Below are 44,054 nucleotides of genomic sequence, written 5' to 3'. Positions count from 1 at the left end.
AAAGTGTATCCACATAATGTTGACTTGAACCGAACGAACTGGGAAACCTCCACTTTTTTACAGTCCGCGAGGCAGATCCACTATATTCAGTGTTTGATATTACGGGCTTTCGAAATTTAGGATAAATACTCATTGTTATTGCCAATAATTAAGGCATTCTCGATGCTTCCCAATACATCCAATTGTTTGATCTTGGAAGCGACATTTCGCTGATTGTAAAGTTCGACCGAATAATCGACTTCATCAACGCTGTTGCGATAGGTAACCGCTTTCATTATGTCCGAATCGCTGGCGACAATTTTGGAAACATTGATTAGCTGTTCGAAATAGTTGTCGATGAGAAGAATGTTCGCCTTTACAATTTTCAGAATGTAATCATAGCTCTGTTTTTGATAATTGGAAATATTGTATTTCAAAATCAAACTGCCAAAAAGGACAATAAGGAGAATAAAAATAGCCGAAAAGCTGATGATCATTTGCTTGCGCAATGATATCTTCAACGCTGTTTCCCCCTCTTTCCGTACCTAATGTTCTTGCAACTTGTACGAAATTCTTAAGACTAGTAACCATGTTAGCATATTTTAATGCGGCATATATATTTTATTTTTCGCTTAGGCGCCTTTTCAGGATATATGACATTAGATGGCATCTTTCTAGTTATATGATAGATAGAGATCGAAACGAAAGGAGATCTTGAGATGAAACCGTTGAATGGAAAAGTGGCTTTGGTTGCAGGCGCAACGCGAGGAGCCGGACGCGGGATTGCGATCGAACTGGGGGCGGCGGGAGCGACCGTTTATGTGACGGGACGTACGACAACGGGGCAAGCTTCCGAATACAACCGGCCGGAAACGATTGAAGAAACAGCAGAGCTGGTGAACCAAGCCGGCGGCCGGGGCATTGCGGTCCAAGTCGATCATTTGGACCCTGCGCAGGTGCAGGCGTTAATCGATCGTATTGATTCGGAGCAGGGACGTCTGGACATTCTTGTGAATGATATATGGGGAGGGGAATATTTGACGCAATGGAATACCCCCGTTTGGGAGCACTCCCTGGAGAGAGGATTTCGCATGCTGCGGCTTGCGATAGACACCCATCTCATTACAAGCCATTACGCGCTTCCTTTATTCATCCGGAACGAAGGCGGGCTGGTCGTCGAAATGACGGACGGTACGGCGGAATATAACGACTCGAACTACCGGTTATCCATGTTCTACGATCTGGCTAAATCATCTGCCATTCGGATGGCGAAATCGCTGGCTCATGAGTTGCTTCCGTATCGCTGTACCGCCGTGGCATTGACCCCGGGCTGGATGCGCTCCGAGATTATGCTGGAGCACTTTGGCGTCACCGAAGCCAATTGGCGCGACGCCATTGCCAAGGAACCCCATTTTGCGATTTCGGAAACGACGCGTTATGTGGGACGCGCCGTGGCGTCTCTGGCGGCAGACCCTCATGTTGCGCGGTGGAACGGCCAGTCGCTGTCTAGCGGAGGGCTTGCCAATGTATACGGCTTTGACGATCTGGACGGCTCCCGTCCGGATTGTTGGAGGTATCTCGTCGAAGTGCAAGATGCCGGCAAGCCGGCAGACGTTACCGGATACCGTTAACGCTGGGGGCGATGGGCGGCAGTTATGGGGCTCCGGTATTTCCCCATCGAAACAGGAAATGAGGGATGGAATCGCCGGTCGAGCAAACATCGAACAGACGCGTCGGAAAGCGAAAAAGGGCCTCATCCGCCGGAATTTTCCGGCATATTGATTGATGCAAGCGCCAATTTCCATAGTACCGCAGCGGCTGACGACCCGTCGGGCCGTCGGGCGGGCTAACGAAACGCATACACGCTAATAGCCTGTAAATGACTCTTGTCGCTGGCGTAACGAAACTGGAACACGCTAATGAGGGGAAATCGGAGGTAAAACGGCCGATTTCCAATGAATAGCGATACGTACTTTCGTTAGGATGGGAAGGTTCTCATTTTGAGCCCAATAAGGATTACCAGTTTCGCTAGCTCCTAAGCAAGAGCGCCGACGCGCGAATCGCCTTCGAAATGTAGGGAGGCACCTCTTTTTATGCGCAATCGTGCAATGACCGTACGGTCGGCGATGGGCGGTGTAGGGTTATCGCTCGGATTGCTGATAAGCGGGCTGTTGGCAATAAGCCAGTTTCGGTAATGGTGGCGAATTTTGAAATTGACTCCTATTGCAGATTTCTCAATGAAAGGTCCCTCATTGCCTGCCACGCAGGATCATGCGAAAAACCCTTGCAGTATAGACCGCAAGGGTTCATTCGCATTTTACTAACTAATTTGTCAATCCCAAGGCGCGCAACGTTCTCATCACGGTAACAGCTGCTTGAGCTTTCGTAATATTCGACAGGGGATCGAGCTTCGTGTCGGAAACGCCGAGTACGATTTGCTGCTCAACCATCAATGCCAGCGAAGCTGCAGCATAAGAAGAGATTGCCGACCGATCCTCAAAACGATCCAGCACTGCCGGATTGGCATCATTGGCTTTGCCCGCATAACTCATCGCATTCGCCAGCATGACCGCCATTTCTTGCCGCGTTACCAATCCGTTCGGATCGAACGTAGTTTCGGTTCTTCCCTTGATCAATCCGATCTTCTTCGCGGCCTCAATATCCCTCGCATACTCGGATTGAGCGTCTACATCCGTAAACGTCGAATCTGTCTCATCAAGGATAATGCCCAGCGCTCTCACGATCATGGAAGCGACTTCGGCGCGCGTACTGCTGCGTTTAACCCCGAATTCGCTCGCGCTGTCTCCGGACACGATCAACTTCGCCACAGCGCCCTCGACATCCTTGCGCGCCCATTCCATCGTGACGTCTTGGAAGTTGAAGCCGGATTCGGCAATAATATAAATACCGTTGCCCTTATGCTTCAAGTCGACCGGTACCGTGCCGTCCGAATTTTTGCCGAATAGAGTAGGCACGGAACGGAAATCGTTCATACCCGGAAGATAGATCGCTCCGGTCGTCCGGTTTCTGTTCAAACCTTTCGCATTCATTGTGAAGACACGGCTCAAATCGTATTTTCCAAAATTGCTTATTTCCGTCGTTGTCTGGTCCGGATGCAATTGCTCGATCTTGAATTCGAGCGGCGGCACGAGCAGCTTTAATCCTTTCTTTTTCGCCAGTTCGTAGATGAGATCGATGATGCTTTGACGTGGGGAACCGATCGTAATTTTAATATCCGTCGAACGTGGAATCGCATGAACCGGAATCGTATACTCCACGCCGTTCGCGATAACGGTCAAGGCCGCTTGTTCGCCTTTTTCCGCGATGGCTGCAAGAATCTCCTTCGTTACGATGACTTCCACTTGGCCGGCTTCATCGCTTACGACCACTCGGAACGTCGTCGCCTTCGATCCGTCAATCGTCTTCAACGCCGCTTCCGTCGGCAAAGTGACGATCAATTTGTCGCCGTCTTTCGTGATTTTCGTTTCTAATTGATCTTTTGCCGGATCGGCCGGTGACGGTTCCTTTGCAGGCGGCGTTGTTGTCGATCCTCCCGACGACCATCCTCCCGACGATCCTCCTCCGGATGACGGCGGCGATATTGTCGCGGTTTTCACCTCATTGCTGGCAAGAGAAACTCGCCGAATATCGTCTCCATCCCGATCGACGGCCAACACATAAATGTTGTAGTTCGTACTCGGCGCAAGAGAACTTATCGTGTATTCCGTTCCGTTCGTTGTACCTGCCAATTGTTTATTCACGTATACTTCATAACCGGTAGCTCCTTCCGACGCGTTCCATTTCAGTTGAATGGAATTGGCGTTTCTGGAGGCTGCCGAAACTTGTTGCGGAGCGGCTAATGCCTCTGCATTCACCTTGCCGTCAATCGGCAAATCGCGAACCAATCGCGTAGACAGCGTTTTATTGCGGTCGCCGCTGCTATCCCAGCTCATCACTCCGGCAATATCCAGCGACTTCACAAGAGAGGCGGCATAGGTCATGGACGATTTGTCGTTATAGGTAATGAAGATTTTCTTCTCGTCGTTGTAGAGATAAGCTACCTTAGCCGCTTCGTTCCAGTAGCGAACGTAACCTTCCTTACCCAAATAATTTTCCTCTAAATCCGTATAATCAAAAATAGCGGCTTCCCACGAACCGAACGAAGCAGGGTTTTCACATGTCTGATATTGTCCGTCCGCCGGGCAACCTTCCCATCCTTTTCCATAGTATGGAACGCCCAGCACCAATTTATGTTTAGGCACGCCTCCGTTCAAGTGGCCTAACGCTCCGCCTTGCACATTCGTTCTCGGCGCTGTGTCCAAAGGATGATTTTTGTCATAGTATAACGGCGCATTATGATGGGCGAGCTTCTCCCAGCTTCCGCTGTAATCGTACGTCATAATGTTGATAAAATCCAAGTATTTCACGGAGTTCGCCAAATCGGCGTTGACGACGAAATTATCGCCCTGTCCCGATGCGATTGTCTGAAGATAATACTTGCCGTCCTCCGAACCGGCCGCATCAAGAGCTTCGCGGACGGCTTGCGCCATAAGCGTAAAGTTTTCTTTATCAGCCGGGCTTCGAGAGTTGTCGTCTTCCCCGCCTTCAACCGGATACTCCCAGTCGATATCGACGCCGTCAAAGCCGTACTCGCGCAAAAATTTGACCACAGAGTTGGCGAACGTTCGGCGGGTAATTTCGGTCGCAGCCATGTTCGAGAAGTGGTTGGACCAAGACCAGCCGCCAACGGAGATCATGAGCTTTAAGTGAGGATTCCGGTCTTTAATCTCCGCAAAGGCTCTGAAATTATCGAAATCCACCTCCGGATCGCCAATAATCATTTCCCCGTTATGGACATAATCTTTTTGCAAAGGAATATCTTCGTTCTGACAAGCCCGAGGGGTGGAACCGACTTTTTTCCAACATAGATCGGAAAAAGCGTAATTGATATGGGTGATTTGGGATATGTCGAGATCCGAAGGCTTGAAATTTCGTTGGTCCGGATTTGCCGCCCAAGACATATAATACGTAACAATATTATAATTGCTGCCCGGAACAACCTTCACTTCCTCGCTTGCTTCCGATTCCCAAAGGCTATTCTTAGCGACTACCTTATAGGAATAGGATTGACCTTCGGTAAGTCCGGTTGCCAAATATCGATTAGACTCGCTGTTATCTACAAGTGCGTTGCCCTGATAAATATCATAGCTCGTGGCTCCAGGCACTGGGGCCCAGCCGAATGTTGCCGCCGATCTCGTTGCCGTTACAACCTGCAAATCCTGCGGCGCTTCCAGTTTGCCCCAAGTAATTGTTACCTCATTACTCTTGGCAGAAGTTAAAGCATCTCCGTCGCCTTCCTTTTGAGCTCCGACTTCAAAGGTATAGGATTTTCCTATTTCAAGTCCGCCGACAGGAGCGTAAGTAACCGAGGTAGTTGAATTCCCCAATATATGGTCGGTCCGATCACCATTTACATAGAAATCGTAACCCGTCGCCCCCGGGCTTGCTCCCCAATCCAATATAACCGAGTCATGCGTTACATCATTCACTTTCAAATAGCTTGGCGGCTGTAACGGCGGTTCCTCGTATTCGGTTGTATCTTCCAATGTCCTGAATGTTACTACGTTGCTTTTGTATTCATGCTTGACTTTATCCCATTCCCAAACAATATAAATGCTATATTCTGTTTCCGGCGTTAAACTTAAAGTTCGGGTTTTGAAATTTCCCCATGTAATCCAGGCGCCTGTAACAGCATTATAAATTTGAATATCATGATAATCTTCAAGAAAGTCCCATTCAAGGGTTGCGGAATTATGCGTGATATCCACTACCCTTAAATTTTTCGGTGCTTCTTTAGGCGGAGGATCCGGATCACCGGGTTTAGCCTCAGCGGTAGTGGCCTCTATCGTTTTACTCTGCTCTCCATTAGCTCCGGCGACTACATAAAAACTATACGTGGTATTTGGATCTAAACTTTTTATTTCTATCGAATTTGTTCCAGTCCAACCTGCATAGTTGCCGTCTCCATAATAGACATTGTAATCATCATTATTCCCAACCGGATCCCAGGTTAACGTGATGGAAGTGCTTGTTACCGCACTGACTTGAAGGTTTTGTGGAGCCGGCAATATTTCGTCTGCAGCGGCGTCATCCATCTTTGGATCCTGGCCTTCGCTTTCAGCTTCGTTAACGGGAGTATTGGGCTCTTGCGCTGTGTCGGGAACGGAGCTTTCCACGGACAGGTCGGGACTGACCGTCTCCTCCGCGTATAATGCAGGGGCGGCCAATAAAGTGCCAAATGCTAAAACAAAACTTAGAAACATGACCGACATTCTTTTAAACAATTTCCTTCGAATTAATGAACGCACCTTTGTCACCTCTTTTAATCTAATTTTCGAACGCTGATGCTTCTCGACACGAAAGATTCTTGATTGCCTCATATGTAAGGCTTTGAGGTTAAGGTAAAACAAGGATGTAAACGATTACTAAATTGTGCAGACGACAACTTGGCGATTCAAAATGATGTCGTTCCTTTCGCTTTCTGCCCCCCATACCCCCTCTATACATTGAATTAAAAAGAAATGTAGCTATATTCATCATGAAATAAAGAGGCCCCGATGGGAAGGGAGACATTTCCACAATGATGGGATAAAATCTAATAATTGGTTGATTTTACTCAAGATTCATCCTGGATATAGCGGCAACCGGGAGCACTGGGGAAGGAGCAGGATTTATACGGAGAATCGTAGAATTCAACTACGTTTACATCATAATTCAGGAGGAAATGGCATGGAAACTTTACAATTTCAAGTCGAGATTGCATCCAGTAAGGAACTCGCGTGGCTGGCATGGACGCAAACGGAACGAATCGTGCAATGGTTCGCACCCGGCGCACAGATCGAGGCCCGCGTCGGCGGTTCTTTCGAGCTGTATTTTGACCCCGCAAACCGGGACCAAATGAGTACCAAAGGATGCAAAATAACGCTGCTTGAACCGATGGATCGTCTTGGCTTTACATGGAAAGGGCCGGACGATTTGGCCCAGATCATGAACGAAGAGGAGTCGCTGACTACCGTTCTTGTCACTTTCGCGGAAAATAACGGATTCACCAAAGTCGTTGTCGAGCATGCGGGATGGGGGGAAGGCGGCGAATGGGAGAAAGCGATCGCTTGGCATCGCATGGCATGGAATCAAGTATTGGGAAGTTTGAAGTCTGCGCTAGAATCCGGCACGGAGGAGTTATGCTGCGCTCCTAACAAGTGACCTCGTTCCCGTCGATAATAAGATAGACGCTTCACGCCATAGCGCGATTCAAGAGGCGATACATTGATAAAGGCGGGAGATTATTGAAAAAATTGATTTGCTCACTATTCATGACCGCATTGCTTCTCGGTTCGACCGTTGGCGTTGCAAACGCCGAATCCCGAGGAAGCGATCGTACGTTCACCGACGTATCAGGACATTGGGCCGAAGCTCAAATCGATAAGGCAATCGCCTCCGGTTTCGTGACCGGTTATTCGGACGGTACGTTCAAGCCCGACGCCCCCGTTACCGGCGAACAATTTATCGCGATGATGGTACGCGCACTCCAATTGCCGGTCGACCCGCAGAAGGAGGGGGAATCTTGGTTCGCGCCCGTCCTGGCCGCAGCCGTTAAACACCGGCTTTATGACAATGATTTTCACAAAGGATGGTCCGAACCGCTTACCCGCGCCGAAATGGCTGTAACGTTGGAGAGAGCTACCCGCCAACAAAGCTACGATCATGATATCGCCAAGAAGAAGGTCGGTATTGAACCGTTGAAACAATCGTATAAGGAATATGATGACGATTACGCCTTTCTGGCCTCTTTGGAGGATTTTGATGTCCGAATCGATGATTTCAACCGTCCGGAACAGCTTATTGCAGACTTGCGGGAATGGTATCGCGGGAAACAGCATGATTTCGAATTGGAAAATGAATCGGAAGGCAGAACCTATTGCAGTCCGGAAGCCGAGGAATGGTATATCAAAGAATACGACTGCCTGAATCGGAGCGAAAAATCGATGTATCAACCATATAAACGGTTTAGCGATTTTGCCGCCCGAATTGCCGCACAGCCCAATCATGTAAGAGCTCAATTGGATCGGCTATATTCCGATATGGAACCGAAGCAAATGCTGTTCGAAGCGGTGAGGCGCGGACTGATGACCGGGACGGGCCCGGGACAACTATCCGCCGATTCGACGACGACCCGCGCTCAAGCGGTTGCCGTGATCGAACGCGTGCTGGATTACAATGCCGGCAAAGATTTGCCCGTTGACCGGTATGCGCTCGCAGCGGCGGAAATCGCATGGCATCGCACGAATCTATTTACGACCGCTGCCGATATTTTCAATCGCCCTGAGAATAACGCGAACACAGGGATGAACTCTTGGACATTGGATAAATTGATGCTCGAAACGCCGGACGGTCATTATCAAGCTCAAGTAGATCGGTTGATCGTCGTCGATATGGCCGATCCGAAGGATCCGAATCGCAAATATTTGCCGCCACTTCAAAACCTGCATTGGACATACCGGCTCAAAAAATCGGATTTGGAATATGAGACCATCTCGAACAATATCGACGCCGTTAGCGACAACTATATCATCCTGCTGCAATCGAGCGACCTGAAAAACACGAAGCCCGATAAATACCGTTGGGGAATCTCGTTGAATATATCAGGATTCGCCTCGATGAGGGAGTGGATCCGGGAAACGGACGGCAACACTTACATAGAAACCGATTTTACGAAACGATTAGACAGGGTGGACAGCCCTCAACTTCTCCATTACAAGGGGAGCAATACAGGGAAGCGGCTTGACGCCTTCATTATTCCAAAAAAAGATTTTGCCGTAAGAGATCAATCGGTACATCTATCTGTTTCCGTCATTTTGCCCGCCGGGTCGGGCGATCGCGTCACCAGCAGCAATATCGTCGCTTCAACGATCATCCAATAACCGAATATTCTTCAACTCGCAACGTATGGCGACCGAATTCACGGCCGCCTTTTTCATACCCGGTTCGACGGACGGCAAATCTAGCTTTTTCGGCATGAAGAATTGTCTTTGAACAACTGGCCCGCCTTGTCCTCATTGCTTTACGACGGATGGGTGCTGCGCTTTGCGGACGGTTATACGAAACGCGCCAATTCGATCAGTCCGCTATATCGCTCGACCCTGGATTTGCATCGTAAAATCGAAGAATGCGAACAACTCTATTCGAGTCAACATTTGTGCCCCACATATAAAATGACACCTTTTATCCAGCCCGATAATTTGGACCGGAGTTTAGAGGAGAAGGGCTATGCATGCATCGATATGACCAGCGTTCAGACATTAACGTTAACTAACCTAAAGAAACCTGATCCGCATTCCATCACCATTGAGGAGAATGTTACCGTTCGGTGGGTGGAACAGTTTGGCAGAGCCAATCATGTCGAACATAAAAACAAAGAGATCATGCGGCGAATGTTATCCAACATTAGAACGAAAAAAGGATTTATCACGCTCTATGATCAAGAACAACCAGTCGCGTTCGGCCTTGGCGTGATTGAAAGAGAGCATATCGGATTATACGATATCGTTACGGATGCCGCTTATCGGAATCAAGGGTTCGGCGAGCAAGTGATCTTGCATTTGTTGCAATGGGGAAAAGAAAACGGGGCGAAGCACAGTTATTTAGCGGTTGTCGCGAATAACGCCCCAGCGCTAAGGTTGTATTCCAAAGTCGGATACTCCGAAATATATAAGTATTGGTATCGGGTAAAAGAATAGGGCCATGCCTTATTGAAATTGATTATGCCCATATTCGCTCTATGGTTGGAGCGGCATCGTCGGCGAAGGAAAGGCGGTACACATCGGGATTGGACATGGCTTCCCACTCTTCGAACCCAATCCGGTTGTCGAAATGCTTGAGAAGAAGCGAGATCAGGTTGCCATGCGAAACGATGACAGCGTTGTTGCATCCGCGTTGCAACACTTCCGCTACGACGCTCACGGCGCGACTTATCGCCGAGTTGCCCGATTCTCCGCCCTCATAGCACAGTTCCAAATCATCGTATGTCCTGCGGAGCATATCGCGCCATTCGGGATGGTCGTTCCCCGATAAGACTCTCTCAACCAATCTCTCGTCCATTACAATGTCTATGCCGAGTTGATCGGCTAACGGCGCAATTGTGCGATATGCCCTTTCATAAGGACTGGATACGATGTAATCGATACGATGGATTGCGAGAAATTCGGCAAGACGATTCGCTTGCTCAATTCCGGTCTCCGTTAACGGCGCTTCAGGAGCTTGCCCCTCGGCCTTGGCATGGCGAACGACATAGATATTTTTCATGGGTGGTTCTACCTCCTCACCAATAGCTGCAATCTTATTGCGCTACAAATTTTTCTTGGAATAAATTCGAACGGATACTCGCATCGATATTCCTCCAATGACTAGGCCGAGGACAATAAGGAACAAATCTTGAACGAACGGCGTAAAAGGAAGCGAGAATCGAAATCCCGTTCCTTCATGCTGCAGCACCTTCATCACGGCAGGCAGTACGAACGGCATGAGAAAGATGAGAAAAAAGAAAATATATTTTAATTTCTCGTAATCGAAACGGTATTGAACCGGGATCAGAACCCCGAAAATAACGGCATTTATGAAAAACGCCCAACCGAAGGCGGACAGGTCAAGCAGATCGATGCCGAGCGGAGGGATCAAAGCCGTAAGGGTGTAAAGGACATAGCATCCGGTAAAAACGGTCAAGACAAATAAATATTTGGCCCTTACAATATATTTTCTCGTGTAAGGAGTTGCGCATAGGAGCGCCGAGCCTCTATATTTATATTCCATCATTAAAACGGTACTGAACAGCAAATATACAATGTAGAGCGTGCTAAGGAAAAAAGGCAGAAATCCGCCGGCAATAAAGTCGATTCTCGAATGAAGAAAGAGCGGCAAAACGACGGCGGCAATCAGCATGACGATCCAATATTTTTTGGTCAGCAGAAAATCCTTTTTGACAAGATGAAATAGCATCGGCTTTACCTCCTAATATAGCCTAACATCACATCTTCGATAGTCGGCCTTTCGATAAGCGCATTCTTCATGTGCTGACGGACGGCCGCTTTATCATTCGTTAACCCGGAAAAACCGTACCCGGTTTCATTCAACGTTACGAACAATCCTCTCGTACGTTCGTTCAATTCCTTCGTATCCCCTTTCACATAGCCATGCATGTCTAACAGGGCATCTTTTTCTTCGCTGAATACGATTTGGCCGCGATCGATTAGAATGATTCCGTCGGCCACCTTGTCCAAGTCGGAAGTGATGTGGGAGGATAGAAACACGCTTTTCCCGTCTTCATTGACATACTCAAGCAAAATATCCATTAACTCCAATCTGACTTGAGGATCCAAACCGCTTGTCGGCTCGTCCATAATCAACAAATCCGCATGATGGGACATGGCCAAAGCAATCGCATACTTCATGCGCATCCCTTTGGATAGCGTGCCTATTGGTTGGCTTAACGGCAGCCCGAAACGTTCGATATGGCGGCGAAAGACGGCGTCATCCCAGTCGGAATAGGCCGGCGCGATCACGCTCTTCATTTCCAGCAAAGTCAGCTCGTCGTAAAAATACCCTTCGTCAAGCACAATGCCGATACGGTTTTTGAATTCCCGTTCATTGCTGAGAATATCCTTCCCGCGAAATGCAATGTCCCCCGCATCCTTCGCGATGAGCCCTAGAATCAGTTTGATTGTTGTCGTTTTTCCTGCCCCGTTGACGCCGATAAAACCTGTAATGCAGCCTTCGGTTAAGAAAAAGCTAACATCCTGCAATCTGAAAGAGCCCAGGCTTTTGCTTAATCCTTTGACCTCTAAAATCGGTTTCACTCCTCCTCATCCTCCTCAAACAATAAATCCATCATGGCGTACAACTCGCTTTTGCTAATGCCTAGCGAACGGGCGGTTTTCCAGGCTTCGACAAGTTTCTCTTCGACCATACGCCGTTTGGACTCCAGCAGCAGTTCGAAATTCCCCTGGGCTACGAAAGATCCTTTGCCCGCTTTGGTTGTAATAAACCCTTCCGCTTCCAACTCGTCATATACCCTTCGGGTTGTAAGCACGCTCACTTTCAGATCGTTTGCCAGCGCGCGTATGGAAGGAAGCATTTCACCTTCTTGTAATTCGCCATGGATAATCGCATCTTTGATTTGATCTTTGATTTGCTGATATAACGGCGGATCGGACACATTGGAAATAATGATTTTCATGTAACCTCCGTGGATCGACAACTGTGTATCAATTACATACACAGTATAAACATCAATAACAATTATGTCAATGCGAGAAAGCCCTATTGGAAGGATTTCTCTGATGCCAGGAGAATTAATAGAAAACGATCGAGAGTTCCGATTCGAATTCACTTCATTCCTGAGGAGATGGCGATGGATATACGACAAATTCACCGGATCAGGCAAGCATTCCCTTGCTTCGGCGACGTTGCTTCGGATGGATGGAAGGCTGCGGAGATTATCGCGGTCACGCCCGAGACGCCTCACACGATTCGCGAAGGCCATCGGCTGCGGCATGCTATGTTTATCCTTAACGGCTCGATCCGCATCTACAAGATCAGCCCGGAAGGCAGAGAAATTACGCTATACCGCGTCGGAAGCAGCGAATGCTGCGTGCTGATGATGGCCAGCATTCTGGGCGAAACCGAATACGAAGCGTCGGCTGCCGTTGAAACCGACACCGAGGTGCTGCTCGTTCCGGCAACGGACTTCCGGAACTGGATGGACGCTTATCTGCCGGTACGCCAATTTATTTACAAGCAATTCGTAGCGCGTATGACGAATGTAACGCTGCTGCTTGAAAAGATTGCGTTCCAGTCCATCCCCTGCCGGCTTGCGGAATATTTGCTTACCGAAGCGGCGCGGCGCGAATCCGACTCGCTGCGCATGACGCATGAGCAATTGGCTGTCGAACTGGGAACGGCAAGGGAGGTTGTTTCCCGCACGTTGAAAGATTTTGCGGTCAAAGGGGCTCTCGCCGCGAAAAGGGGGCGAATCGACCTGTTGGACAAAACGTTATTGCGAGGCTTTACAGGGAAGGAACGATGATCCCGCTGACTTCTTCGGTGACTAGCGTTGCATCGAATGTTATCGTGTTTCAAGCCAATGGCAGCAAAGGGACGATAGGTTAACGGATTATGAAGGCCTTACTTTTCCCCAAAACGCTGTTTTGGCAGAGTTAACGGATTTTGAGGGCCCTATTTCGTCGCAACTTCACAAAACAAACTATTTCCGGGCTGACCGCGGCATGTTAACGGTTCGAAAATCCGCTAATTCCGAAAAATCGACTAAAATTTGAAAAATAAGACCTCCGAAATCCGTTATATTTATCGACACCATCCCAGCTAGCAAAATTCAAAGCAACGCTAATGGTTCTTCGGTGACTTTGTCACGGAATTTCCCGCTCGCTTCCCTTACAATGCAGATATCTTAAACGATATGGGAGGGAATCAAGCATGTCTATCAACCGTTCTTATTACCATCCGTCAGATCTAAAGCGAATTCCGGATTTGATCAAGCTTGCGCCGCAAACGGCCGCTTCTTACTTCGCCTTCGTTTCAATCCACGCATCGCGAGGGATGCGACTTCAAGATAAAATCCTGGAGGTCATTTTAACGGAATTTCAATCCACGCATCCGTAAGGGATGCGACTCATCTTCTTGCGAGTCGTTTTATGCCGCTCATATTTCAATCCACGCATCCCCAAGGGATGCGACGAACATGATCGCGAACTCCGCAAACGCGAACTTATTTCAATCCACGTATCCGCGAGGGATGCGACGTCGATGATAAGCAGATATCCCGGATTGCAGTTATTTCAATCCACGCATCCGCGAGGGATGCGACAGGATACGTAATCATCCGCGTAACCGCACCGGAAATTTCAATCCACGCATCCGTGAGGGATGCGACTCAGTGCTATGGGGCAAATGCAGGAAATGCTCGGAATTTCAATCCACGCATCCGTGAGGGATGCGACTAAGAGGACAAGCCCACCCTTTAAACCAGAAAGATTTCAATCCACGCATCCGTGAGGGATGCGACCATATTCTCCATTTTTCAATACTTCATCTAATATAATTTCAATCCACGCATCCGCGAGGGATGCGACATAGAAAGGATGCTGTCTAATGAACCGCGATCAAATTTCAATCCACGCATCCGCGAGGGATGCGACCTATATGACGACATCATGACGAATACGGTGACGTTAATTTCAATCCACGCATCCGCGAGGGATGCGACCGTACTCGGGGCGTTAAAAACAAAAACGATCAATAGCATTTCAATCCACGCATCCGCGAGGGATGCGACTCGAGGAGGTACAGAAAGCATACCTGCAAGCCATTATTTCAATCCACGCATCCGCGAGGGATGCGACGCAAAATACACGTATTTGAAAAATTCGTTGAAATAATTTCAATCCACGCATCCGCGAGGGATGCGACGCATATGTGCGCACAGGAGGGCAACGGATGATTGATTTCAATCCACGCATCCGCGAGGGATGCGACTTTAACCAAATTAAATGGAGGTGCATGGAAAGGTATTTCAATCCACGCATCCGCGAGGGATGCGACCAAATCCGTGACCAATAAACTGCGGATTATTCGCATTTCAATCCACGCATCCGCGAGGGATGCGACATCCGAGCACGGAGCGCTTAAAATCCTTACGCTGATTTCAATCCACGCATCCGCGAGGGATGCGACTGCTTTCTGACTTGGAGGACGACGACTACACCGTCATTTCAATCCACGCATCCGCGAGGGATGCGACGTAGATGGCGGTCGCTTACGCCCGGCAGGGATCATCATTTCAATCCACGCATCCGCGAGGGATGCGACAGTTTTAATGGTTGCATCCCTGTTACTGACGGTTGATTTCAATCCACGCATCCGCGAGGGATGCGACGACACGCTTGGGGTACACGAACCAGTACGTACGAATTTCAATCCACGCATCCGCGAGGGATGCGACCTGATGCGGATGATAGTGATTGGAATGATCTTGTAATTTCAATCCACGCATCCGCGAGGGATGCGACAATGCGGTCTCGTAAGTTGTAAACGTATCTTTCGATTTCAATCCACGCATCCGCGAGGGATGCGACTATATGTTCAATATTTTACCATTGAGATGACAGATTTCAATCCACGCATCCGCGAGGGATGCGACCTGACGTATTACAAGTTAGTCCAAAAAAATTAGCAAAAATTTCAATCCACGCATCCGCGAGGGATGCGACTTGAACCAATTAAGATGTGGAGTCCATGCTGGCACGATGATTTCAATCCACGCATCCGCGAGGGATGCGACGCATACGCAATACCAAAAGGCATTGTGATTGTAATTTCAATCCACGCATCCGCGAGGGATGCGACCTCAAAACTGCCCGACGTGGGATGATTGTTAAGATTTCAATCCACGCATCCGCGAGGGATGCGACGGCAAAGGGATGCTTGATCGAGCCGGACGAAGTATTTCAATCCACGCATCCGCGAGGGATGCGACGCAAAAACTACTTGACAGCATGCTGGAAAGTTTAATTTCAATCCACGCATCCGCGAGGGATGCGACTTCGCAGATAACAACGGCATAATCGATATGGCCATTTCAATCCACGCATCCGCGAGGGATGCGACGGAAGACGCCGCGTTTTTTGATTGCGGCAATAAAAATTTCAATCCACGCATCCGCGAGGGATGCGACTCTTACCACTAATCACTTGCGAGATTAAAGATTCAATTTCAATCCACGCATCCGCGAGGGATGCGACCATAGGACAAGCAACATTTTTGGCAGTAGAATTATTTCAATCCACGCATCCGCGAGGGATGCGACGTTAGATTATGTTTGCAATGTCATAGGCAACATACACATTTCAATCCACGCATCCGCGAGGGATGCGACTCTTTCTACTATCAAATATCAATTTAATTTTTTCATTTCAATCCACGCATCCGCGAGGGATGCGACTTAAAGTACGGTTTTATGATAAGCTTAATGAGAATTTCAATCCACGCATCCGCGAGGGATGCGACCGCTCCGGCGTCCGCGGGCTGAACAGTTAAAAAAAATTTCAATCCACGCATCCGCGAGGGATGCGACGGGAATTGATTTAATCACAGGTATAGCCCCTTCAGATTTCAATCCACGCATCCGCGAGGGATGCGACATCGTTCCTTCTATTTCATCTTTTAGTGTTTCTATTTCAATCCACGCATCCGCGAGGGATGCGACAAGGCGATGATGGGCCAAATTGATGCACTTTCGCGATTTCAATCCACGCATCCGCGAGGGATGCGACCGGACGAGACACTCGTTGCGCAACATCCGTGGGTACATTTCAATCCACGCATCCGCGAGGGATGCGACGTGAACATTGGCGGTGTAGTTGGTTCGTTAGTTATTTCAATCCACGCATCCGCGAGGGATGCGACCGTCTCCATAAGGCTGGCATCTAAATCAAGATCTATTTCAATCCACGCATCCGCGAGGGATGCGACCTTTTTCCGACAACGAGAGATTATCGTCCATAGTATTTCAATCCACGCATCCGCGAGGGATGCGACGCCTTTTTGTTTACTTTTAACTACAATATGTTTATATTTCAATCCACGCATCCGCGAGGGATGCGACGAGACTGTGATTGTAAAAATTCAACAAGATGGAAAAATTTCAATCCACGCATCCGCGAGGGATGCGACAAAACATAGAATTCAACCTTTTGCCCTTGTTCTATTTCAATCCACGCATCCGCGAGGGATGCGACGAAACGAAAATTTGAGAATCCATATTTACCATTTAATATTTCAATCCACGCATCCGCGAGGGATGCGACAAGGTGAAAAGGTGCAAGTCCCTGTACGGCTCAAGGATTTCAATCCACGCATCCGCGAGGGATGCGACAACCACTATACCACGCTTCTGCGCGTCCAAATAGACATTTCAATCCACGCATCCGCGAGGGATGCGACTAATATCCGGGCGCTATACATCGAGCATAACGAATTTCAATCCACGCATCCGCGAGGGATGCGACGTAATAACTATAGATTGAGTATGATTGATAGGAATATTTCAATCCACGCATCCGCGAGGGATGCGACCAAGCGCTGTTAAATCGGCGCGCACATCACCCCTATTTCAATCCACGCATCCGCGAGGGATGCGACTGTTAAGCACATGTTGCTGCGAATAGTATCCTTATTTCAATCCACGCATCCGCGAGGGATGCGACTGGTCAACGACAACCTCAAGCGGACTTACCTTTATTTCAATCCACGCATCCGCGAGGGATGCGACGGCACGGCCGCAAACGTCGAATTAGGCCCGGAGGATTTCAATCCACGCATCCGCGAGGGATGCGACAGTTAACGTTGTAGTAAATAGTGGAGACAATGAATTTCAATCCACGCATCCGCGAGGGATGCGACGCACAGTAACTATGTATGTGACTCGTGCCGCATGATTTCAATCCACGCATCCGCGAGGGATGCGACAACGCCGCGGGCTCGTTGGTGGAAGCGCCTTGGGTATTTCAATCCACGCATCCGCGAGGGATGCGACTCCGATTTTCAATCAAAACAACTTGAAAAATCGTTGTTACTCATCAAAAAACACACTCTAATTCACAAATCATCCATTTAATTACAGGTTATTTTTGGATATTACAATAATATAAGTAAAAATTCTGGTGCGAATCTCCCTAGTAATTCATGTTCGCTTCACATTCGCACTACAAGATTAAGGGGCCTTCGATATCGATCGATTCTTTGATACCAATATGTTCGACCTTGTTCTTATAGTTGTTCCCGAGTTGGTAGAACCGCAAACTATCCCGATCCACATCGATAACATCCATCAGTTTCATCTTTAGAACAGCGAATTGGGTTGCATCTACAACGCATTCAAATACCGAATTTTGGACGCGCTGGCCGTAATCTTGGCATATTTTCGATACTTTGCGCAACCTCCTCTGACCTTCGCTATTCATCGTGCTTACATCATAGGTAATTAATATGAGCACAGATTACACCTACTTCCACAGAAATGGAGGGTACTCGTCAAGGTCATTGCGCAAATGACGGGCCAATAATAGAGCTTGTACATGCGGCACCAAACCCCACGGGATTTTTTCTCCCAAATATGGATGTGTGATCTTCTCTTGTTTTTTGTTCTGCCATGCCGTGAGAAACTTTTTTCTAGCCTCATCCGTCATGATCACTGCGCCGTTCTCCTTTTGAATAAAATCCTCCGCGTTGACCACTTTTTTATTAATTAACGACAAGACAAACCGATCTGCAAAAACGCCGCGTAATTCCTCCATCACATCTAAGGCTAAGGAGGCACGCCCGGGGCGGTCTCGATGCATAAATCCAATATACGCATCGAGTCCAACCCCTTCCAAGGCAGACGTCATATCATTGGCAAGCAGCGTATAGGCTAAAGACAACATGGCGTTAACATTATCCTGTGGAGGCCTTCGTGAACGAGTCAGAAAATAGAAGTCCTCTTTTTGCTGCAATATCATTTGATCAAATAGTTTGTTATAGGCTAAAGCAGCCTGGCCTTCTAATCCCCTGATCCGCTCCAAATCTTTACATTCCCGAACCGCTTCCATAATAGATGTTAAATGTTGGGATGCCTCCTTAAATCGGGTGACATCTATACGTAAAGGATAATCTCGGGTCATTCTTTCCAGCATCCACTTTTGATTATATATTTTACCTATAATAAAATTTCGGGCAATTCTCGCCGCTAGGACTTCATCTTCGGAGATAAGGCATTGCTTTTTTCTTAAAATAACATTCCCCTTGCTGGCTCCTATAACCCTTGCGAGGTATCGTCCGTTCATCGTTAAAAAGACGATGGAGATGTTCCTCTCCGCGCAATATCCCATGAATGCCGGACTGGCTCCCGTATAACCGAAAGCCACTACCGATTCCAAATTGTGGAGCGGGAGTCTCCCCAGCTTCTCTTGGTCCTTAAGAAGAACAATATTATCCCCGTCTAAAGATAAGTATACATCCGGTTGTGTAATAAACAGCGTATTCAAAAGTTTCTTCATTCTTTCATTTTCCCTTCGATATAACTGCGTACACTTCGTTTATTCAGCACTTCCGGCAGACAGATCGATTGAAGAGAGCAACTCCGGCAAAAGGGGCCTGTCTTCACTTTAGGCGTATATCTGCGTTTAAAGTAATCATGCATCTCGGCGACAAGCAACTTCACCTTATTTTTCAAATCCGTTGTCATTGGTACTTCGATCCTATGTCTAATCTCATGATAAAACATATAGCCAACGTGAATATCACATAGCAGCATTTCTTCAAGACACATCGCTTGCGCGGTTAGTTGTAATAGGTCCGCATCATCCATCTTCGGTTTTCCTCGTTTATATTCCACCGGATAGGCGATATATTTCCCATCGGCCCCATGGATTTCAACACCGCGATCATCCCTGATGAACTCAACCACATCGCAAACGCCGGTAATTTTAAGATTGTCGGATTTCACTGGCATCGCCCGAACGGTGAGTTTATTACCGCGTTTTTCTTTCACAAACGGTTGATCCGCCTTACGGTGAAGATACTGTCCCTCCACAGTTTTAACGTTTTCTTCCCATTGCTGTTCGATATGAATCAACGCCCACTGCCGCTTGCAAAATTGAAAATGTTGAATCCCGGACAACATCAGGTAGTCGTCGTCTTCATTAAAGGCCATTTACGATCTCAACTTTCAATCCGTCCAATTCGTTTAATTCAATAGAATAATCATCGAATGATTTCGGCTCTTCAGCCTTCGGTTTTATCGTCAATGATCGATGCACCTTTGCGGAAGAATATTGCCCCAGCTTGGAGGAATGCTCCCACCAATACACTTGATGGACTTCCATACTTCCGTCCGGTCTGGCGGAAGAGGCGTCGTTTTCAAACAATGTGACAAGCGCTTGCTTGATTTTATCGGCATCTTCGTTTGTAAACCCGGTTTTCTCGGCCAATTGAGTATTAATGCTGCCATAAAAAACATATAGCCCGTAATCTACCCGATGCTTCATGCCCATCGTATCCGATCCTCTGTCTTTCCCCGGTTCGGAATTGACGCTCTTCGTAATCTGCATGCTGGTAATGTCAATCGGAACCACGCTGGTTGCCGTATGGATCGACACAGGGCCCCTTATCCCTACTGAGACGCCTCCGCCTTTGGCACCGGAACCTTTGAACGCGAATACTTGGCCGAAACTGCGAACATCAAGCCACTCTCTACAGGCAGCCTGAGCGAATTCATCAGTAGAAACATCTTTGGACTTCAGAAGTTTTCCCAACTCCTCATTCGCCTCGGCACGCTCCCTTAAGCTGTTGAACGAATCCGCCTTGCGATCGTTGGACTGAACAAAAATAGGTTCTCCCATATCCTGCAAACGGTTTCGAATTTTCCGCTTAATAGCGACATCCGAAATTTCGCCATGGCCGTCATAGTTTTGTCTCGGACGATTTCCATTTAACGGGTCCCCATTAGGGTTCGCATTTTTCACCGATAGCACAACCGCAAAATCGATTTTATGATCCAAAACTGACATCATAATCACTCCTCGTCGTTAGATGCAACCATGGCATCCTCATTGTTTTCTTTTTTCTGATAAAGTTCATGCCGCTGGCTGTAGAAGCCTAACAAATATTTACCCGACAACGGTTTATTGTTGAAATCCTCCGTTTTAAATTTGGATGCGATTTCATCGATAATTTTGGTCAAGTACGTCGCTTTTGTGCCTAATCGTGCTTGATACGGTTGCAGACTCTTCTGAATGGTCATCCATGTTCGTTCGGGATGCATCGAGAAAGAATTCATATATCGAATTGCGTTGCTGGAACGCGTCTCATCCCCTAATGCCCGTCTTTCCAATACATCCGCTACAGCCAACAGCCGGCCGAATAAATAACTGCGATCGTCGTTTTCTTTATCCAGCGCCAACTTTAATCCCTCCTCTTTATTAATCAAAGCACACGCAATGCTTAACGTCTTCTCCCATTCCCACTTTTCCATCGATACGGGATTGGATGCTCTGCGGAATGCGCTTGTTAGAATGTCTTGAGGTATTTTAACGCCATCCACAATACATGGCAGCATTCGTTCCATTAACCCTTTAACAAGCTTATCGCCCGCCCTTGGCCCGTATGCGGCAAAGGCGATGTCTTTCGTGGCCGGCGCTCCGTAAAACTCGATAAATTCTCCCTGTTCGTTCTTACGGTAGCGATGAAGCCATGCGCAAGCGGTATGCCACTTTTTCAATCGGTCCAAATAAAGTTCTTTATCCATGTTTCGATAATATAGGACAGCCATTCTGCCTGTGGTCGCCGAATCTAGAACCATAATATTGACATCGGACTTACCGGACAAATCATTTCTATAGCCGTCCAACGCTTTGGACACTTGGCTTGCATACTCTTGATTCGTATTCGATTTTTTGACTGCAACGGGTGCCGACGCAGGGCTAATGGAGTATGTGTCTTCACTTGGATCGGGTATATCGAGAGTATCGTTCCCCCAAACCAGGAATACCCTTTGATCGATCGTTTTCCCCTGGCGATGAATCAACCATTTCAAAGCATTATGGGCCTTCTGTGAAACTTCGTAACTGATACTGGCCGCTTCATTGCTTGTCGTAAATCGGCCGCGAAATGTAAAGCCGCTTGTATCGTTTGCCGAGATTAACTTGGCTTTATCCGCCGCGTTTCTGATCTTATTCGCGTGCCTGTCGGTGCTTGGGAGCTTTCTTCCCGTTACGTAACAAATATCCTCGCCGCCTAACAGATTTTCATAATACTTGATGAAAGAATCATACATCCCCGAATCCTTCCAAACTGGGGATAATACTTCTTCACCCGGAGAATAAACGTTGAACCTTACAAACGCGCTTTCCTGCCCCCCGGCAACGACGGAAAAGATGGGAGGCCGCTCTCCTTGCCCTTCCCATTTCTCCATGAACCGATTATTCCCGTCGACGTACAGAATACGCTGAACGATTAAATCTTGAATTAACCGTCTCTTGCTTAAATACCGGTAGATACTTTTCACTTTGGAATGCGCATACGGCGATTCGGCCCAATTCTTCAATGCTTCAATATAATGCGAAAAAGGTTCCTCTTCCTTAATCTCGCCGCCATAGGTTGCAAAATCGCCGGCAACATAGCTTAATTTATCATGCAGCGGATAGGGGGCGATGACTGAACCGGCCCGACTTGCGGATTTTTCGGTACACGGGATTAAAGTGCTCGCGTCTTCTTTATCAATTACGATAGCCGAATGAAAATTTCCGTCCTCGGTAATCGCCACTTCGATATGAGCATTTTGCGTCGTATGGGAGATAGGCAAGAGCGTGTACTCTTGACCGTTATACTTTTTTTCAATCTCGCCGACACGATCGAGATTGGATTGATAGGTCTCAAATAAGTTTAATAACCAGCTCATGGATTCACCCCCTCTTCCATCTGGGCATACAATTCGTCCGCCGATTCCACATTGGTTTGGTCAAAATGCTTCGGCTTCATGTCCGCGATTTTGCGGATTTGCGTGCACTGTTCAGGCCTGATAAATTGAATGACGCCATTTTTCATCACCGGATTCCAAAGGCGCACTTCCAATTGATCTCTACCCGTTTCATCCGGATAATTGATGCCATGCACCATATTGCCTAGATGGATATCGCCGTAGTTATCGTAAAATCCCTCCCCTTCATCGAAGGCGCAAGGCTCCACATACCCTTGGCATTCGCGCGCGCCAAGGAAAATATCTCTACGACCTCCGGCCTGAAGCGATCGCTTGAAAATGTTATGGTGCTTGAATTCGTTGCGGTCATGAGCCAAGTCCGGCCGATTCACATTGAATTCAAAATAAGCCCTCACCCGATAACGAACGTCTCTCAAATAGGTGTAATTGGCAAGCGTATTCCCTCCGCCGTACTCGATCGGGCGCACCCCTTTGGATTCCATTCGAATGGGGTTCATCACGCGCACAGAGTCGATGATCATCATGATGGTGGGTTTCCAATAGATTGATTCCACTATCCCCTTTAGAGATTGATAAGTCGGCACCTGGTAAGATAACTTCTCCCCGCCCAATTTGGTTAAAGGATCGGTAAATAGGGCGTAGTCTCCGGAGACTTCAAATTCTATCGAGTTTCTCATGGATTTCACCTCCTTTCGCAATTTCAATAAATACTCAAATCGAATTGACTGTCGTTCTCGACATTGAGGCCAAATTCATCGCTATAAGCGCCTTCTTTCAACACCAGCACCCTTCCTTCGAGGCAACTTGCTAGTCCGCCGTTTTGCGATAATATCCTCAATTCATGATCGAACAAATTGATAGTATACTGCTGCGCTCTCCGCAATAATCGGGTAAGGTCTTCAATTCTGCTATGGCCGCTCAGTTCAGCGATGATGTCTTTTCCTTCTTCCCCATATGGCACGATAACCGATGTCGTAAGGTCGTCGATAACACGAAAATGTTCTGCCGCCGTGCGGTAACTGTTCGCCAAAAATAAAGGAGGACGCTCCTTATATTTGCTGCGATATTCTTGAAAGTACGGGTTATCTGCTATTTTCGCCGACAACAATGTTGTCATGTCTTTCCTTAGTTTCGGTATGAAATAATTCAAATCCGATGTAAACTTCGTATAGAATTCTTTAAAATACTTATCCATTGCTTGAACCGACAGGATGTGTCCGCCATGGTATGTCCGATCGCGCTTCAAATCAATAAGAATTCTCTTCGAAATTTCCTTGCCAATTTTAATTTCTTTTAACCGATTCAGATTTTCCTCAGCATGGTCGATGACATAGACTTGTCGGATTTCCCGCTCACCGTGCCGATTGCAACGCCCTGCCGCTTGCGCAATGGAATCGAGCCCTGCCAGAGAACGAACGACACATTCGAAGCTTACGTCAACCCCCGCTTCGATCAACTGCGTACTAACGCATACGATTTTATCGCCCTTCTTCAAATGTTCACGCACTTCATCTAAAAGATCGTTTCGATGCGCAGCGCACATTGAAGTGCTTAGATGATAGATGGGAACGCTGCTCATTGTCGTTTTCAATTGTTCGTATAGTTTCTTCACAACGGTTTTTGTGTTCAATACGACAAGAACGCTTTGAACTTCATCCATCTTCCCGGTAATAAATTCACATAGCTTTTCATTATCAAATTCTTCGCTGGTTGCTCGATCTATGACTTCCACCCGTTTGAACGATGCAATGACATGATCCAAATTATCAATCATTTCCGCATCCGGGCTGATCTCCAGTCTGCTTTCAACAAAGTCTAGCGCAGGCTGCGTAGCCGTACACAGTACGATACCGGTTCGACCGTAAGTTTGCAAAAAGTTCAATGCTTGATTAAATAAAGAGACGCAGGAAACGGGAACTTTCTGTACTTCGTCGAATACAATGACCGATTCGCATAAATTATGAAGCCGTCGAATATTCCTGCTGCCCTTGGCGTAGAACACATTTAAAAACTGCACCATGGTTGTAAAAATAATGGGAGAATCCCAGTTGTCTTTGGCAAGTTTCAATTTTTGCCGCACATTCATAAAACCGTCGAAGTTCTCATCGTCTTCGTCGAGATCATCAACCACATTGGAATGATGCTCCAAAATGTTGACATCATCCATGAGAATTTTGCGAACTTCCGCCGCGTTCTGTTCTATGATTGTCGTATATGGAACGACGTAAATAATATGTTTCTTGCTGTATTTCATAGCGTGCTTTAATGCATATCTCAAGCTGGCCAACGTCTTTCCGCCGCCGGTTGGAATGGATAGCGTGTAAATCCCCGACGGCCTCTCGGCAAAACGGTCGCATTGTTCCGACATCTCGCTTCTTAATTGATGAATCGGTGAACCGTCGGCCCGATTCGCGAAAGAGTTTAACTTATCCATCAGACTTTTATAGTATGCAGCGAAGAGTTCGTTATGATCTCTGATAGATTCTTCTGTCTTGTTCTCCTCAAACAACCGGGTGTTCGTTCGGTCCGCATCAATTAATGCGCTGAAAATAAATTTGGTTAAAAACATGGCCTTCTCTTCTGTGCTTGCGGAACATTCTTTCGTTATAAAGGCTTCTAATTCGGCTGCTGCCTTATCCGCGTAACTATGGAATTCTTCTTCGCTCATAACGTGTTCAAAAAATAATTGTTCCGTCCATTCAAATTCAACCAACACTTTATCGCGAACGCGATGCAGATAGTCGGATTCTAATTGTTGATTCAGGAAATCGTGAAGATAGGAATGATGAGATATAATTGCATTGCCTACAACTTCCGCTAACAACCCTTTATACGGTTGGCCATTCCCGGGATGATACAGCTTGTATAATAATTTCCCGCCTGCGGTTGAATGATCGACGCTTCCTCGCTTCGGCGGAGAATCGGGATTATGAACCGCTTCTAATATGTATTGTCTAAACTCATTCGTGTATTTTCCCAAATCGTGAAGCATGCCCGCTAATCCGGCGATATGTTTGACACCGATTTTTTCCCCAAACGATTCCGCCAACTCTTTGACCCCTAGTAGATGCTCCTCCACGGTTTGTTGTTGATGGTCAATTTCACGGATGTGAGCAATATAAGTCATTTCTGCCCCCCTCACCCATAATCAGTTCAAAATACCTATTTGATCTTGCTTATTAGTAATTCGACAGAATTCTTCAATCCCCTTCCAAATTACCCATAATTTCTACGATACGTTACCTAATTGTTACAAAACAAAAAACACCCTCGGTTTATGAGAGTGTTAGTTTGTTCGATTAGCGCTCCGGGTTCCGCGTGTGATTAGATAAATTCACGCATCCGAGAAAGATGCGACGGATCCGGCGTATCCTCGATTTCAATCCACGCATCCGTGAGGGATGCAACGGGCGTATCCCGATCCGAGTCAACATGTTGCTCGACATTTCAATCCACGCATCCGCGAGGGATGCGACATCTAACGTCATTGTGATATCTGGCCCGCTTGCTGATTTCAATCCACGCATCGGAGTAGGATGCGACTTCAACATCCGATAATTCCGGCTGCTGATAGATAGATTTCAATCCACGCATCCGAGTAGGATGCGACGAGGTCTTACGATTAAAAATCCTAAAGAGCCATTATTTCAATCCACGCATCCGAGTAGGATGCGACCCACATCAAATTTATCTGTTCCATCTTGAATAATATATTTCAATCCACGCATCCACGTAGGATGCGACTGGTCGCCCGGTCGGTGCGATGACCTCCGCTCTGCAAATTTCAATCCACGCATCCACGTAGGATGCGACCGGATTTAACGACGCCCTCTCGCGGAAAGACCAAATTTCAATCCACGCATCCACGTAGGATGCGACCCGAACTGCTGGACGAACTGCTGGATGATTTTGAAATTTCAATCCACGCATCCACGTAGGATGCGACTTTTTGCGTTGCAACCGCGTCTTCGCCTTTTTCCTATTTCAATCCACGCATCCACGTAGGATGCGACACAGCTTTCTGGGAACCATCGCTCATCGTTACGAGATTTCAATCCACGCATCCACGTAGGATGCGACGACAAGAAGAGGGGAAAACCTTGGAATGAAAGGAATTTCAATCCACGCATCCACGTAGGATGCGACGCTGCCATTACTTCGGCATAGCTTACGTCTTTACAAATTTCAATCCACGCATCCACGTAGGATGCGACCCGAATACAATGGATCACTTGAGTCAGCGATCAATTTCAATCCACGCATCCACGTAGGATGCGACTGATATGGCGGGTCGTCCACCGAAACAAGATAAATTTCAATCCACGCATCCACGTAGGATGCGACGAAATCAAGGCGCTGCTGCAAATAGCGAATCGTATTTCAATCCACGCATCCACGTAGGATGCGACTTCCCTCCGAAAGGCGGTTCGTTGACCATTTCATAATTTCAATCCACGCATCCACGTAGGATGCGACGTACGGTTCCTGTTGTAGGGCTTGTAGTAACTGTTGATTTCAATCCACGCATCCACGTAGGATGCGACGTCATCGTCCGAAAGACCAAATATCTTCCTGATATTTCAATCCACGCATCCACGTAGGATGCGACAGGCTCTGTTGCAAGACGATCGTATCGTCGCCATCATTTCAATCCACGCATCCACGTAGGATGCGACGGATTTCAAAGTTTTAGACTCACCATTTATGGAATTTCAATCCACGCATCCACGTAGGATGCGACACCAAGCCGACCAAGTCCAATGGCATGCGTACTCATTTCAATCCACGCATCCACGTAGGATGCGACCACATCTGTTGCTTCTTTTGCGCCTCCTGATGTTGCATTTCAATCCACGCATCCACGTAGGATGCGACGCGGCGCTTCCGGGTCGTTCGGATCGGGGTACGAATTTCAATCCACGCATCCACGTAGGATGCGACAAAGTGATAAGGAAAGTTTAAAAAGGTTATATGATTTCAATCCACGCATCCACGTAGGATGCGACCCAGTTTGCTCATTTGTAATGGCCTCCATTTTAAATTTCAATCCACGCATCCACGTAGGATGCGACAACAATTACCAATTGCAAACTTCCCGGCGCTGCCATTTCAATCCACGCATCCACGTAGGATGCGACGATATCATTTCATTTCGCATCGGAGATTTGGAGAGAATTTCAATCCACGCATCCACGTAGGATGCGACAAGTGCGGATTTGTTCAGCCTACGCCGCGAATTGGCATTTCAATCCACGCATCCACGTAGGATGCGACGAATTTCCTCATCCTATTTTTGATTTAAAGGAAGATTTCAATCCACGCATCCACGTAGGATGCGACCCCGACACGCGCAATTTGTACGCGTAAGACGTGATTTCAATCCACGCATCCACGTAGGATGCGACGCGGAAAAGCCGGCAGCCTTACCTTTACGATGGTATTTCAATCCACGCATCCACGTAGGATGCGACGAGACGCAACGTACGGCGATATTGCTTAAGGTGCTATTTCAATCCACGCATCCACGTAGGATGCGACGAGTCTGCATTTTAACTGCGGGGCGCCGCTCTCTTAATTTCAATCCACGCATCCACGTAGGATGCGACTTGATTTCGTCGAATTGACCGAGACCGAAGATGTCATTTCAATCCACGCATCCACGTAGGATGCGACGGCAGAATACCAACGAAAACCTATCTCCAGTTCATTTCAATCCACGCATCCACGTAGGATGCGACAAGAACTAGTTATCCTTCTCCTCTCTAATGATCATTTCAATCCACGCATCCACGTAGGATGCGACGATTATTCAAAGCCTGAGTAAGTAACATCCTGTATTTCAATCCACGCATCCACGTAGGATGCGACGTATTTCCGTTAGCAGCCTTCTTAATTTCCGTTTTAATTTCAATCCACGCATCCACGTAGGATGCGACGGGATCAGCAGGCGGCAGCGTTTTACAACAGCGTGATTTCAATCCACGCATCCACGTAGGATGCGACGTCTATTCGCCTTTCAACGTCCTAATTGCTCGTCTATTTCAATCCACGCATCCACGTAGGATGCGACCTATTCGCCTTTCAACGTCCTAATTGCTCGTCTATTTCAATCCACGCATCCACGTAGGATGCGACACATCAAAAAATTGGAAGCGACCGTCGAAAAGCAATTTCAATCCACGCATCCACGTAGGATGCGACTATGGAGGTGTAGACATGTCTGAGGAAAAGCAACATTTCAATCCACGCATCCACGTAGGATGCGACGCAATACTACTAGTCCAGTAAACGTTTCTGGAGATTTCAATCCACGCATCCACGTAGGATGCGACGGCTTTGTCGACTTTATGGTATGCTCTACTTCCCATTTCAATCCACGCATCCACGTAGGATGCGACAATCGTCGATACCGGTGTAAATCGGACCGGTAATCATTTCAATCCACGCATCCACGTAGGATGCGACATAACCGATTTTGTATCATTCGGGCAAAAGGACATTTCAATCCACGCATCCACGTAGGATGCGACTCCTAGACGCTCTAAACGCTTATGACGAAAGCAGAATTTCAATCCACGCATCCACGTAGGATGCGACGTTGTTGCAAGGATAGACAACCGCACGGATAGGAATAATTTCAATCCACGCATCCACGTAGGATGCGACTCCGATTTTTCATCAAAATGACTTAAAAAATCGCTATTTATTATCAAATATACACTCAAACCCAGAAAATCGCTACTTATCGCAATGTATTTTTTGAAACAAAAACCAATAAAAGTTAAAATCATGGTGCGAATGTCCCTGCAAATTCATGTTCGCTTCACATTCGCACTTAGAATCAAACGGACTGCCCCTGACGTATCGTCGTCCGGCCGCCGATCTCGTAATCGGCGGAAGCATGTTTTACCCAGTGCCCTTTTTCCTCTCAAGTTTATACCCGATCTGCTCCAGTTTTCCTTTCCAATTCCCGATATAGAAACAACAGAATCCGATCACCGCGCCTACCGTATTAAAAAACAGATCATCTACGGTAGCTGTGCGTGTCGTTGTAAACAGGACTTGGGTCAATTCGATCGTCGCGGAGAACCCCAAGCCCAGCAAGGCGGTTATATAGATTTTTCTGGCAAATGGATACAGCATCGGCATAAACAAACCGAATGGGACCGTCATTACGATGTTCGCAAGCGAATAGTACAATTGCCGTTTGATGTCGGAGATCCCTCTAAGCTCTGAAAACAAATGGAGGTCAATTGAGAACTGTCTGGGATACAATCCGGGAATCGGAATAACAAAATGAAACGGCTTGAGCGTAAAGTAAGAAACATCCAGCAAATATAGAAAAAATATAAACAATATCCATTCGCGATATCGCGTAACGGGCCGTTTCCTGCGAGCTTTCCATCGGAACAGGAACCATATTGCCATCGCTGCGCATGCCAGAAGTATAAAGTTCAGTTTAAACACCATGAAAAAGTTCCTCTTCCTTCTCGATTGTTGCTATCCAAAAAATCTACTCAATATCCTATTTTGTCGGGAAGCTACTTCTTCAATATACCCAAATATTCTATCCAAGGTCCGACATCCGCCTTGTATCGCTTGGCCATGACTCGTACGATTTGGGCGATGTGCGTCAGATCGTGAGCAACCCATGTGGAAAGCAATTCTCTTACCTTCACTACACCAAACGCAGGGTGCGAGCCCGTTAACTCCAGATGCGACTCAGGGTCGACAAGCTCCTTCAGTTTCGCTATATTCTGCGCTCGAATCGTCTTAAATTCAAGCAACCTTTGTGCCGTCGATCTGTCGGAGCTTTCTTGCAAGTGAGCGTAACGATCGAATGGAGGAAACGGTTGATCTTCGCCCACCTTAAGAATCCATTCCAGCCGGGGGATCCAATTGTTCTTTTCTCCCTCAATAAGATGCTCGATCACTTCCGTAACATTCCAGGTTCCTTCGCCTTCATTACATTGAAGCCACCCATCGGACAACCCGGTTAGAAAATACTCCAAAGTTTGCGGCGTGCGTTCCAGAACCTCAATCGCTTCATTCATATGAAAATTCATATATAACTGCTCCTTTCTGCGAGCCCCCCGCTATGTAACTGCAATGATCCATTTACAAAACCAAATTCGGACGAATTTCACCTGAGCAACTGCAAATATCCATTAATTTCCTCCCATATGGACGTAAAATCAGAAAAACGAGCCCGATTAGCTGGATATTTGCAGCTACTGCCTGCCAAAAACCGTTTTTGCACCAAAATAAGTGGATTTTCGCAGTTGCTAGATCCTGCCATCAAACACTTTCATTTCGGCCTTTGACCGTTAGCGATGCTTCGTGGAGGATATGGGATCCCCCTATCCGGTCTAAAAAAGAGCCTTGCGGCTCTACGGCTCTCCGCAAGCCATTCTCGCGAATGGGTCAACATAACCGCAAAGGCAGAGAACCCAATCCCCGGAACAAAATGTTCGGGCGCCAATTCGGCTTGTCGTCTGCGAGACGCATTTGCGGGAACCGTTCCAACAGCACGGTCAAGGCGATTTCGCCTTCCAGCCGTGCGAGCGGCGCGCCAAGACAGAAATGAGGGCCGGAAGCGAATGCCAAGTGGCGGTTCGGCGAGCGCCCGATATCGAACCGGTTCGGCCGTTCGAACTGGGCCGGGTCGCGGTTGGCCGCTCCGAGCATCACCGTGACGGACTGCCCCTGGCGGATGATCCGGCCGCCGATTTCGTAATCGACGGATGCGAGCCGCGATGTCATCTGCACCGGGCTTTCGAACCGGAGCACTTCTTCGATGGCGGAAGCGGCCAACTCCGGCTGTGCGAGCAGCCGGGCGTATTGCTCCGGATGGCGCTGCAGCGTTAGAACGCCGTTGCCGATCAGATTGACGGTCGTTTCATGACCCGCTACGAGCAGCAGCACGCACGTCGCGATCAGTTCCTGCTCGGTTAGCTTATCCCCTTGCTCATGAGCGGCGAGCAGTTCGCTAATCATGTCTTCGCGCGGAGCAGACTTGCGCTCGGCAACCAATTGGCGGAAGTATCCGGCAATCTCTTCGGCGACTCTTCCGGCTTGTTGCGCAAATTCGGGCGGCTGGTCGCTGCCTTCAAGCACTCTGCCGATCATAGACGACCAATCCTTGAAACGATCGCGGTCTTCCGGCGGCACCCCGAGCAGTTCCGCAATAACGATGACCGGCAACGGATAAGCGAACGACCCGATCAAATCGGGCTGCTGTTGTTCGGCCATCCCGTCGGCAAGATGTTCCGCGATGGCGCGGATTTTCGGCTTGAGCCGTTCTGTCGTGCGCGGCGTAAAGGCATGGCTTACCAGGCCTCTCAGTCTCGTATGAGCCGGCGCGTCGCGAAACAGCATCCAATTGCCGAGCAATTCGTTGACCGGCCTCCATTCGGCCGGCGGCGGAGGCGCTTGCTGCTGCTGATGCTGCGGAAGAGCGTTCCGATATTCGCGCACGAACAACGGATCCTTCATGATCCGGTTGACGTCTTCATACCGGGAGGCTACCCAGTAGCCGTTCTCCTCTATGTAATAAAGCGGTTCATGCTCGAGCAAATAAGCATAAAACGGATACGGATCATTGTGCAAACGATCGGAATAGGTCCGGAACCATGCTGCAATGTCTGGCTTTGGGGAGGCCGGAGGCTGTTGGTACAACGCTATCACACACCTTCCATAAACTAGTATACACGGATCGCAATCTTAGATGATACCCTGATTATACCTTACGGCAAGCAACCCCCTCCATCAAGGGATAAAATCATGGTATCCCATCGGTCGATGTTCCTTCAATCAAAGAGACATCCGCGAAGATGCGGCGGACCGCTCTTTATGATAAGCTTAGGTTACAATGCTATCGCGGAGATCAAATACAGGAGGTACGATTGCGATGAACGTATTCGAACATGAAAAGTAACAACTTGGCTATTGGATCCGAGGTCCTCCCTGAGAACCAGCCTAGTTTGTTTTTTACAAAATGACTATACTGTTTTGGGAGGATACGCGAATGTTATACGATCAAGCGTTTTTGGATTCGATTAGAGATGCGAATCAATCTTTCACCGGTTGGGATTTTTCACACATTACGGAAACCGGGCGGATGCAGTATCAACTACTGCCTTGGTCCTATGGGAGTGTAGTCATTCCCTATGTCCAACGCGCCGTCTCCATGCTCGATATGGGTACGGGCGGGGGAGAATTTCTGTCGAGTTTGCAACCGTTTCTCCCTGCATCCGTTCATGCGACCGAGGGATACAAGCCCAATGTGCCCATCGCCGCGGAAAGGCTTGGACCTTTGGGCGTCAACGTTGTGTATGTAGAAGATGATAACAATCTTCCTTTGGGCGATGCCTCTTTCGATCTTATCATCAATCGGCACGAGTCTTATTCGCCCCGGGAACTGAGAAGGATCATTTCCGATCAAGGCATCTTTATCACTCAACAATGCGGCGGCACGGACGCTTGGCAAATCAACGAAAAATTCGGGGTGCCGTTAAATGAAGAGTTTGCCCATTGGAATTTGCAAGTAGCGGCGGATGAGCTCACGGAGCATGGTTTCCACGTGACGGAGCGCAAAGAGGAACTGGCTGTGCAACGTTTTTACGATATTGGCGCATTGGTTTATTACTTGCATGCCATTCCTTGGCAGGTGCCGGAATTCGATCCGGAACGTTATCTGAATTCGTTGTATGAAATCTACGGCATCATCCGGACGCAAGGCTATTTCGAAGTTACGCAGCATCGTTTTCTGATTCAAGCGGAAGCGCGTTAATGAAGAAAGGTGGAGTTGTCCCGAGCGGGAGACTCCACCTTCTCATTTCCTATGCATTGCGGCCCAGCTTGGGTAATCATGCATCGCAAAGCCTGCATAGCTTGAATACCGGGCAAGCTCCCGGTGAGCCGCTTGCAATTCTTTCTCCATCGCCTCCACGCTCATGGAGTGGAACGATGTCCGGTCGCTCTCCGAATTGCGCGCGGTTTCCACCGCAACGATCACTTGCTTACGCAGCGTAGACGCTTCTCTCATGATTGCATCGGCATTCTCGACGATCCCGTCCTTCCCTAACGCTACATTGCGATAATCCATAATGACAAGGCGATCGAACTTTTCCAACAACCATGCGCTGAAGCTGTAATCGGTCTCGGGGATCTTAACGGTATGCAGCCAAAAAGGAACGTCGAACGTAACGGTCAAGCCGCTTCCTTTCGTTTCCTGCTCGATCCATCTTGCATTGTCCATCCACTGTTCCAGCAGCGCGTTCCGATCCGTCTTCCATTCAGGCAACAGATAAGGTTCAATATCAAAATGCAGCCCCTCAAATCGCTCATTCGCTGCAACGGACGCGTTGTATTTTCCGACCCATCCGATCAATTTCCGCATTTGTTCCCGCTTCGAACGATAAGCCCAATCGGGGCGGCCCGCCAGCGCTTCGACCTGGATTTGTCTCTCTTGTGCCCGTCGAATAAATTCAGCGTACGTCTTGGAAGCCATGTCGGTATCGATCTGAAGGTATAGATTCGTCACGCCGTTATCGGCCGCAAAACGCAATACGTTGTCCGGCTCCGTCTCGATCAAGCTGCTGTTCCAGATCCACGTTCCTTTCGCTTTCGCAGTAACGACAGAGACCAGATTGCGATCCGGATTCCAATCGACCTCAGCATGGAACACTTCGCTAATAAAGCGAAGCGGTACCATCGTGCGGTTATTTCTGATTTCGGCCGGCACATCGAACGGTACTTTCTTTCCATTCACTAGCGCATAATTTTGGCCGATCGTCAGCATAATACTGTCTTTTTTATACGAAAAAACGACTTGTTGCAACGCCTTATTCCATTTCATGGTCGCGCCAAGTTTATCCGATATGAATTTTACCGGTACCATCGTACGGCCCGATGTCCTATCGATATACGGCGGTTCGTCCGGGAAAGAGACAAGCTGTCCGTCCACGGTAACTTGAACTTGGGAAGCGTAGGCAGCGGGGATCAAAATAATGAAACTTAATAGGATAGCGACAAAGTATAGCGGCCATTTGTTCATCTCGTATGTATTTCCTTTTATAATGTAGTATGTTATGTAAAAGCGAGGCCCCTCCCCCATCCGCATGATCGCGGCAAGCCGTGAGGCTGTCGTGTCATGGCAGAAGACGAGCCATTCGCCGATAAAAAGCTCTACGAATTTGCAGTTTCTCTCCAGCGTTCGTAGTCATGGATGGAAAATCCGCCATATCCGGAATATCTCCTCAGGAAATTATGGCTTAACCGCATTTGCCAATTCAAACTGGATGTCCCTTCTTTAAAAAAAGTCGTATGCTCCCCTTCATTCGTCGGGGCCGTCTCCAGACCGATAATAACAGGCTTCCCGATGCGGGTTCCTTCTTTGACCATCGGCAGCGCGGTAGCAATAATCCCGTTCGACCCGACGGCGAAATTCCGGTAATTCATCAGCACGATGCTGTCGAAACGCTCGATCATCCAAGCGCCTAAGTTCGTATCGCTGTTGGGTGCGGAAATTTTATGAATCCAGAACGGAAGATCGGCCGATATTCGCAAGGACGTATTCCGCTTCGCTTCTTGAACCAGATACTCCATATTGTCCGTCCATTGGCGGACGACATGCTCCTGATCCTTCTTCCAATCTTCCAGCAAATACGGTTCAATATCGACGTGAATTCCGTCGAATGCGGCCTGTTCTCCAGCCGAACGCTGATAATCTTCAATCCAACCTACGAAGGATTGAATATCTTGTTGATAACCGGACAAGCCCCAGCGCGGATCTCCTCCAAGCGCCTCCACTTCCATTCCTTGCCGATGCGCTTCTTCAATAAACTCTCGATAAGGCTCGAGGTCAGTCGATTTTCGGTTGACTTGCAAATAGATGACGGTCACGCCTTGCTCTTGCGCAAAGCCGAGCATCTCATTTCTATCGTTCGACGCCGTCGGCACGCTCCATACCCAGGTCGCTTTGACAGGCGGATTTTCGAAACCCCATTTCAGAATAAGAACAGTCGCGATCACGACGCAGGAAAGCATAGCGATGATGATGATTCTAAGACGTGTCACAATTCCTCCTTATGATACGTTGGTGTCGGTTCTTATGTCTGTTTGTCGTTTCGGTATATTCTATAATAACGAACCGTTGAATTCAAGGACGCGCCGTTCTGCCGGGAAGGGGGGCTTGCTCTTGGACAAAAACAAATACGCCCGTGCGCCCATGGAATGGCGCGTTGCTTCGGGCATATTGGGAAACGTCTATTGATGCAAACAACAGGGGTGTGTGTATAAAATTGGAAAGCAATGAAAGGTCTCTATTTAACGAGCAGCATCCAACGCTCGCCTAACTTTTCTTGCGAAGACAAGCGGTCTGTCCACTGCTTCAATATTGATATAAATTAAGCGCGGCCGATCGAATAGCCATTCGTTACGGACGGAAGTCACTTTTATTCCTTCGTTACGAATGGCCCTGATGAATTTATTGACTTCCTTCTCCAAGAATGCCGCTCTGCCTAAACAAAGCGCTCTGCCGGTTTTTTCATTCAACGATTCGAACGAAAAAGAAGAGGTTACTCTAAATCTTTTCCCCAAAATTGTTGCTCTTATCTGCTTTCGGTTTATTGTCGCAACGCATTTTCCGCCGGCAAAGCCGGGCTGCCCCCCGATAATCCTAGCGAACTGCTCACACAGCGAACCGTTATTGGGCATGCCTCTTTTCCTCCCCTGTTTTTTGTTTATGGTATGTGCACAGATACAGGGGGGAAACGGATTAATGCCTAAGAAAGGCAATCTGAGTTGCCTATACGATCAAGTGGTTCGTATTCTCATTGTCTCCCCGGCTTCGCCCATAGAAGATGAACCGACTTCAACAGGTGGCTCTCCGCACGGGTAATCAACATGCCGGATTGGCGGACCAAATCGGGCATATTCCTCGTATGGTGGCACCCGATGGCTCGAAACAACAACGGGTCGAGCATTCTCTGAACAGTGGCAACGACTGCATTCGAGCTGATCCCATGTTCCAGCAACAGAATAATCCCTTCCGGCTTGCACCAACGTCGAAGCTTATTCAGGACACGCAGCGGATTCCCATAACTGCAGAAGGATAATGTCGAGACAATCGTATCGAAGGAATGGTCCGGGAATTCCAGTTCTTCGATGTCTGTCAATATAAAGTCCGCATCAAGCCGACACCTGACCGCAGCTTCCCGCGCTTTCTTGAGCATCTCGCGGCTAAAATCGGTCGCAGTCACCTTCACTCCCGGTGGATAATACGGGAAGTTCGCTCCCGCCCCCACGGCGAGTTCAAGCACCTCACCGTTTGCATGGCTAAGAAGGTTCCGGCGCCATCTCCGCAGTGTCTGGCCTTCCTTCCTGCTGCTGTATTGAGCGGCTTGCCTATCGAACAATCGAATTTGCTTTGTCTTATCCATCTCATTCCCCAAATGAAACATGATTACATCTCCTTGTATCGGATTTCGTGGAAATCAACAATCAACTTTCGAATACTGGTAGATTACACCATAGAAGCACCGAAATGACCGGGCTTGAGACCAGAGAAAAAGCTGGACCAAAGTCCTGCTATTTGCAAAGCGCCCGAAATGATTCGTTGACGCACAAGTGAATAGTGTATATATTATATATATACGGTAGTTACACTATTGGCGGCTGCGAGGTGAACCATGAACATTATCATATCCAACGCATCGAGCGATCCGATTTACATACAGATTATGAACCAGATTAGACAGAGCATCTTGAGCGGCGAGTTGCGTGCAGGCGACAGCCTCCCCTCCATTAGGCAGTTGGCCAAGGATTTGCAAGTGAGCGTCATTACAACCAAGCGCGCTTACGAAGAGTTGGAGAAAGAGAAGCTAATCGACTCTGTCGTAGGCAAGGGTTGTTTCGTATCAGGAGCGAATAAAGAGTTCATACGGGAGCAGCGCATGAAACGACTCGAAGAGAAGATGATAGAAATCATTCGAGAGATCAAGGAATTACATATGAGCCGACAAGATTTAATCGACCATCTGACTTTATTGTACGAGGAGGAAGAGATGCCATGAATGCTATAGAATTACGTAATCTAACGAAAACATACCCTCAATTTACTGTCGATCATGTCTCTTTGGATGTGAAACAAGGCTACATTACCGGACTTATTGGCCCGAATGGCGTTGGCAAAAGCACCTTGATCAAGATGATGCTCGGCATCATTCGTCCTGACTCCGGGAGCGTGAAAATACTAGGCTCCGATATGCCTAGAGAAGAAGTTGACGCGAAGCAGCGCATCGGCATTGTGTCGGATGACTGCTTCTATTATGAGCATCTTACGATTCGCGACTCGAAGAAGATGATCGCGCCTTTCTACAAGAAGTGGAACGAAAAGAAGTTTAACAGCTATCTTGAACAATTTGAATTGTCCCCCAACAAGAAGATTCAAGAGTTATCCAAGGGGATGAAAGTCAAGTTTTCCCTTGCCGTTGCCTTATCGCATGAGGCTGAGCTCTTAATCATGGATGAGCCTACCTCCGGACTTGATCCTGTTTTTCGAAGGGAAATGCTTGATCTGCTTGCGGATATGATGCAGGACGAGAGCAACTCGATTATTTTCTCGACCCATATCACAACGGACTTGGATCGCATTGCTGACTATATCGCTTTCATTAATCGCGGAAAACTCGTATTCAATGAAACAAAAGATGAAGTGCTCGAGCGATACGCAATCGTAAAAGGCGACGCACAACTGCTCGATTCCGATACTCGAAGCAAATTTGTCGGGATTCGCGAAACGTCTGTTGGTTTTGAGGGCTTGGTCGATCATAGGCAGGAGGCCGAACGGTTGTTTGGAAATTATGTTGTGTTTGACAAACCGTCCTTAGAAGACATCATGTATTTCACTGCCAAGGGAGGACGCATTCATGCTTAATTTACTGCGCAAAGACTTCATCGCCTTAAAAAGCTCACTATGGATGGTTATCCTGTATCTGGCTGTATTCAGCGCCTTTTTTATACCAAAAAATTCATCATTGTCGATTTACCTTGTGGGGATCTATACGGCATTTGGCTTACTTAATCTGGGTGTCACGATCGATATCAAAAACAATAACCATCATTTTCTGGTCACGCTGCCTATTAAGCGCAAACATATTGTTCAAGCCAAATACATAGCTGCCATCATCTATACCCTTTTTAGCGTCCTTGCTTCTTACGGGATTCACTGGCTTGTTAAACAAGCAATCTTAGAGCTTCATATGCCGGACTATTCGGTCTTGGACATTCTGGTTCCGGCAGGCATAGTGCTTCTTCTCGCTTCCATCTATTTGCCGCTTTTTTATGCATTTAGCAAAAAAGGAAACTCTGTTATCTTGGCCGTATTCCTTATCATCATGATTGTTCTGGCGCAGCCGATAGGCATGCTTATGAATATGGTGAATGAGAGCGGCTTTAGCAGTCGCCAAGCGTTATTGCTTATCCTGACCGGTATCATATTGTTATTCGTTGCTTCCTACTACCTCACTTTAAAGCTGTTTACTAAAAAAGACTTGTAAGAGGCCGCGCAATTGTATCGCCAAGTGATAACTGTTTAAGACCGAAGGGACCGCCTTCCCAAGAAGGCGGTTCATTGAACTGATCGCAATCCATTCGTTCAACAGTAAAGTTCAAACATTTTTCTTTTCAAGTATCATGTGATCTTCAAACTGTTCTTGTAACTGTTCAAGCGTCTGAACGAGCGGTTCAATACCAAAATCATTGTATATTTCCGCTTCGCTCCGGTAAGCAATCTTTTGTAATAACAGGATTTCTCCAGCGTCGGATATGGAGGCTCTTTCAATTTTCATAGTCATCTCAACTCATCCTTTCTCGGCTCATCTGTACTCTTCTTAGCACATCTAATCTGAATTTATCATACAACATTTTGCGTTCTATTGCCCGTTTGATTAATATGAAAAAGCCCCCGATCATCGGGAGGCTTATCAAATTCGTATGAGCAATCGTTGGCTTGAGGAACTTGCTTGACATCATCATATTTCGCATCCAGCCCCGATGTCGGTTCATCCATGATCAGCAAATCGAGTTCATGCGCTTATTTATTACCGAGTTGTTCCGCCAAACCGATTAGAATCCCTTCTTTTCCACGAATGTAGCAGAGCCGATACGAGTCCTCGTACTGAACCACTTCGCCAACGAGTTGAGCGCCATGCTTAATGAGTCTGGATACCATTTCGTCGATATCTTCAACGGTGAACATGACGCGTAGATAACCGAGGGCATTTACAGGAGCAGTTCGGTGATCTGATATAGTGGGTGGGGTGAGAAATCGCGAAAGTTCAAGCCGGCTGTGGCCATCTGGGGTAACCATCATAGCAATCTCTACACACTGCGAACCCAGCCCGGTTACGCGACCGGCCCATTCACCTTCGACAGTAGCTCGCCCTTCGAGCTTCAAGCCAATCTCCTCGAAGAAAGAGATGGCGTCATCAAGGGATTCTACAACGATGCCAACATTGTCCATTCTTAGTAATTTGTTTTTTTCCATATTTTTCATCCCCTTATGTGTACAAATTTATTACCTGATCATCTTCATATTTATTCTATCAAAAATCGCCAATTCCTTCCAAACAATTCGCATGTGTCTTCTTCGTATTGCATGCAAATTGCGGTTTTCCTGCCGGTGTGATGCTGCCGTGCGTAACACCTGGGATGTCCTAACTCCTGAATCTAACCGTACATTTTCTAAATTTTTCTGTTATAAATTTTAACTGTAATTGGAGCGATAATCAAAACAAGCAGTATGCCGATAAAGATGGTCATTGATGCACTTGAAGTGAACTGTCCATGGTTTGCTAAATCTTTAAAAGCAGTGACCAAATAAGTAACAGGATTATATTCGGCTACTCTTTGTAAAAAAGTTGGCAAAGTGTTCGTAGGCACGAAGGCATTGGATAAAAACGACATCATCATCGTGACCATTGTCGAAACACTGGAGATCGTTGCTGAGGATTTGGATACCAAACCAATTAATGCAAACACCCAACTGATTGCGCATGCTCCAAAAATGGCCAAAAGTGAAGCGACGATTAGCCAACCCATCCCGGCTTCCGGACGCCACCCAAGAATGAAGCCCGTACCAATGGAGAACAAAGCTGCCATAATATATCGCAAAATATCCGATACCACTAAACCGGCTAGTGGAGCAATCCGTACAATGGGCAGTGATTTAAACCGATCAAAAACGCCCGTATCCAAATCTTCTCGTAATTGTGTACCTGTTGCCGATGACGACATGACCAGGGTTTGAATGAGAATTCCCGGCACGATGATTGGCAAATATTCTTGTACGCCGCCAGCAATTGCGCCTCCGAACAAATAAGAAAAGACAATCATGAAGAAAATGGGGATCACCGTTACATCAATCAATTTATCGGGATTATGTTTGATTTTCAGGATATTTCTTTTGGCCATGACTAAAATGTCAACCAAGGTACTCTTTACGTTGTTTTGTTTGCTTACCACGGATTCCATGTTCATTTCCCCTTTATGATTTCGTTAATTCAAAAAACACTTCATCAAGCGTTGGTTTTCTAACCGAAAATTCTTTGATCTCTATATTTTGCTGAGTAAAACATAAAAGTAATTTCGTCATGACTTTTGTGTCAGCCAGCTTAACGGTTAATTTGGTTCCTTCGGGTGAAATCATGGCTTCTTGCGCGATTTCTGTCTTGATAAGTTGCATGGTTCTTTCGGTATCCTTCATATGCTCCAGAGTAATTTCAAATTGAGTCTCACTTAAAAGAGACTTCAATTCATTTGGCGTTCCCAGTGAAATGATTTTTCCATGATTGATAATGGCTAGCCGGTCAGCCAGTTGATCCGCTTCCTCCAAATATTGCGTTGTCAGTAAGATCGTTGCCCCGTCGCTTGCTAGGTTGCGAATAGCTTCCCACATTTCTCCTCTTGTGCGCGGATCTAAGCCGGTTGTTGGTTCATCGAGAAAAATTAAGGGCGGCTTCACAATTAAACTCACTGATAAATCCAATCGTCTACGCATCCCGCCCGAAAATTCACGAATGGGCCGATCCTTTGCCTCCGTTAGTGAAAACTGATTGAGAAGTTCAAGTGCCCTCGCTTTGGATTGGCTCGCCGATAAACCATTCAATTGTCCAAAAAGCTTCAAGTTTTCCATCGCGGTCAATTCCTCATCAACGGTTGCATATTGCCCCGTTAAGCCAATTAAGCCCCGAACTTTTCGAGCGTCTTTTGTGACGTCTTTGCCAAAAATCTTTGCACTGCCTTCCGAAACTTTAGTAATCGTTGCAAGCATTCGTAAGAAAGTTGTCTTTCCTGCACCATTCGGACCTAGAATGCCGAAGATCTCTCCCTTTTTTATATCCAAAGAAATTCCATCAACGGCCCGTTTGTTAGGAAACTCTTTCACGAGCCCTTTCGTTGAAACGGCTAGCTCTGTCATCTCTTTTCTCCTCTACTCATTTTATCAGGTACCCTTACCAATAATATAAGGTACCCTTACTAATTTGTCAACAACATAATTTGAGTTATTTCGGTGACCTGATAAAATAGAGGTGTACTGAGAAAAGATAAGGGGAAATTGTCATGGATGAAAAACAATTGAATATCGATATAACTACGAATTTTATGAAATATAATGATTTACTTACCGTGTTCTTAAAAGAAAGCATGCTTAAAGGCAGCGTGTTTACCGTTCAAAATCGAGGGCAAGGAAAAATATTGAATATCCTTCGCCAAACACCACATATTTCTCAAAAAGAATTAGTCCGTCAATTAGATATGCGCCCGCAATCGGCTTCTGAAATGATTAAAAAGCTGGAAAAAAAGGGATTTATCGAACGGTATAAATCTGAAGAAGATCAACGCGTGATGATGATTACGCTAACTAAAGCCGGCAAAGTGGTATTAAATCAAAACGGAGATTTTCAGCCTGTATTTTTAAATGTTTTAACGATCGAGGAAAAACAACAATTCAATCGAATCCTTGAAAAACTTGTATCAGAAATTGAACCCGAAGTCGCTAAATTGCGAAACAAGCATTAAGGCAGGTAAATCCATGGAATCGAAATCAAACGACCCTTGATTCGAACCTCCGGACATATTCATCATTCGTTTATTCAAAAAAAACGAAGGGGCTGTCCAGAAAGCCAGTGAAAACTGACTGCTGACGCCCCGTTTTTGTTTGACACTTACAATTTTTAATTTTACATCTATATAGAATGAATGTTTTTACTTTTCATTCCTTGATCCACGGGGAATCTCCGTGTCCAAGGTGTAACTTTCTTTCATTCATTCCATTTCTTACCGCCATAACCCTTATATGTTGCATAAACTTCATCTGCATATAGATTTGCCAGAATAGGACGGCCATAAGAATCTGTAGCTCCCGGATACCAGTAATCTCCTCCGTTATAGTGTAATAAGCCGTTATATATGTTGCCGAATTTAACAATCTTTTCATCTAAAATCATTGCGCCCATGCTTACCTGATCTTGTTCACTGCTGTGATTATAAGTACGGCCAAATTTTGAGCTGAATTGAGATAAATAAGCATTACGTGTGTTTGGTTCTACCTGCATCAATCCGTCGCCAGCTGATGGACTGCCTGGCAAGCCTGCTCCAAAGCTGCTTTCCTTTTTGATCACAGCACTCAGCAATAAAGCAAAATCCCCGCCTTTGCCAAATCTATTGTCCACATTCATTACATATGTCCATATGTGGCTTGGAACTTCGGAAGGCTTTGTTACGGAAGGAGACGGTGATCCCGTATAAATCTTTACCGATGACATTTTGTCATTGACAGTGTTGCCGACCCAGGAAGAATTTGAAGTATAGGTCCATTTTGTTCCTCCAAAATGATCATGCTCATATACTTCAACGGTCCAGCCGCTAGGAACCTTGAGAGAGGACATCCAGTCATTCGGAATTCCGTTTGCGTTCAACTGAGACAGTGTATAATTGCCTATTCCGAGCGTTACTGCTTTCCCACCATAGTTTATATCTGCATAGAATGTTACTCCGTTTGTTGTCGGTGGTGTGGTTCCGCCGCTACCGCCTTTCTGCCATAAAGCAGGAACATTGGATGGTTCCCAACCTACGAGAGAAGTATGTGCCTGAAGACAGGTATACGTACTTCCACTATATGTTACTGTATCATTTACTGCATATGCAGTATTTGGAGCCCATGCTCCTCTAGCGGCTGCGCCTACCGGTAAGACTGCGCAAAATGTGGATATAAATACTGCTAAAACTACCATAAGCGAGAGGGCTTTAAAAGAAAACTTTTTATTAGTCATTTTCAGACCTCCTCATATAGTATTTCTTGAAGGCAGTTTTGAGTTTACTTCCAGTCCCCTAGGGGACTGGCGGCCGCCTTCAAAATTTCCAGTTGATCTTTGAAAAATAAATTTGGGACTGGACTTTCCGGAAT

Annotated in this window: 36 protein-coding genes and 2 CRISPR repeat arrays; of the genes, 10 read left to right on the top strand and 26 right to left on the bottom strand. The window is 47.1% G+C overall.

Features of this window, described 5'->3' with window-relative positions:
- Positions 1–116: 116 nt before the first annotated feature.
- A complete protein-coding gene (locus tag LQ229_RS22105; protein ID WP_230192934.1) occupies positions 117–500 on the bottom strand; it encodes a hypothetical protein in 384 nt (127 codons plus the stop codon).
- 198 nt (positions 501–698) lie between these two features.
- On the opposite strand from LQ229_RS22105, the gene LQ229_RS22100 reads away from it, so the two are divergent.
- Positions 699–1,610, top strand: a complete 912-nt coding sequence (locus tag LQ229_RS22100; protein ID WP_230192933.1) for an SDR family oxidoreductase — start codon at positions 699–701, stop codon at positions 1,608–1,610.
- Between the two features lie 693 nt (positions 1,611–2,303).
- Here the strand turns inward: LQ229_RS22100 and LQ229_RS22095 are convergent.
- Entirely contained in the window at positions 2,304–6,302 is a 3,999-nt protein-coding gene (locus LQ229_RS22095; protein WP_230192935.1) for a glycosyl hydrolase family 18 protein, read from the bottom strand.
- Positions 6,303–6,768: 466 nt separating this feature from the next.
- On the opposite strand from LQ229_RS22095, the gene LQ229_RS22090 reads away from it, so the two are divergent.
- From LQ229_RS22090 to LQ229_RS22080, 3 genes are all read left to right on the top strand, one after another.
- The gene (locus tag LQ229_RS22090) at positions 6,769–7,242 is read left to right on the top strand and encodes an SRPBCC domain-containing protein (protein ID WP_230192932.1); all 474 of its coding nucleotides are present in this window, start codon (positions 6,769–6,771) and stop codon (positions 7,240–7,242) included.
- An 83-nt stretch (positions 7,243–7,325) separates the two neighbouring features.
- Positions 7,326–8,960, top strand: coding sequence for an S-layer homology domain-containing protein (locus tag LQ229_RS22085; RefSeq protein ID WP_230192931.1), 1,635 nt, complete (start codon positions 7,326–7,328; stop codon positions 8,958–8,960).
- 108 nt (positions 8,961–9,068) lie between these two features.
- On the top strand, positions 9,069–9,776 hold the full coding sequence (locus LQ229_RS22080; protein ID WP_230192930.1) for a GNAT family N-acetyltransferase: 708 nt from the start codon (positions 9,069–9,071) through the stop codon (positions 9,774–9,776).
- 22 nt (positions 9,777–9,798) lie between these two features.
- Here the strand turns inward: LQ229_RS22080 and LQ229_RS22075 are convergent, their stop codons facing one another.
- Genes LQ229_RS22075 through LQ229_RS22060 form a run of 4 tightly spaced genes read right to left on the bottom strand, consistent with a single transcriptional unit; the run spans position 9,799 to position 12,268 of the window.
- Positions 9,799–10,341, bottom strand: coding sequence for a histidine phosphatase family protein (locus tag LQ229_RS22075; RefSeq protein WP_230192929.1), 543 nt, complete (start codon positions 10,339–10,341; stop codon positions 9,799–9,801).
- Positions 10,342–10,383: 42 nt separating this feature from the next.
- Entirely contained in the window at positions 10,384–11,031 is a 648-nt protein-coding gene (locus tag LQ229_RS22070; RefSeq protein WP_216540608.1) for an ABC-2 transporter permease, read from the bottom strand.
- A gap of 5 nt (positions 11,032–11,036) precedes the next feature.
- Entirely contained in the window at positions 11,037–11,888 is an 852-nt protein-coding gene (locus LQ229_RS22065) for an ABC transporter ATP-binding protein (RefSeq protein ID WP_230192928.1), read from the bottom strand.
- Positions 11,885–12,268, bottom strand: coding sequence for a GntR family transcriptional regulator (locus LQ229_RS22060; RefSeq protein ID WP_216540610.1), 384 nt, complete (start codon positions 12,266–12,268; stop codon positions 11,885–11,887). Before LQ229_RS22060 ends, LQ229_RS22065 begins: the two co-directional genes overlap by 4 nt.
- Before the next feature lie 174 nt (positions 12,269–12,442).
- Here LQ229_RS22060 and LQ229_RS22055 point away from each other — a divergent pair, with 174 nt between their 5' ends.
- Entirely contained in the window at positions 12,443–13,117 is a 675-nt protein-coding gene (locus tag LQ229_RS22055) for a Crp/Fnr family transcriptional regulator (protein WP_216540611.1), read from the top strand.
- Between the two features lie 506 nt (positions 13,118–13,623).
- A CRISPR array of direct repeats spans positions 13,624–17,641; the repeat unit is 32 nt; unit sequence ATTTCAATCCACGCATCCGCGAGGGATGCGAC.
- A 169-nt stretch (positions 17,642–17,810) separates the two neighbouring features.
- Here the strand turns inward: LQ229_RS22055 and cas2 are convergent.
- The 10 genes from cas2 to LQ229_RS22005 all read right to left on the bottom strand — a co-directional run bounded on the left by cas2 (position 17,811) and on the right by LQ229_RS22005 (position 32,260).
- A complete protein-coding gene (cas2, locus tag LQ229_RS22050; protein ID WP_216540612.1) occupies positions 17,811–18,101 on the bottom strand; it encodes a CRISPR-associated endonuclease Cas2 in 291 nt (96 codons plus the stop codon).
- Positions 18,102–18,110: 9 nt separating this feature from the next.
- Positions 18,111–19,142, bottom strand: a complete 1,032-nt coding sequence (cas1c, locus tag LQ229_RS22045) for a type I-C CRISPR-associated endonuclease Cas1c (RefSeq protein ID WP_216540613.1) — start codon at positions 19,140–19,142, stop codon at positions 18,111–18,113.
- Complete coding sequence (gene cas4 / locus LQ229_RS22040) at positions 19,139–19,798, bottom strand: CRISPR-associated protein Cas4 (protein WP_216540614.1); 660 nt, start codon at positions 19,796–19,798, stop codon at positions 19,139–19,141. Before cas4 ends, cas1c begins: the two co-directional genes overlap by 4 nt.
- Entirely contained in the window at positions 19,788–20,654 is an 867-nt protein-coding gene (cas7c, locus tag LQ229_RS22035) for a type I-C CRISPR-associated protein Cas7/Csd2 (RefSeq protein ID WP_216540635.1), read from the bottom strand. Before cas7c ends, cas4 begins: the two co-directional genes overlap by 11 nt.
- Positions 20,655–20,659: 5 nt before the next feature.
- Entirely contained in the window at positions 20,660–22,543 is a 1,884-nt protein-coding gene (gene cas8c, locus LQ229_RS22030; RefSeq protein ID WP_230192927.1) for a type I-C CRISPR-associated protein Cas8c/Csd1, read from the bottom strand.
- Positions 22,540–23,259, bottom strand: coding sequence for a type I-C CRISPR-associated protein Cas5c (gene cas5c, locus LQ229_RS22025; protein WP_216540616.1), 720 nt, complete (start codon positions 23,257–23,259; stop codon positions 22,540–22,542). Before cas5c ends, cas8c begins: the two co-directional genes overlap by 4 nt.
- Positions 23,260–23,282: 23 nt before the next feature.
- A complete protein-coding gene (cas3, locus tag LQ229_RS22020) occupies positions 23,283–25,709 on the bottom strand; it encodes a CRISPR-associated helicase Cas3' (protein WP_230192926.1) in 2,427 nt (808 codons plus the stop codon).
- Positions 25,710–25,958: 249 nt separating this feature from the next.
- Positions 25,959–29,248: direct repeats of the CRISPR family, unit length 32 nt; unit sequence ATTTCAATCCACGCATCCACGTAGGATGCGAC.
- A 240-nt stretch (positions 29,249–29,488) separates the two neighbouring features.
- Positions 29,489–30,052, bottom strand: coding sequence for a VanZ family protein (locus LQ229_RS22015; protein ID WP_230192925.1), 564 nt, complete (start codon positions 30,050–30,052; stop codon positions 29,489–29,491).
- A gap of 71 nt (positions 30,053–30,123) precedes the next feature.
- On the bottom strand, positions 30,124–30,648 hold the full coding sequence (locus LQ229_RS22010) for a DinB family protein (protein ID WP_230192924.1): 525 nt from the start codon (positions 30,646–30,648) through the stop codon (positions 30,124–30,126).
- Between the two features lie 358 nt (positions 30,649–31,006).
- On the bottom strand, positions 31,007–32,260 hold the full coding sequence (locus LQ229_RS22005; RefSeq protein ID WP_230192923.1) for a cytochrome P450: 1,254 nt from the start codon (positions 32,258–32,260) through the stop codon (positions 31,007–31,009).
- Between the two features lie 349 nt (positions 32,261–32,609).
- Here LQ229_RS22005 and LQ229_RS22000 point away from each other — a divergent pair, with 349 nt between their 5' ends.
- Positions 32,610–33,374, top strand: coding sequence for a methyltransferase domain-containing protein (locus tag LQ229_RS22000; protein ID WP_230192922.1), 765 nt, complete (start codon positions 32,610–32,612; stop codon positions 33,372–33,374).
- 42 nt (positions 33,375–33,416) lie between these two features.
- On the opposite strand, the gene LQ229_RS21995 is transcribed toward LQ229_RS22000, so the two are convergent.
- From LQ229_RS21995 to LQ229_RS21980, 4 genes are all read right to left on the bottom strand, one after another.
- The gene (locus tag LQ229_RS21995; RefSeq protein ID WP_230192921.1) at positions 33,417–34,640 is read right to left on the bottom strand and encodes a copper amine oxidase N-terminal domain-containing protein; all 1,224 of its coding nucleotides are present in this window, start codon (positions 34,638–34,640) and stop codon (positions 33,417–33,419) included.
- A 131-nt stretch (positions 34,641–34,771) separates the two neighbouring features.
- Positions 34,772–35,662 carry a hypothetical protein gene (locus LQ229_RS21990; RefSeq protein ID WP_230192920.1) on the bottom strand — a complete coding sequence of 297 codons (891 nt, stop codon included), beginning with the start codon at positions 35,660–35,662 and terminating at the stop codon, positions 34,772–34,774.
- A 249-nt stretch (positions 35,663–35,911) separates the two neighbouring features.
- Entirely contained in the window at positions 35,912–36,301 is a 390-nt protein-coding gene (locus tag LQ229_RS21985; RefSeq protein ID WP_216540624.1) for a DUF1259 domain-containing protein, read from the bottom strand.
- Positions 36,302–36,417: 116 nt separating this feature from the next.
- Positions 36,418–37,047, bottom strand: a complete 630-nt coding sequence (locus LQ229_RS21980; RefSeq protein WP_230192919.1) for a class I SAM-dependent methyltransferase — start codon at positions 37,045–37,047, stop codon at positions 36,418–36,420.
- A gap of 228 nt (positions 37,048–37,275) precedes the next feature.
- On the opposite strand from LQ229_RS21980, the gene LQ229_RS21975 reads away from it, so the two are divergent.
- Genes LQ229_RS21975 through LQ229_RS21965 form a run of 3 tightly spaced genes read left to right on the top strand, consistent with a single transcriptional unit; the run spans position 37,276 to position 39,144 of the window.
- On the top strand, positions 37,276–37,659 hold the full coding sequence (locus tag LQ229_RS21975; protein WP_216540625.1) for a GntR family transcriptional regulator: 384 nt from the start codon (positions 37,276–37,278) through the stop codon (positions 37,657–37,659).
- Positions 37,656–38,522 carry an ABC transporter ATP-binding protein gene (locus LQ229_RS21970; RefSeq protein WP_216540626.1) on the top strand — a complete coding sequence of 289 codons (867 nt, stop codon included), beginning with the start codon at positions 37,656–37,658 and terminating at the stop codon, positions 38,520–38,522. Before LQ229_RS21975 ends, LQ229_RS21970 begins: the two co-directional genes overlap by 4 nt.
- Positions 38,515–39,144: an ABC-2 transporter permease gene (locus LQ229_RS21965; protein ID WP_216540627.1), complete on the top strand. Its 630-nt coding sequence runs from the start codon at positions 38,515–38,517 to the stop codon at positions 39,142–39,144. The genes LQ229_RS21970 and LQ229_RS21965 overlap by 8 nt, the downstream gene beginning before the upstream one ends.
- 111 nt (positions 39,145–39,255) lie before the next feature.
- Here LQ229_RS21965 and LQ229_RS21960 read toward each other — a convergent pair whose 3' ends face one another.
- The 5 genes from LQ229_RS21960 to LQ229_RS21940 all read right to left on the bottom strand — a co-directional run bounded on the left by LQ229_RS21960 (position 39,256) and on the right by LQ229_RS21940 (position 42,065).
- Positions 39,256–39,441 (bottom strand): hypothetical protein, encoded by a 186-nt coding sequence (locus LQ229_RS21960; RefSeq protein WP_216540628.1) that lies wholly within the window; start codon positions 39,439–39,441, stop codon positions 39,256–39,258.
- Between the two features lie 59 nt (positions 39,442–39,500).
- The gene (locus LQ229_RS21955; protein WP_230192918.1) at positions 39,501–39,656 is read right to left on the bottom strand and encodes a hypothetical protein; all 156 of its coding nucleotides are present in this window, start codon (positions 39,654–39,656) and stop codon (positions 39,501–39,503) included.
- A gap of 24 nt (positions 39,657–39,680) precedes the next feature.
- Positions 39,681–40,133 carry a VOC family protein gene (locus tag LQ229_RS21950; RefSeq protein ID WP_216540629.1) on the bottom strand — a complete coding sequence of 151 codons (453 nt, stop codon included), beginning with the start codon at positions 40,131–40,133 and terminating at the stop codon, positions 39,681–39,683.
- Positions 40,134–40,330: 197 nt separating this feature from the next.
- Positions 40,331–41,119 carry an ABC transporter permease gene (locus tag LQ229_RS21945; protein WP_230192917.1) on the bottom strand — a complete coding sequence of 263 codons (789 nt, stop codon included), beginning with the start codon at positions 41,117–41,119 and terminating at the stop codon, positions 40,331–40,333.
- Between the two features lie 13 nt (positions 41,120–41,132).
- Complete coding sequence (locus LQ229_RS21940) at positions 41,133–42,065, bottom strand: ATP-binding cassette domain-containing protein (protein ID WP_230192916.1); 933 nt, start codon at positions 42,063–42,065, stop codon at positions 41,133–41,135.
- 143 nt (positions 42,066–42,208) lie between these two features.
- Between LQ229_RS21940 and LQ229_RS21935 the strand changes: the two genes are divergently transcribed.
- The gene (locus LQ229_RS21935; protein WP_216540632.1) at positions 42,209–42,667 is read left to right on the top strand and encodes a MarR family transcriptional regulator; all 459 of its coding nucleotides are present in this window, start codon (positions 42,209–42,211) and stop codon (positions 42,665–42,667) included.
- Between the two features lie 242 nt (positions 42,668–42,909).
- Here the strand turns inward: LQ229_RS21935 and LQ229_RS21930 are convergent, their stop codons facing one another.
- Entirely contained in the window at positions 42,910–43,920 is a 1,011-nt protein-coding gene (locus LQ229_RS21930) for a carbohydrate-binding protein (protein WP_216540633.1), read from the bottom strand.
- Positions 43,921–44,054 lie beyond the last annotated feature (134 nt).

It is taken from the genome of Paenibacillus sp. CECT 9249 (assembly GCF_918697855.1).
Classification (GTDB): Bacteria; Bacillota; Bacilli; order Paenibacillales; family Paenibacillaceae; genus MSJ-34.
The sequence above is the reverse complement of the archived record's forward strand: the minus strand, read 5'-3'. Positions and strand labels throughout refer to the sequence as shown.

Excerpts from the sequence above, each read along its gene's own strand:
- LQ229_RS21950 (WP_216540629.1), bottom strand. The coding sequence starts at position 40,133 with ATGGAAAAAAACAAATTACTAAGAATGGACAATGTTGGCATCGTTGTA.
- cas4 (WP_216540614.1), bottom strand. The coding sequence starts at position 19,798 with ATGGCCTTTAATGAAGACGACGACTACCTGATGTTGTCCGGGATTCAA.
- LQ229_RS22015 (WP_230192925.1), bottom strand. The coding sequence starts at position 30,052 with ATGGTGTTTAAACTGAACTTTATACTTCTGGCATGCGCAGCGATGGCA.
- cas3 (WP_230192926.1), bottom strand. The coding sequence starts at position 25,709 with ATGACTTATATTGCTCACATCCGTGAAATTGACCATCAACAACAAACC.
- LQ229_RS21995 (WP_230192921.1), bottom strand. The coding sequence starts at position 34,640 with ATGAACAAATGGCCGCTATACTTTGTCGCTATCCTATTAAGTTTCATT.
- LQ229_RS22100 (WP_230192933.1), top strand. The coding sequence starts at position 699 with ATGAAACCGTTGAATGGAAAAGTGGCTTTGGTTGCAGGCGCAACGCGA.
- LQ229_RS21955 (WP_230192918.1), bottom strand. The coding sequence starts at position 39,656 with ATGGATGAACCGACATCGGGGCTGGATGCGAAATATGATGATGTCAAG.
- LQ229_RS21935 (WP_216540632.1), top strand. The coding sequence starts at position 42,209 with ATGGATGAAAAACAATTGAATATCGATATAACTACGAATTTTATGAAA.
- LQ229_RS22010 (WP_230192924.1), bottom strand. The coding sequence starts at position 30,648 with ATGAATTTTCATATGAATGAAGCGATTGAGGTTCTGGAACGCACGCCG.
- LQ229_RS22070 (WP_216540608.1), bottom strand. The coding sequence starts at position 11,031 with ATGCTATTTCATCTTGTCAAAAAGGATTTTCTGCTGACCAAAAAATAT.
- cas5c (WP_216540616.1), bottom strand. The coding sequence starts at position 23,259 with ATGAGAAACTCGATAGAATTTGAAGTCTCCGGAGACTACGCCCTATTT.
- LQ229_RS21975 (WP_216540625.1), top strand. The coding sequence starts at position 37,276 with ATGAACATTATCATATCCAACGCATCGAGCGATCCGATTTACATACAG.
- LQ229_RS22055 (WP_216540611.1), top strand. The coding sequence starts at position 12,443 with ATGGATATACGACAAATTCACCGGATCAGGCAAGCATTCCCTTGCTTC.
- LQ229_RS21945 (WP_230192917.1), bottom strand. The coding sequence starts at position 41,119 with ATGGAATCCGTGGTAAGCAAACAAAACAACGTAAAGAGTACCTTGGTT.
- LQ229_RS21960 (WP_216540628.1), bottom strand. The coding sequence starts at position 39,441 with ATGACTATGAAAATTGAAAGAGCCTCCATATCCGACGCTGGAGAAATC.
- cas8c (WP_230192927.1), bottom strand. The coding sequence starts at position 22,543 with ATGAGCTGGTTATTAAACTTATTTGAGACCTATCAATCCAATCTCGAT.
- LQ229_RS21940 (WP_230192916.1), bottom strand. The coding sequence starts at position 42,065 with ATGACAGAGCTAGCCGTTTCAACGAAAGGGCTCGTGAAAGAGTTTCCT.
- LQ229_RS22090 (WP_230192932.1), top strand. The coding sequence starts at position 6,769 with ATGGAAACTTTACAATTTCAAGTCGAGATTGCATCCAGTAAGGAACTC.
- cas7c (WP_216540635.1), bottom strand. The coding sequence starts at position 20,654 with ATGTCAGTTTTGGATCATAAAATCGATTTTGCGGTTGTGCTATCGGTG.
- LQ229_RS21930 (WP_216540633.1), bottom strand. The coding sequence starts at position 43,920 with ATGACTAATAAAAAGTTTTCTTTTAAAGCCCTCTCGCTTATGGTAGTT.
- LQ229_RS21970 (WP_216540626.1), top strand. The coding sequence starts at position 37,656 with ATGAATGCTATAGAATTACGTAATCTAACGAAAACATACCCTCAATTT.
- LQ229_RS22095 (WP_230192935.1), bottom strand. The coding sequence starts at position 6,302 with ATGTTTCTAAGTTTTGTTTTAGCATTTGGCACTTTATTGGCCGCCCCT.
- cas1c (WP_216540613.1), bottom strand. The coding sequence starts at position 19,142 with ATGAAGAAACTTTTGAATACGCTGTTTATTACACAACCGGATGTATAC.
- LQ229_RS21965 (WP_216540627.1), top strand. The coding sequence starts at position 38,515 with ATGCTTAATTTACTGCGCAAAGACTTCATCGCCTTAAAAAGCTCACTA.
- LQ229_RS22075 (WP_230192929.1), bottom strand. The coding sequence starts at position 10,341 with ATGAAAAATATCTATGTCGTTCGCCATGCCAAGGCCGAGGGGCAAGCT.
- LQ229_RS21985 (WP_216540624.1), bottom strand. The coding sequence starts at position 36,301 with ATGCCCAATAACGGTTCGCTGTGTGAGCAGTTCGCTAGGATTATCGGG.
- LQ229_RS22060 (WP_216540610.1), bottom strand. The coding sequence starts at position 12,268 with ATGAAAATCATTATTTCCAATGTGTCCGATCCGCCGTTATATCAGCAA.
- LQ229_RS21980 (WP_230192919.1), bottom strand. The coding sequence starts at position 37,047 with ATGTTTCATTTGGGGAATGAGATGGATAAGACAAAGCAAATTCGATTG.
- LQ229_RS22000 (WP_230192922.1), top strand. The coding sequence starts at position 32,610 with ATGTTATACGATCAAGCGTTTTTGGATTCGATTAGAGATGCGAATCAA.